This window comes from Magnetospirillum sp. LM-5, from assembly GCF_902729445.1.
Lineage (GTDB): Bacteria > Pseudomonadota > Alphaproteobacteria > Rhodospirillales > Magnetospirillaceae > Magnetospirillum.
Genome location: NZ_CACVCE010000056.1, coordinates 1 through 56477, shown reverse-complemented (window position 1 = coordinate 56477; position 56477 = coordinate 1). Strand labels below are relative to the sequence as shown.

52 protein-coding genes, 1 tRNA gene and 2 pseudogenes (1 of these 55 running past the window's edge) are annotated in these 56477 nt (G+C 66.4%); 34 read left to right on the top strand and 21 right to left on the bottom strand.

Annotated elements, in window-relative coordinates; all coding sequences use genetic code 11:
* Both clpB and MTBLM5_RS15605 read right to left on the bottom strand, forming a co-directional pair.
* A protein-coding gene (gene clpB, locus MTBLM5_RS15610; protein WP_173976989.1) for an ATP-dependent chaperone ClpB crosses the window boundary here: on the bottom strand, positions 1–980 show its 5' end (the start). Its footprint begins 1609 nt before the window's first position; 980 of the gene's 2589 nt are visible here — the first part of the coding sequence; it begins with the start codon at positions 978–980; its stop codon lies off the left edge, out of view.
* Positions 981–1096: 116 nt separating this feature from the next.
* Complete coding sequence (locus tag MTBLM5_RS15605) at positions 1097–2185, bottom strand: patatin-like phospholipase family protein (protein ID WP_173976988.1); 1089 nt, start codon at positions 2183–2185, stop codon at positions 1097–1099.
* Positions 2186–2279: 94 nt separating this feature from the next.
* Between MTBLM5_RS15605 and MTBLM5_RS15600 the strand changes: the two genes are divergently transcribed.
* From MTBLM5_RS15600 to MTBLM5_RS15560, 9 genes are all read left to right on the top strand, one after another.
* Complete coding sequence (locus MTBLM5_RS15600) at positions 2280–3230, top strand: AEC family transporter (protein WP_173976987.1); 951 nt, start codon at positions 2280–2282, stop codon at positions 3228–3230.
* Entirely contained in the window at positions 3227–5443 is a 2217-nt protein-coding gene (gene rnr, locus MTBLM5_RS15595; RefSeq protein ID WP_173976986.1) for a ribonuclease R, read from the top strand. Before MTBLM5_RS15600 ends, rnr begins: the two co-directional genes overlap by 4 nt.
* A 31-nt stretch (positions 5444–5474) precedes the next feature.
* Positions 5475–7025 carry a S41 family peptidase gene (locus tag MTBLM5_RS15590; protein WP_173976985.1) on the top strand — a complete coding sequence of 517 codons (1551 nt, stop codon included), beginning with the start codon at positions 5475–5477 and terminating at the stop codon, positions 7023–7025.
* A 280-nt stretch (positions 7026–7305) separates the two neighbouring features.
* The gene (locus MTBLM5_RS15585; protein WP_173976984.1) at positions 7306–8022 is read left to right on the top strand and encodes a LuxR family transcriptional regulator; all 717 of its coding nucleotides are present in this window, start codon (positions 7306–7308) and stop codon (positions 8020–8022) included.
* Positions 8023–8182: 160 nt separating this feature from the next.
* Complete coding sequence (locus MTBLM5_RS15580; protein ID WP_173976983.1) at positions 8183–8827, top strand: acyl-homoserine-lactone synthase; 645 nt, start codon at positions 8183–8185, stop codon at positions 8825–8827.
* On the top strand, positions 8827–9036 hold the full coding sequence (locus MTBLM5_RS15575) for a hypothetical protein (protein WP_173976982.1): 210 nt from the start codon (positions 8827–8829) through the stop codon (positions 9034–9036). Before MTBLM5_RS15580 ends, MTBLM5_RS15575 begins: the two co-directional genes overlap by 1 nt.
* Positions 9014–10366, top strand: a complete 1353-nt coding sequence (locus tag MTBLM5_RS15570; RefSeq protein ID WP_173976981.1) for an aspartate aminotransferase family protein — start codon at positions 9014–9016, stop codon at positions 10364–10366. Before MTBLM5_RS15575 ends, MTBLM5_RS15570 begins: the two co-directional genes overlap by 23 nt.
* An 11-nt stretch (positions 10367–10377) precedes the next feature.
* Complete coding sequence (locus MTBLM5_RS15565; protein WP_173976980.1) at positions 10378–10623, top strand: hypothetical protein; 246 nt, start codon at positions 10378–10380, stop codon at positions 10621–10623.
* Positions 10611–10994 (top strand): GntR family transcriptional regulator, encoded by a 384-nt coding sequence (locus MTBLM5_RS15560; RefSeq protein WP_254431085.1) that lies wholly within the window; start codon positions 10611–10613, stop codon positions 10992–10994. Before MTBLM5_RS15565 ends, MTBLM5_RS15560 begins: the two co-directional genes overlap by 13 nt.
* Before the next feature lie 12 nt (positions 10995–11006).
* Here the strand turns inward: MTBLM5_RS15560 and MTBLM5_RS15555 are convergent, their stop codons facing one another.
* From MTBLM5_RS15555 to miaA, 6 genes are all read right to left on the bottom strand, one after another.
* Positions 11007–12284, bottom strand: coding sequence for an alpha-glucosidase/alpha-galactosidase (locus MTBLM5_RS15555; protein ID WP_173976979.1), 1278 nt, complete (start codon positions 12282–12284; stop codon positions 11007–11009).
* A gap of 54 nt (positions 12285–12338) precedes the next feature.
* Positions 12339–14354: an ATP-binding protein gene (locus MTBLM5_RS15550; protein WP_173976978.1), complete on the bottom strand. Its 2016-nt coding sequence runs from the start codon at positions 14352–14354 to the stop codon at positions 12339–12341.
* Between the two features lie 200 nt (positions 14355–14554).
* On the bottom strand, positions 14555–15574 hold the full coding sequence (gene ilvC / locus MTBLM5_RS15545; RefSeq protein WP_173976977.1) for a ketol-acid reductoisomerase: 1020 nt from the start codon (positions 15572–15574) through the stop codon (positions 14555–14557).
* Between the two features lie 59 nt (positions 15575–15633).
* Positions 15634–16146: an acetolactate synthase small subunit gene (gene ilvN / locus MTBLM5_RS15540; protein ID WP_068502186.1), complete on the bottom strand. Its 513-nt coding sequence runs from the start codon at positions 16144–16146 to the stop codon at positions 15634–15636.
* 17 nt (positions 16147–16163) lie between these two features.
* Positions 16164–17912, bottom strand: coding sequence for an acetolactate synthase 3 large subunit (locus MTBLM5_RS15535; protein ID WP_371814025.1), 1749 nt, complete (start codon positions 17910–17912; stop codon positions 16164–16166).
* 114 nt (positions 17913–18026) lie between these two features.
* A complete protein-coding gene (gene miaA, locus MTBLM5_RS15530; RefSeq protein ID WP_173976975.1) occupies positions 18027–18965 on the bottom strand; it encodes a tRNA (adenosine(37)-N6)-dimethylallyltransferase MiaA in 939 nt (312 codons plus the stop codon).
* 64 nt (positions 18966–19029) lie between these two features.
* Here miaA and MTBLM5_RS15525 point away from each other — a divergent pair, with 64 nt between their 5' ends.
* The 13 genes from MTBLM5_RS15525 (at position 19030) to MTBLM5_RS15465 (ending at position 32784) form a co-directional block, all read left to right on the top strand.
* Entirely contained in the window at positions 19030–19758 is a 729-nt protein-coding gene (locus MTBLM5_RS15525) for a response regulator (protein WP_173976974.1), read from the top strand.
* Positions 19746–21152 (top strand): ATP-binding protein, encoded by a 1407-nt coding sequence (locus MTBLM5_RS15520; RefSeq protein WP_173976973.1) that lies wholly within the window; start codon positions 19746–19748, stop codon positions 21150–21152. Before MTBLM5_RS15525 ends, MTBLM5_RS15520 begins: the two co-directional genes overlap by 13 nt.
* A 90-nt stretch (positions 21153–21242) precedes the next feature.
* Entirely contained in the window at positions 21243–21863 is a 621-nt protein-coding gene (locus MTBLM5_RS15515; RefSeq protein ID WP_173976972.1) for a penicillin-binding protein activator LpoB, read from the top strand.
* 31 nt (positions 21864–21894) lie between these two features.
* Positions 21895–23340: a hypothetical protein gene (locus tag MTBLM5_RS15510; protein WP_173976971.1), complete on the top strand. Its 1446-nt coding sequence runs from the start codon at positions 21895–21897 to the stop codon at positions 23338–23340.
* A gap of 26 nt (positions 23341–23366) precedes the next feature.
* Positions 23367–23846 carry a hypothetical protein gene (locus MTBLM5_RS15505; protein WP_173976970.1) on the top strand — a complete coding sequence of 160 codons (480 nt, stop codon included), beginning with the start codon at positions 23367–23369 and terminating at the stop codon, positions 23844–23846.
* A complete protein-coding gene (locus MTBLM5_RS15500) occupies positions 23846–24778 on the top strand; it encodes a hypothetical protein (RefSeq protein ID WP_173976969.1) in 933 nt (310 codons plus the stop codon). Before MTBLM5_RS15505 ends, MTBLM5_RS15500 begins: the two co-directional genes overlap by 1 nt.
* Before the next feature lie 5 nt (positions 24779–24783).
* A complete protein-coding gene (locus tag MTBLM5_RS15495) occupies positions 24784–25245 on the top strand; it encodes a hypothetical protein (protein ID WP_173976968.1) in 462 nt (153 codons plus the stop codon).
* A gap of 100 nt (positions 25246–25345) precedes the next feature.
* The gene (gene argC, locus MTBLM5_RS15490) at positions 25346–26386 is read left to right on the top strand and encodes an N-acetyl-gamma-glutamyl-phosphate reductase (RefSeq protein WP_173976967.1); all 1041 of its coding nucleotides are present in this window, start codon (positions 25346–25348) and stop codon (positions 26384–26386) included.
* 119 nt (positions 26387–26505) lie between these two features.
* Positions 26506–27030, top strand: coding sequence for a gamma carbonic anhydrase family protein (locus tag MTBLM5_RS15485; protein ID WP_068502222.1), 525 nt, complete (start codon positions 26506–26508; stop codon positions 27028–27030).
* Between the two features lie 7 nt (positions 27031–27037).
* Positions 27038–28600 carry a hypothetical protein gene (locus MTBLM5_RS15480; protein ID WP_173976966.1) on the top strand — a complete coding sequence of 521 codons (1563 nt, stop codon included), beginning with the start codon at positions 27038–27040 and terminating at the stop codon, positions 28598–28600.
* On the top strand, positions 28597–29988 hold the full coding sequence (locus MTBLM5_RS15475; protein ID WP_173976965.1) for a hypothetical protein: 1392 nt from the start codon (positions 28597–28599) through the stop codon (positions 29986–29988). The genes MTBLM5_RS15480 and MTBLM5_RS15475 overlap by 4 nt, the downstream gene beginning before the upstream one ends.
* Before the next feature lie 47 nt (positions 29989–30035).
* Positions 30036–30215: a hypothetical protein gene (locus MTBLM5_RS15470; protein ID WP_173976964.1), complete on the top strand. Its 180-nt coding sequence runs from the start codon at positions 30036–30038 to the stop codon at positions 30213–30215.
* Positions 30216–30300: 85 nt separating this feature from the next.
* Positions 30301–32784: an AsmA family protein gene (locus MTBLM5_RS15465; protein ID WP_173976963.1), complete on the top strand. Its 2484-nt coding sequence runs from the start codon at positions 30301–30303 to the stop codon at positions 32782–32784.
* A 160-nt stretch (positions 32785–32944) separates the two neighbouring features.
* Here MTBLM5_RS15465 and MTBLM5_RS15460 read toward each other — a convergent pair whose 3' ends face one another.
* Positions 32945–33400: a DNA polymerase III subunit chi gene (locus tag MTBLM5_RS15460; RefSeq protein WP_173976962.1), complete on the bottom strand. Its 456-nt coding sequence runs from the start codon at positions 33398–33400 to the stop codon at positions 32945–32947.
* 19 nt (positions 33401–33419) lie between these two features.
* Entirely contained in the window at positions 33420–34103 is a 684-nt protein-coding gene (locus tag MTBLM5_RS15455) for a cytochrome b/b6 domain-containing protein (protein WP_173976961.1), read from the bottom strand.
* 105 nt (positions 34104–34208) lie between these two features.
* Here MTBLM5_RS15455 and MTBLM5_RS15450 point away from each other — a divergent pair, with 105 nt between their 5' ends.
* From MTBLM5_RS15450 to MTBLM5_RS15415, 8 genes are all read left to right on the top strand, one after another.
* Positions 34209–35042 carry a hypothetical protein gene (locus tag MTBLM5_RS15450; protein WP_173976960.1) on the top strand — a complete coding sequence of 278 codons (834 nt, stop codon included), beginning with the start codon at positions 34209–34211 and terminating at the stop codon, positions 35040–35042.
* A gap of 153 nt (positions 35043–35195) precedes the next feature.
* Positions 35196–35789, top strand: coding sequence for a nucleoside triphosphate pyrophosphatase (locus tag MTBLM5_RS15445; RefSeq protein WP_173976959.1), 594 nt, complete (start codon positions 35196–35198; stop codon positions 35787–35789).
* Positions 35779–37089, top strand: a complete 1311-nt coding sequence (locus tag MTBLM5_RS15440; protein ID WP_254431084.1) for a ribonuclease E/G — start codon at positions 35779–35781, stop codon at positions 37087–37089. Before MTBLM5_RS15445 ends, MTBLM5_RS15440 begins: the two co-directional genes overlap by 11 nt.
* Positions 37086–37283 carry a DNA gyrase inhibitor YacG gene (locus tag MTBLM5_RS15435; RefSeq protein ID WP_173976958.1) on the top strand — a complete coding sequence of 66 codons (198 nt, stop codon included), beginning with the start codon at positions 37086–37088 and terminating at the stop codon, positions 37281–37283. Before MTBLM5_RS15440 ends, MTBLM5_RS15435 begins: the two co-directional genes overlap by 4 nt.
* 52 nt (positions 37284–37335) lie before the next feature.
* Positions 37336–37411, top strand: a tRNA-Phe gene (locus tag MTBLM5_RS15430).
* Between the two features lie 164 nt (positions 37412–37575).
* A complete protein-coding gene (locus MTBLM5_RS15425; RefSeq protein WP_173976957.1) occupies positions 37576–37890 on the top strand; it encodes a nucleotidyltransferase family protein in 315 nt (104 codons plus the stop codon).
* Entirely contained in the window at positions 37880–38227 is a 348-nt protein-coding gene (locus tag MTBLM5_RS15420) for a DUF86 domain-containing protein (RefSeq protein WP_173976956.1), read from the top strand. The genes MTBLM5_RS15425 and MTBLM5_RS15420 overlap by 11 nt, the downstream gene beginning before the upstream one ends.
* Before the next feature lie 248 nt (positions 38228–38475).
* Entirely contained in the window at positions 38476–39492 is a 1017-nt protein-coding gene (locus tag MTBLM5_RS15415) for a hypothetical protein (protein WP_173976955.1), read from the top strand.
* A gap of 30 nt (positions 39493–39522) precedes the next feature.
* Here MTBLM5_RS15415 and MTBLM5_RS15410 read toward each other — a convergent pair whose 3' ends face one another.
* Both MTBLM5_RS15410 and MTBLM5_RS15405 read right to left on the bottom strand, forming a co-directional pair.
* Positions 39523–40740 carry a CaiB/BaiF CoA-transferase family protein gene (locus tag MTBLM5_RS15410; RefSeq protein WP_173976954.1) on the bottom strand — a complete coding sequence of 406 codons (1218 nt, stop codon included), beginning with the start codon at positions 40738–40740 and terminating at the stop codon, positions 39523–39525.
* A gap of 12 nt (positions 40741–40752) precedes the next feature.
* Positions 40753–41934 carry an acyl-CoA dehydrogenase gene (locus MTBLM5_RS15405; protein ID WP_173976953.1) on the bottom strand — a complete coding sequence of 394 codons (1182 nt, stop codon included), beginning with the start codon at positions 41932–41934 and terminating at the stop codon, positions 40753–40755.
* A 99-nt stretch (positions 41935–42033) separates the two neighbouring features.
* On the opposite strand from MTBLM5_RS15405, the gene MTBLM5_RS15400 reads away from it, so the two are divergent.
* Positions 42034–42951, top strand: a complete 918-nt coding sequence (locus tag MTBLM5_RS15400) for a LysR substrate-binding domain-containing protein (RefSeq protein ID WP_173976952.1) — start codon at positions 42034–42036, stop codon at positions 42949–42951.
* Between the two features lie 259 nt (positions 42952–43210).
* Here MTBLM5_RS15400 and MTBLM5_RS15395 read toward each other — a convergent pair whose 3' ends face one another.
* The 7 genes from MTBLM5_RS15395 to MTBLM5_RS15365 all read right to left on the bottom strand — a co-directional run bounded on the left by MTBLM5_RS15395 (position 43211) and on the right by MTBLM5_RS15365 (position 51667).
* Positions 43211–45304, bottom strand: a complete 2094-nt coding sequence (locus tag MTBLM5_RS15395) for a VC_2705 family sodium/solute symporter (RefSeq protein ID WP_173976951.1) — start codon at positions 45302–45304, stop codon at positions 43211–43213.
* Positions 45304–45564: a DUF4212 domain-containing protein gene (locus tag MTBLM5_RS15390; protein WP_068501251.1), complete on the bottom strand. Its 261-nt coding sequence runs from the start codon at positions 45562–45564 to the stop codon at positions 45304–45306. Before MTBLM5_RS15390 ends, MTBLM5_RS15395 begins: the two co-directional genes overlap by 1 nt.
* Positions 45565–45630: 66 nt before the next feature.
* Entirely contained in the window at positions 45631–46209 is a 579-nt protein-coding gene (locus tag MTBLM5_RS15385; protein WP_173976950.1) for a tetratricopeptide repeat protein, read from the bottom strand.
* A 2-nt stretch (positions 46210–46211) separates the two neighbouring features.
* Positions 46212–46493 carry a hypothetical protein gene (locus tag MTBLM5_RS15380; protein WP_173976949.1) on the bottom strand — a complete coding sequence of 94 codons (282 nt, stop codon included), beginning with the start codon at positions 46491–46493 and terminating at the stop codon, positions 46212–46214.
* Positions 46494–46708: 215 nt separating this feature from the next.
* Positions 46709–48820 (bottom strand): 3'-5' exonuclease, encoded by a 2112-nt coding sequence (locus MTBLM5_RS15375; RefSeq protein WP_173976948.1) that lies wholly within the window; start codon positions 48818–48820, stop codon positions 46709–46711.
* 13 nt (positions 48821–48833) lie between these two features.
* Positions 48834–50282 carry a putative nucleotidyltransferase substrate binding domain-containing protein gene (locus tag MTBLM5_RS15370; RefSeq protein WP_173976947.1) on the bottom strand — a complete coding sequence of 483 codons (1449 nt, stop codon included), beginning with the start codon at positions 50280–50282 and terminating at the stop codon, positions 48834–48836.
* On the bottom strand, positions 50279–51667 hold the full coding sequence (locus MTBLM5_RS15365) for an exonuclease domain-containing protein (protein ID WP_173976946.1): 1389 nt from the start codon (positions 51665–51667) through the stop codon (positions 50279–50281). Before MTBLM5_RS15365 ends, MTBLM5_RS15370 begins: the two co-directional genes overlap by 4 nt.
* A 193-nt stretch (positions 51668–51860) precedes the next feature.
* Between MTBLM5_RS15365 and MTBLM5_RS15360 the strand changes: the two genes are divergently transcribed.
* Complete coding sequence (locus MTBLM5_RS15360; protein ID WP_173976945.1) at positions 51861–52076, top strand: SlyX family protein; 216 nt, start codon at positions 51861–51863, stop codon at positions 52074–52076.
* Between the two features lie 81 nt (positions 52077–52157).
* The gene (locus tag MTBLM5_RS15355) at positions 52158–53780 is read left to right on the top strand and encodes an ABC-F family ATP-binding cassette domain-containing protein (protein ID WP_173976944.1); all 1623 of its coding nucleotides are present in this window, start codon (positions 52158–52160) and stop codon (positions 53778–53780) included.
* Positions 53781–54015: 235 nt separating this feature from the next.
* On the opposite strand, the pseudogene MTBLM5_RS15350 reads toward MTBLM5_RS15355, so the two are convergent.
* Together MTBLM5_RS15350 and MTBLM5_RS15345 are read right to left on the bottom strand one after the other, a co-directional pair.
* Positions 54016–54399: pseudogene (locus MTBLM5_RS15350) on the bottom strand (transposase); the annotation flags it as partial.
* 579 nt (positions 54400–54978) lie between these two features.
* Positions 54979–55359 (bottom strand): annotated as a pseudogene (locus MTBLM5_RS15345) (transposase); the annotation flags it as partial.
* A 156-nt stretch (positions 55360–55515) separates the two neighbouring features.
* On the opposite strand from MTBLM5_RS15345, the gene MTBLM5_RS15340 reads away from it, so the two are divergent.
* Positions 55516–56461 (top strand): IS630 family transposase gene (locus MTBLM5_RS15340; RefSeq protein WP_173976942.1). Its coding sequence is split into 2 segments (ribosomal slippage): positions 55516–55856 and positions 55855–56461, totalling 948 coding nucleotides; the frame shifts between segments, so codons are not numbered across the junction.
* Positions 56462–56477 lie beyond the last annotated feature (16 nt).

Genomic DNA, 56477 nt, shown 5'->3' with positions numbered 1-56477 from the left:
TTTTCGACGTGCTTCCGGTATTCGTTCAAGGTGGTGGCGCCGACGCAATGCAACTCGCCGCGTGCCAGGGCCGGCTTCAACAGGTTCGAGGCGTCCATCGCCCCTTCGGCGGCACCGGCGCCGACCAGGGTGTGCATCTCGTCGATGAACAAGATCACCTCGCCGCTTGAGGCCTGGATCTCGTTCAGCACCGCCTTCAGGCGTTCTTCGAACTCGCCGCGGAACTTGGCGCCGGCGATCAGCGAGCCCATGTCCAGGCTCATCAGCCGCTTCATCTTCAAGGGCTCGGGCACGTCGCCATTGACGATGCGCAAGGCCAGGCCCTCGACCACCGCGGTCTTGCCGACACCCGGCTCGCCGATCAGGACGGGATTGTTCTTGGTGCGCCGGCTTAGCACCTGGATGGTGCGGCGGATTTCCTCGTCGCGACCGATCACCGGGTCCAGTTTGCCCTCGCGCGCGGCGGCGGTCAGGTCGCGGGCGTATTTCTTCAAGGCGTCATAGCCGTCCTCGGCACTGGCCGAATTGGCCTTGCGGCCCTTGCGCAAATCCTCGATGGCGCGGTTCAGCCCTTGCGGCGAGACGCCCGCTTCCGACAGCACCCGGGCCGCCGGCGTGCCGGCGCCCAAGGTCAGGGCCAGCAGCAGACGCTCGGCGGTGACGAAGGAATCGCCGGCCTTGGTGGCCATTTGCTCGGCCTGCTCGAACACCCGGGCCAGTTCCTGCCCGAGATGGACGCCGCCGGCGCCGGGGCCTTCGACCTTGGGCTGCTTGTCCAGCTCGGCCTCGATCCCGGCCAGCGCCTTCTTGGCATCGCCGCCGGCCGCCTTGATCAGGTTGGCGGCCAGACCGTCCTTGTCGTCCAGCAGCACCTTGGCCAGATGCTCGGGCGTCAGCCGCTGGTGGCCACGGCGAAGCGCCAGGGTCTGGGCGTTCTGGACAAAGCCCTTGCAGCGCTCGGTGTAATTCTCGAAATCCATCTATTCCTCCGGCACGCGACGGACGCGACCGTGGCCCCACCCGGTGGCGGCCCCTGGCGTCCTCGACAGAACAGACAATGATGTAAGGGTCTTTGCGGCCTTCGCAATGGCCCGCTTCACCGGGCCAGGACTTGGTCGCAGATGGATTTGGTGTCCCAACTGGACCGGGTCCCCAGGCTGGCCTTGATGTCGGGCCACATGGTCTCGAAGGTCTGGCGCCCCAGGTCGCGCAGATGGACCAGGAAGTCCCAGGCCGGCGCGTCCTTCGAGGTGATGCCCATGGCCGAAAGGTCGGCATCGGCCTCGATCCGGTGCAGGTTGACGCGGCGAAGACCGGCCTCGGCCTTGACGTGGCCGGCATCGATCAAGTGGTTCAGGGTTTCGATGGCGTGGACCTCGTGGACCAGGCTGGCCGATTGGGTGATCTCGCTTAGGCGGTCCATGATCTGGCGCGGCCCCCTGGGCACGCCGTCCCGGTGCAAGGGCGACAGCGTCACCAGCAGCAGGTCGTCGCAGCCGACCGTGCGCATGTGATCGACCAGCGGGGCCAGCGGCGGATTGCCCATGACGCCGCCGTCCCAGTAATGGCGGCCATCGACCTTCACGCTTTGGGCCGCGGGCGCCGAGGCCGACGCCTTCAGGGCATCGGGCGAGACCGCGCCATCGACGAACAATTGGCGGCGACAATCCTCGATGTCGGTGGCGGCGACCATCACCGTCGGGATGCCCTTTTCCGGCCGGGCCAGGATCGCCGGCAGGTCGGGGAACACGGTCCGCATCACGCCCGCCAGATAATTGCCGATGCCGATATCCGGGGGCGCCAGACTGGCGGCGGCGACGTCGGCGAATCGGGCCGCCGGGCTTTCGTCGATGTTCCAGCTGGGCGACAGGCCGATGGTGGCGACGAACGGGTTGCCGCCCCAGAAGGCGGCCTGGGCCAGGGTGCCCCACAGATGCTCGATCTTGGCGCGCGCCGCCTCGGCCAGGCGCTTGTTGCGCGCCGCGGCGGGGCCGGAAAGCGCGGCCCCCTCATGCATGCCATAGGCGAGCGCGGTGGCGTTCAGCGCCCCGGCCGAGGCCCCCGACAGGCCGGCCAATTCGACCGAGCCCCTGGCGACTTCGGCCAGCAAGCCTTCCAGCACGCCCCAGGTGAACGCGCCATGCGCGCCGCCGCCCTGCAGCGCCAATGCGATCTGCCGTGCCATGATGGGGCCTCCCCTGATGATTTTTATGTGGGGAAAAGGCTACGCCAAGCCAGGGCGTTCGGCAATCGCCGCGAAATTCTGCTAAGGTCCGCCCATGTCGTCGATCCTGGCCGCGCTGGCCCCCATCTTCCTGTTGATCCTGCTGGGGCACCTGATCCGGCGCACCGGGTTCGTGGCCGAATCCTTCTGGGCCTCGGCCGAGAAGCTGACCTATTTCGTGCTGTTCCCTGCCCTTCTGGTCGCCAACCTGGCCGAGGCCCGGCTGGACGGCCTGCCGGTGGCCATGATCGCTGGGTCCCAGGCCGCCGCCATCCTGACCATGGCCGGCATGATCACCGGGGCCGCCGCCTTCGGCTGGCGCGCCGGGCTGGAGGATGCCGGTTTCAGTTCGCTGTTCCAGTCGATGATCCGTCCCAACACCTATGTCGGCTTCGCCGCCGCCGCCGGTCTTTACGGCGCCCACGGCGTGACGCTGACCGCCATCTGCGTCGCCATGGTGGTGCCGCTGGTCAACCTGATCTGCGTGCTGGCCCTGCTGCGTTGGACCGACAATTCCCAGGCACGGGGCTGGCGGCTGGTGCTGCCGGTGGTCAAGAACCCGCTGATCGCCGCCTGCCTGATCGGCATCGCCCTTAACATGACCGGCATCGGCCTGCCGCCGATCATCGGGCCGTTCCTGAAGATTCTGGGCCAGGCGGCCTTGGCCATCGGCCTGTTGGCGGTGGGCGCAGGACTTGAACCGGCGGCGGTCAGGAATGGCGGACTGGCCATGGGCTGGGCACTGGCCGGCAAGCTGGTCGGCATGCCGGCCCTGGCCGGGCTGATCGCCTGGGGATTGGGATTGCGCGGCACCGAACTGGCGGTGTCGGTGCTGTATGCCGGCCTGCCGGTGGCGCCCAACGCCTATGTGCTGGCCCGCCAGATGGGCGGCGACGCCAGGCTGGTGGCGGCGATGATCACCGCTTCCACCCTGGCGGCCGGCCTGACCCTGCCGGTGGCGGGCGTGGTGGCGCAATGGGCCGGGTCTGCTATAGTCGGGCCATGACCAAGCCGCACCGCCCCAAGAAGGTTCCCCTGCCGTCGAAGCAGGACGTCCTGGATTTCATCCGCTCGCAGCCCGGCCGCATCGGCAAGCGCGAACTGGCACGCGCCTTCAACCTGAAGGGCGCCGACAAGATCACCCTGAAGGCGATCTTGAAGGAACTCGAGCATGACGGCGCCGTCCAGCGCGGTGCCAAGAAGCGCTTCGCCCGTCCCGGCGCCCTGCCCGAGGTCGCGGTGGTCGAGATCACCGGCACCGACACCGACGGCGAATTGCTGGCCCGGATGGTCGGCTGGGACCAAGAGGGCCGCCCGCCCCGCATCTTCATCGCACCCTGGAGCCGGGGCGACCTGACCGTCGGTGTCGGCGACCGCGTGCTGGCCAAGCTGCGCCGCGTCAAGGACGACGCCTACGAAGGCAAGCCGATCCGCGTGGTGGGCGAGGCCAAGGCCCGGGTGCTGGGCGTGTTCGAGATGCTGCCCGACGGCACCGGCCGCATCCACCCGACGTCGCGCAAGGAAAAGGCCGATTATCTGGTGCCGCGCGGCGAATCGGCAGGTGCCGAGCCCGGCGAGCTGGTGCTGTGCGACCTGCTGCCCGGCCGCGTCTTCGGCCTTCGGCCGGTCACCGTCAAGGAGCGCCTGGGCCGGCTGGGCGAGCCCAAATCGGTGTCTTTGGTGGCCATTCACGCCAATGACATCCCCTTCGTCTTCCCGCCCGAGGCGGTGGCCCAGGCCGCCGCCGCCGGTCCGGCCGAGATGGCCCACCGGGTCGATCTGCGCGACATCCCCCTGGTCACCATCGACGGCGAGGACGCGCGCGATTTCGACGACGCGGTGTGGGCCGAGCCCGACACCGACCCGGCCAATCCTGGCGGCTGGCATTGCATCGTCGCCATCGCCGACGTGTCGTGGTACGTGCGGCCCGGCGACGCCCTGGACCGCGAGGCCTTCAAGCGCGGCAATTCGGTCTATTTCCCCGACCGCGTCGTGCCGATGCTGCCCGAGGAACTGTCCAACGGCTGGTGCTCGCTGAAGCCCGACGAAAATCGCGGCTGCCTGGCGGTGCATTTCTGGCTGGACAAGGACGGCCACAAGAAGCGCCACCGCTTCGTGCGCGCCATGATGCGGTCCGCCGCCCGGCTGACCTATGCCCAGGTCCAGGCCGCCCGCGACGGCACCACCGACGAACTGACCGGCCCGTTGCTGACCCCGGTGATCACGCCGCTTTACCAGGCCTGGGCGGCACTGCTGGCGGCGCGCCTGCGCCGCGGCGTGCTGGAACTCGACATCCCCGAGCGCAAGGTGGACATCGACGCAGCCGGCAAGGTGCGCTCGATTTCGCCCCGCCCGCGCTTCGACAGCCACCGTTTGATCGAAGATTTCATGATCCAGGCCAATGTCTGCGCGGCGGAAGAGTTGGAGCGGGTCAACAAGCCGTGCATGTACCGCATCCATGACCAGCCCAGCATCGAGAAGCTAGACGGCCTGCGCGAGTTCCTGAAGTCGATGGATCTCAGCCTGCCCAAGGGCCAGGGCGTCAAGCCGGGCCAGTTCAACCTGATCCTGGAAAAGGTCAAGGGCAGCGTCCACGAGGTTCTGGTCAACGAGGTGGTGCTGCGCAGCCAGGCCCAGGCGGTCTATAGCCCCGAGAATATCGGCCATTTCGGCCTGGGGCTGGCCCGCTACGCCCACTTCACCTCGCCGATCCGCCGCTATGCCGACCTTTTGGTCCACCGCGCCCTGGTGTCGGGGCTGAAGCTGGGCGATGGCGGCCTGCCGCCCGATTGCCTGCCCGAATTCCCCGGCTGGGGCGAGCATATTTCCGGCACCGAACGCCGCGCCGCCGCCGCCGAGCGCGAGGCGGTCGATCGCTACGTCACCGGCTTCCTGTCCGACCGGGTCGGCGCCACCTTCGCCGCCAAGGTCTCGGGCGTCACCCGCTTCGGCCTGTTCGTCACCCTGGCCGAGACCGGCGCCGACGGCATCATCCCCATCGCCCAGTTGCCCGACGATTACTGGCAGCACGACGAAGCCCGTCATTGCCTGGTCGGCAGCCGCACCCGCCGCGTCTGGCAATTGGGTCAGGCGCTGAATGTGGTGCTGACCGAGGCCAACACCCTGACCGGCAGCATGGTCTTCAAGATCGAGGGCGAAACGCCCCGGGGCTCGCGGCCTGCAAAAAGTCTGTACCGAGGCCGACGTCCCCGGTCATAATCCGCCCATCCTCAGCCTGGAAACACACCCCGTGCCCCACACCTCGCCCGCCCGCTGGTTTTCCGCCGCCCTGTTGGTGCTGGCAGGCGCCTGCGCGCCGGTCGGCCACCAGAAGGGGGGCAAGAGCGCGGTGGATTTCGGGGGCGCGGAACGAACCTTCGCCTTCGCCTACACCGCCATCGTCGAGCGTCATCTCGACGCGGTCAGCCCCGGTGCCATCGCCTTCGAAGGCATGCGCGGCCTGGGCAGCATCGACCCGGAAATCGGCATCACCCGTGACGGCGCCAAGGTGATGCTGACCGCGTCGGACCATGTGGTGGCCGAATATCCGGCGCCGGCCGAATCCGACACCAAGGGCTGGGCCCGGCTGACCGTCACCGCCACCTTGGACGCCCGCAACCTGTCCGACACCCTGCGAGCCGTCGATACCGAGCGGGTCTATGAAGCGGTGTTCGATTCGACATTGTCGAAGCTGGACGTCTTCTCGCGTTATGCCGGCGCCAAGGAAGCCCGCGAGCACAGGAACAGCCGCAGCGGCTTCGGCGGCATCGGCATCCGCTTCGACCTGGTCGATGGCGAGGCCGTGGTGTCCGAAGTGGTCGATGAAACCCCGGCCCAGGCCGCCGGCCTGATGCTGGACGACGTCATCACCCATGTCGATAACGAGCGGATCGCCGGCCTGTCCAAAGAAGAGATTTCCAGAAGGCTGCGCGGCCCGGTGGCCAGCCGGGTCACCGTCACGGTGCGGCGCGGCTTCAAGCCCATCGAGACCTCGATGGCCCGGGCGCTGATCGTCGCTCCGACAGTCTTCGCCACCTTGAAGGACGGTGTGGCCGAGTTTCGCATCACCAGCTTCAACCAGAAGACCGCCGCCAGCCTGACCGCGGAATTGACCGCCTTGCGCGCCGAAGCGGGCAATCAATTGAAGGGCGTCTTGCTGGACCTGCGCGGCAATCCCGGCGGGTTGCTGGATCAGGCGGTCACCGTCGCCGACCTGTTCATCGCCCAGGGGCCGCTGGTCTCGACCAAGGGCCGCCATCCCATGGCCAGCCAATCCTATGAAGCCCGCCCCGGCGATATCGGCGAGGATCTGGCCGTGGTCGTTCTGGTCGATGGCAAGGCCGCCTCGGCCGCCGAGATCGTCGCCGCCGCGCTGCAAGATGCCGGCCGCGCGGTGTTGATCGGCACCAATTCCTACGGCAAGGGCTCGGTGCAGACGGTGATCAACCTGCCCAATGACGGCGAGATGACCTTGACCTGGTCGCGGTTCCACGCCCCATCGGGCTATGCCCTGCACGGGCTGGGGGTGTTGCCGGCCTTGTGCACCAATCCGGCCGGCGGCCTGGCACGGTCGGAAGAGGCGCTGGCGGCCAATCTGGCGCAGTGGCGTGCCACCGGCCTGGACGATTCGGACGGCCGCAGGCGCCTGCGCGCGCTTTGCATGGCCGAATCGCGAAGCGAGGCCGGGGGCGATCTGGCTGCCGCGGAACGGTTGCTGGGCGACCATGCCCTGATGGGCCGCCTGCTGGCGCTGTCGTCCCCGGTCGATGCTTCGATACTGGCGCATCACCCCAGCCGCTGATTCCTCACTGATCCGCAGGAGCGCAGCCCCGTTCCGCAACTACAGGGCGCAAACACCTCCCTCAATGCGATAGTCATCGAACAAACGACTCACCGGTCCGATAGTTCAGGCGAAAGGCCAATGCTTATGCACGCCATTGAGCGTCAAAAGCACACCACCGATCACTAAGCGCAGATTGCATACATTGGGGCGTGGCGTATTATTTATTTGCATGCAACTGATGGATTTTTGCATACTCCTTTGTGCACAATCTTCGCCTCTTGCGATCGGGACATCCGGTTTGACGGTTCTTGACGACTTCCTCGCCGCCCTCGATTCGGCGACTACGACTGACGACCTGCACCGGCAGGCCGAACAGGTCACACGCCAGCTGGGTTTCGAGGGCTACACCTATCATCTGTATCGGCCCGGGCAGGGAAGCCTTATCTATGTCGGCGACTGGAAGTCAGAGTGGGTTGAGCGCTATGACCAGATGGGCTATGCCGACATCGACCCGGTAGTCGAGCGGGTGTTGCAGTCGGTGACGCCGTTCAAATGGGCGGATACCGTTATCCACCGCGACGTCGGCGCACCCGAGCGCGCGGTGCTCAATGAGGCTCGTGCTTTCGGCATGAAGGCAGGGGCCGAGTTTCCCATCCACGAACACGGCCTGGGTGGAGCAACGTTCTCGGTTTTTTCCAATTCCGAAGCGGAGTTCCAGCAAAGCTGGCAACTCCACCGCCACACCCTGCATGTGTTCTGCCTTTATTTTCACGAGCGCTATTGCGCCTTGATGCAGGCGCACGAGGCCGACGAACTCCCGGCCGTGTCCAAGCGCGAACGCGAGTGCCTTGTCTGGACCAGTCGAGGTAAGACCGCATGGGAAATCGGCGAGATCTTGCACATCTCGGAACGAACGGTGAAGGAACACCTGGATTCGGCGAGCCGCAAACTCGGTTCGTTCTCCAAGCACCATGCCGTGGTCAAGGCCATCCTTGGTCGTATCATCCTTCCGTAAACCCGCTTTCGCCATTGCCATGACCGCCTGACGTCGCTATACGCGACGCAGGCCCGTATATCATCTATCATTGGGCGCAAACACCCGTCGGTTCCGCCGATACACGCCCCCCCCCCGATTCGCTGTGATGGGCCAGCGCACCACAGCGACCGGGGATACCATGATAGTCGATCTGATCACCGCCCAGAATGCCGCCGCCAACCAAACGCTGCTGAGGGAGATGCATCGCCAGCGCCACCGCGTCTTCAAGGAGCGGATGGGCTGGGACGTCTCCAGCGTCAATGGCGAGGAACGCGACCAGTTCGATCGGCCCGACACCGCCTATCTGGTCGTCAATGCGCCTGACGGACAGGTCCTTGGGTCGTGGCGCCTGCTGACCACCGAGAAGGACTATATGGCTTCGACGGTGTTCCGCCACCTGTTTGACGGCCATACCCCGCCCAGCGCCCCCAACGTGTGGGAGTGCAGCCGCTTCGCCGTCGAATCGAGCGGCCTGGCGCAAACCACCGACGGGATCGACCGCGCCACCGCCTATCTGCTGGTCAGCATCGTCGAATGTGCGTTCACCTATGGGATCGACGAGTTGGTCACCGTCGAGGACATCGCGGTGGCCCGCCTGATGCACCGCGCCCTGGGCATGAAGCCGTCCTGGCATGGCTCGGTTCATACCCTTGGCAACACCCGCGCGATGGTGGCGCGTTATCCCGTCACCGGTGACCTGGTGCAACGCCTGCGCACCAAGTACGGCGCCCCCACCCCGATCATTCGTCAATTCGGCCTGTGGCAACTGCCCGAGGCCGCGTGATGGCCCCCCGCCGCTCGCAAGCAGCCCTGCGGCAGGAAGCCAAGGATCTATGCCTGGCGGTCGATTATGTCGCCCGCCACGCCCAGCAAAGCGGATTCACCCTGGCCGCCCGCCTGCTCGAGGTGGCCGGGGCCATGATCTCGGAAGACAAGCGCCTGATCGCGCGCCCCAAGGGAAGGAAGACCGATGAACGCTCAAGCACTGCGTAAGCCCAGGATCAGCCGCCTGGAAGAAGCCCAGGCCGACCTGCACGCCCGCACCCAACGCTCGCGCAAGATGGCGGCCGACCGCTCGGAAGTCATCAACGGGGCCATGGCCGCCTCGGGCATCGCGCCGCCGCCGATCTTCATCGCCGACAACCAGGGCGCCCATTTCACCGACCTGGACGGCAATTCCTATCTCGATACCTGCATGGGCTTCGGCGTCCATGTGCTGGGCCACCGCCCCAAGGTGGTTGCCGACGCCATCAAGGCCCAGGCCGACAAGGGCTGGCACTTCAGCCTGCGCGGCGCCGACCAGTTGGCTTATGCCCACCGGATCCAGGCGGCGTCGCCCACCAACCAGCGCGTCGTGCTGGCCAACACCGGCACCGAGGCGACCCTTTACGCCATCCGCGCCGCCCGCGCCCTGACCGGCAAGACCAAGATCGCCCTGTTCGACATTTCCTATCACGGCGCCCACGACACCGCGCTGGTGTGGGCGGCGCCCGGCTCGACGCCCGAGCAGGTGGTGCCGATGACCCTGGGCCACGGCATCCCGGCTGCGGTCACCGACGACGTCTTGCTGCTGCCCTATCGCCATCCGCTGGCGATCGCCGCGATCCGCGCCCAGGCCCACGAATTGGCCGCCATCCTGGTCGAGCCGGTCCAGGGATCGAACCCCGAGGGCGATGTCGGCCCGTTCCTGGCCGAATTGCGCGCCGTCTGCGACGAATTCGGCATCATCTTGATCTTCGACGAGGTGCTGACCGGCTTCCGCCTGGGCTATCAGGGCGCGCAAGGCAAGTTCGGAATCGCCGCCGACATCTCGACCTACGGCAAGGTCGCCGGCGGCGGCCTGCCGATCGGCGTGGTCGCCGGCAAGGCCGACCTGATGGCCACCTTCGGCGACTTCACCGCGGCCAAGGGCATCTTCTTCGGCGGCACCTTCTCGGGCAACCCGATGAGCATCGCCGCCGGCCTGGCCGCGCTGAGCGAACTTCAGGCCCGGCCCGACATCTACGCCCATGTCGATCGCCTGACCGCCAAGGTCACCCAGGGCTTCAACGCCCATGCCGAGGCCAACAACTATCCCGCCCGCATCGTCAGTTGCGGCTCGATGTGGCAGGTGTTCTTCCAAAGCGAGGCGCTGTCGTCCTTCGACTATGCCGGAAAGGAAGCCGAAGGCGCCTTCTACCTGCATTGCCTGGCCCAGGGCTTGTTCATCCACGCCACCCACCGCTGTTTCTTCTCGGCGGCCCACACCGAGGCCGATGCCGACTTCGTGCTGGATGTTCTCTCGCAAAGCCTGGCGGCGACCCGCGAAGACGGACTGATCTGATGGAGCGCCCCATGACCCAGGATATCCGCTTCGCCTATGGCAACCGCCTGCTGCTGGGATCGGCCCGCAAACGATTGGCCGAGGCGGCGCAATTGCTGCAGCAGACTCAATTGTCGGCCGAGGCCAAGGCGGTGATCGCCACCTTGATCGACTGCGCCGACGACGCCATGGCCGATTGCCTGGACCACGGCGACAGCGTGGTCCGCGAGATGATCCCGGTCCGCGCCCGGGGAACGGGGGCCGCATGCATTCGCTGATGCAAGAGGGCGACGGCTGGCGCATTTCCGGCCCCGACGGCTCGGTACGACTGTCGGCCGATCAGGCGGTGCTGATGGCCCAGCACATCCTGCGGATCGAGCAAGACGAATCCGCCGCCCCCGGCACGGTACGCGACGATTCCTCGGAAACCCTGACGCAACGGGTGATCCGGCTGATCCAGGCCGACTTGGGTGGCGGCACCTTCGTACCCGGTCAACGCCTGGAGGAAAACTCGCTGGCCAAGCGCTATGGGGTGTCGCGGACCCCGGTGCGCGAGGCCTTGACCCAATTGGCAGCGTCCGGGCAGATCGTTCGGATGCCCAGGCGCGGTTGCCGGGTCGCCGGAGCGAAGCTGGCGGCCGCCGAATGACCGCCCGAAATCTTAGACGCAGGGGCGGATATAGGGGCGGTTGATCTCCCACAACTCGTCCAGCAGCGCCTGGGCGGCGGTGGTGGAATTGACCACCGGGTCGACCAGCAGCGCCTGCAGCGCCAGTTCCTTCGAGGCGTGCACCGCCGCCTCGACGGCCAGTTGCTGGACGCTGGCCTGCACCGACAGCAGCTTGGCGATCGGATCGGGCAGCGGACCCAGCGACACCGGATGAATTCCGGCCGAATCGACGATGGCCGGCACCTCGACCGCCAGGTCGGCCGGCAGGTTGGGAATGGCGCCGCGATTGTGCAGCACCGCCGATTCCAGATAGCGGTGGGAATTGTGCAAAATGGCCTCGATCACCTGGTCGGATCGCTCGGCCGGGCCGTGGCGCCATTCGTCGGGCAGCGGCCCGCCGGCCAGCACGCCTTCGATGGTGGTCTTCAGTTCGGCCCGCTCGCGCTCGTCGGCGGCGAAGTCATAGCCGTGCTCGCCACCTTCCCAGCCATAGGGGACGTATTCGCCCAGATGGTCGTCGCTGCAGGTCGGCCAATAGCCGAAACTGTGCATCAGGCGACGTGACAGCGGCTGGAAGGCGGGGTCGAAGGTCTTTTCGATCTCGCGGAACCGCGGATACAGATCCTCGCCGGTGTGGCGGTCGCGGATGCCCAGCACCCACTGGAAATGATTAAGGCCGGCGCCCCACAATTCAAGATCGAACCACGAACGGTCCATCATGTGGCAGATATCGCCCCGGGCCATGAAGATGCCGTGGCACAGGCCCAGGCACTTGATCTTGGAATATTTGGCCAGCGCCAGGACGATGCGGCTTTCCGGGTTGGCGTAGTTGATCAGCAGCGCGTCGGGGCACAGTTCCTCCATGTCGCGCACGATGTCGAAGATCAAGGGAAGCGTGCGCATGGTGAAGAACAAGCCGCCGGGACCGCCATTTTCGCCCAGGGTCTGGCGGATGCCGTGCTTGCGGGGAATCTCGAAATCCATCTTCCACAGGCGATTGCGGTCGATCGCCACGGAATTGATGACGAAGCCGGCTCCCGCCAGGGCGGCCCGCCGGTCGGTGGTGCTTTCGATGGTCAGGCCGGCGCCACCCTCGCGGTTCATGATGCGGGCCAGCGCGGTCATGCGCTCCAGCGCTTCCGGGTTGGTATCGACCAGGACCATGGTGCAGCCGGCCAGCGACTTGGTGTTGAAGATGTCGCGGAAGGTCGAAAGCCCGAAGGACATCGAGCCGGCGCCGATGAACACGATACGCGCGTTATTGGTCATGGCACGCCTCCCTCCGCTTGATCACTCAAAGATAAGCGCGAAACACCCCGCACGCTAGGCCTTGCCGGTCTCGGCCCTCTGGACATGGGCAGGAAGGGTGAAGATGAACGAGGTGCCCAGGTTGGCCCCGGGGGAATCGACCCAGATGCGCCCGCCATGGCCTTCGACGATCTTCTTGCAGATGGCCAGGCCGATGCCCGAACCGCCGCTGAATTCATCGCGCCCATGCAGGCGCTGGAAGATGCGAAACACCCGGTCGAAATTCTCGCGCGCGATGCCGATGCCGTTGTCGGTCACCGAGAACCGCCAGGCCCCGGCCTCGCGATCGGCGCTGACGGCGATGCGGGGCGGCGTACCGGGGATGGCATATTTGACCGCGTTGCCGATCAGGTTCTGGAACAACCTGACCATATCGTCCTCGGAGGCAAAAATCTCGGGCATGTCGCCGACCTCGACCGCGCCGCCGCTTTCCTCCAGCGCCACGCTCAATTGCAGGATCGCCCGCTGCAGGGCGTCGCCCGACCGGATCATCTGCTTGGGCGACGACATCCGGCCGATCCGCGACAATTGCAGCAGATCCAGCACCAGGCGGTCCATGCGGCTGGCGCCGTCCTTGGCAAAGCCCAGGAACTCGCGCAGTTCGGGGGCGCAGCCTTCGCCCAGGCGGCGCTCGATCAAGGCGATGTAGCTGCTGATCATGCGCAAGGGCTCGCGCAGATCGTGGCTGGCGACATAGGCGAACTGTTCCAGTTCCTCGTTGGAACGCTGCAGCTTTTCCCGGACCTGGCGGGCGTCGGTGACGTCGAAGCAGGCCGACAGGAAACCGGACGGCTTGCCATCGGGGTCAAGCAGCGGCCGGGTGGTCTGATGCACCCACCGATACTCGCCGTCGGCCGCCATCAGGCGATACTCGCAATCGGCCGACAGCGTCACCGCACCACGATCGTCGGCATGGATGCCGGCCAGCCAGCCTTCGCCCTGTTCCGTCGCGGTATCGCGGCCGGTGAATTCCTTCCAGGTGCGGTTGACCGAGTCGCACAATCCGTCCATGTCGGTGCGGCGGATCAGGGCCGGAAAGGTTTCCAGCACCCGCATGTAGTAGTCGCGGGCTTGGGCCAGGCTTTCATGCGCTTGGCTGCGCGCCCGTTCGCGCGAGCGGCTGACCCGCACCAACGCGATGGTGATGACGGTGATCACCCCCAACAACACCAGGTCGCCCAGAATACGCGGCAGAGCCGGCTTCAAGATGTCGGCGATCGAGGCGCTGACGCCGATGGTCAGTCCCCACGGCTCGACCGTGCGGATCGCCACCATGCGGCGGACACCGTCAACTCCGCCGGTTGCCTCCTGAAGCGAGGCGGGCTTGCCCGAATTGAGGTGGGCGACCATGGCCGGCGCCTGCGCCAAGGAGAGGCCGATGGCGTCGCCATCAAGGTCGGGCGCGCGCGCCAGGATGATGTGATGGCGGTTCGAGAGCGAGATGGCGCCCGACGGTTCCGATGGCAAGGCGGCATCCAGCATGGCGGCGAAGATGGCCGGCGAAATCGCCGACACCACCACCGCCTTCAGCTTGCCGTCGTCATCATCGACACCACGGGCGGCGAAGACGATGGTGCGGTTCAACAGGCCCTTGACCGGCTCGCCGACGAACAGGCCATCATCCTTGGGATTGTCGCGGAAATAGGTCAGGTACGAGCGGTCGCCGACATTCTTGCCGACAAGGTTGGCGGCTGTGGAATGCAAGATGGTGCCGTTTGGGGCGACCACGGTGATGGTCAGCGCCTCGGCATGGATTTTGGCCCGGGCGGTCAGATAGCGATGGAACGCCGACGCACCGGGCGGGCCGGCCATCGTCAGTTCCGTGCCGGTATCGGCCAGCATGCGGTCGATCCCCAGGAACACCTGATGGGTGCGGGCTTCGACCACCCGGGCCAAGGCTTCCAGCCGCTCGCGCGCGTCGGCTCGGCGGGTAGCGTAGATATGAGAGACGTCCCACACCACCATGGTCAAGGTCAGCAAGACCACCAGCGGAGCCCAGAACCAGTCTCGTCCCGGCAAACCAGACTTCATGCCACCCTCGGATCATCCGGACGTATGTAACGATAGGCCCAAGCCGGGAGAAGAGGAAGACGCATTGTGGATCGGTGTCGCGGCAGCGCCCTGGCAGGCAAGGGCTTCTCAGCCAGGAGAGAATACATGAAAACACCCCGTACAAGCGAAAAGACCCTGGGCGCGCCCAGGGCCTTTCCATGATCCAAACCGGAAGCGGCTTAGTTCTTGGCCTTGTCGACCAGCTTGTTCTTGGCGATCCACGGCATCATGCCGCGCAGGCGCTCGCCGACCTGCTCGATCGGGTGCTCGGACTGGATGCGGCGGGTCGCCTTGAACGAAGGCTGGCCGGCCTTGCATTCCAGCATCCAATCGCGGACGAAGCGGCCGGACTGGATGTCTTCCAGCACGCGCTTCATTTCCTTCTTGGTCTCTTCGGTGACGATGCGCGGGCCGGTCACGTAATCGCCGTATTCGGCGGTGTTCGAGATCGAGTAGCGCATGTTGGCGATGCCGCCCTCATAGATCAGGTCGACGATCAGCTTCACTTCGTGCAGGCACTCGAAATAGGCCATTTCCGGGGCGTAGCCCGCTTCGACCAGGGTCTCGAAGCCGTATTGGATCAGCTTGGTCAGGCCGCCGCACAGCACCACCTGCTCGCCGAACAGGTCGGTTTCGCATTCCTCGCGGAAGTTGGTCTCGATGATGCCCGAACGGCCGCCGCCGATGGACGAGGCATAGGACAGGGCGATTTCCAGGGCGTTGCCGGTGGCGTTCTGGGCCACGGCCACCAGGCACGGCACGCCGCCACCCTTCAGGTACTCGCCGCGCACGGTGTGGCCGGGGCCCTTGGGGGCGACCATGAACACGTCGAGGTCGGCGCGCGGCACGATCAGGCCAAAATGGACGTTCAGTCCGTGGGCGAACACCAGGGCGGCGCCCTGCTTCATGTTGTCGGCCAGGTCGGTCTTGTAGATGTCGGCCTGCAGTTCGTCCGGGGTCAGCATCATGACCACGTCGGCCCACTTGGCGGCATCGGCCGGGCTCATGACCTTCAGGCCCTCGCCCTCGGCCTTCTTGACGGTGGCCGAGCCGGGACGCAGCGCCACGGCCACTTCCTTGACGCCCGAATCGCGCAGGTTCAGCGCGTGAGCGTGGCCCTGGCTGCCATAGCCGACAATGGCGACCTTCTTGCCCTTGATCAGATTGACGTCAGCGTCACGGTCATAATAAACGCGCATGGTCTTTCCTTTCCGTCGCGGCCCCGCATGGGCCGCCATTTGAACTCGTGGGGCCTTCCTTACAGCGCGGCCGCGCCGCGTGCAATAGCCGCGACTCCGGTGCGCGACACATCGACCAGGCCCAGGGGCTCCATCAGCTTGATGAAGGCATCGACCTTCTCGGTGGCGCCGACCACCTCGAACACGAAGCTTTCATTGGTCGAATCGATGGCGCGCGCGCGGAAGATGTCGGCGATGCGCAAGGATTCCACCCGCTTTTCGCCGGTGCTCGACACCTTGACCAGAGCCAGCTCGCGGCCGACATGCGGGCCTTCGATGGTCAGGTCCGACACCTTGTGCACCGGCACCAGGCGACGCAGCTGGTTCTTGATCTGCTCGATGATCTGACGGGTGCCGCTGGTGACGATGGTGATGCGCGACAGATTGTCGGCCGCGTTGACCTCGGCCACCGTCAGGCTTTCGATATTGTAGCCGCGCCCCGAGAACAGACCGATGACCCGGGCCAGCACGCCCGATTCGTTGTCAACCAGGACGGCGATGGTGTGGCGCTGGATTTCTTCGTGCTTGATCATTGTTCCTTACCCCCTGCTCACACCAAGACCATGCCGTCTTCTTCCGAACCCGGATGCTCGACCGAGCGATCCTCCGGACCCAGCACCATCTCGTTGTGGGCCATGCCGGGCATGATCATCGGGAAGCAGTTTTCCGAGGCGTCGGTGCGCAATTCCGCCACCACCGGACGATCGACCGAGATCATCTCGTTGATCAGGTCGTCGACCTGGCTGGGCTTGTCGGCGCGCAGGCCCACCGCGCCGAAGGCTTCCGCCAGCTTGACGAAGTCCGGATGGGTGTGCATGTGGCTTTCCGAATAGCGGCCACCATGGATCAGTTCCTGCCACTGGCGGACCATGCCCATATACTGGTTGTTCAAGATGAACACCTTCACCGGCAGCTTGTGCTGGGCCAGGGTGGCGAGTTCCTGGATGTTCATCTGGATCGAGGATTCGCCGGCGATGTCGATGACCAGGGCGCCGGGATGGGCCACCTGCACGCCCATGGCGGCCGGCAGGCCGTAGCCCATGGTGCCCAGACCGCCCGACGTCAGCCAATGGTTCGGCTTCTCGAAGCGGAAGTGCTGGGCCGCCCACATCTGGTGCTGCCCGACCTCGGTGGCGATGAAGGGGTTCTTGTGCTTGGTCAGCTCGTACAGACGCTGGATGGCATATTGCGGCTTGATGATCGAGTTCGAGGCCGGGTAATGCAGGCAGTTCTTGCCCCGCCATTGCTCGATCTGCGCCCACCACGCCCGCAGGGCCTTGTCGTCGATGCGGACCTGCTTGGCCTTCCACACCTTGATCATGTCTTCCAGGATGTGGGCGGCGTCGCCGACCACCGCCAGATCGACCACCACGTTCTTGTTGATCGAGCTGGGGTCGATGTCGATGTGGATCTTCTTCGAGTTCGGCGAGAAGGCGTTCAGGCGGCCGGTGACGCGGTCGTCGAAGCGGGCGCCGACATTGATCATGACGTCGCAATCATGCATCGCCAGATTGGCTTCGTAGGTGCCGTGCATGCCCAGCATGCCCAAGGACAGCGGGTCCGAGCTGGGGAAGGCGCCCAGGCCCATCAGGGTCTGGGTGCAGGGAAAGCCGGCCAGACGGACGAACTGGGTCAGCAACTGGCAGGCGGCCGGGCCGGAATTGACCACGCCGCCGCCGACATAGACGATCGGCCGCTTGGCGGCGGCGATCATCTCGACCGCCTTCTCGATGGCCTTGAGGTCGCCCTTGACCTGCGGCTTGTACTTGCTCTTGAAGCGGGTCGGGCCGTGATATTCGCCGTGGGCCTGCACCACATCCTTGGGCAGATCGACCAGCACCGGGCCGGGACGGCCGGAACGGGCGACATGGAAGGCCTCGTGGACGATGCGCGACAGGTCGGCGACGTCCTTGACCAGGTAATTGTGCTTGGTGCACGGCCGGGTGATGCCGGTGATGTCGGCTTCCTGGAAGGCGTCGTTGCCGATCAGATGGGTCGGCACCTGGCCGGTCAGGCACACCAGCGGCACCGAATCGCACAAGGCGTCGGCCAGGCCGGTGACGGTATTGGTGGCGCCGGGACCCGAGGTCACCAGCACACAGCCGACCTTGCCGGTCGAACGGGCATAGCCCTCGGCGGCATGCACGGCGGCCTGCTCGTGGCGCACCAGGATGTGCTTCAGGCGGTTCTGCTTGAACAGCTCGTCATAGATGGGAAGGATCGCCCCGCCCGGATAACCGAAAATCACCTCTACGCCTTGGTCGACCAAAGCCTTCAAGAGGATTTCCGCTCCGTTCATTGCGCCTTGCTGTGACATCGTCCGAACCTTTCCTTATTCCTGGCCGTCCACCGGATGTGAATGCGCACGCCGACAGCGCGCGCGGGTGGGCCGCGAGCCGGTCAAACTAATCGCTCACGCAGCCCCGGTCAATAGGAAGTGGCGAATTTTCGGAAAGATTTCAGCGAAAATGCTTTCCGAAAATTGCGCGGAAATCACTTCCGGCGCATCAAGTTGGTGGCGGAACCAGGTCAGCTGGCGTTTGGCGTAGTTGCGGGTGGCCTGGGTGGCGGCATTGATGGCCGCCTCGAGATCGCATTGGCCGCGGATGTGGGCGGCCAGTTCCGGCACGCCCAGGGCCTTGCAGGCCGGCAAAGTCGGGTCAAGGTCCAACGCCAGCAAGGAGGCGACCTCGTCCAGCGCGCCTTGCTGGACCATCTGGCGGAAGCGGCCGGCGCAGGCGGCGTACAGCGCGTCGCGCGGCGGCGCCAGCGACAGGGTCAGCCAGCGGGCGGGCAACGCCCCTTCGCGCGGGTCGGCCTGCCACTCGGCCAGCGAGCGGCCGGTGGCCTCGATGACCTCGAAGGCGCGGGCCAGGCGCTGGGAATTGCCGACATCCAGCCGGGCCGCCATCACCGGATCGCGCTCGGCCAGCAGGGCGTGGAAGCGCTGGTTGCCCATCTCGGCCAGCAGTGCGCGGGCCGTGGCGCGCACCGGCTCGGGGATTTCCGGGATCGGCGAGATGCCTTGCGTCAGGGTGCGGATGTAAAGGCCGGTACCGCCGACCACCACCGGCAGCCGCCCGGCCGCCCATGCTGCCTGGATCTCGGCCGCCGCCATGTCGCGCCACAGGGCGGCGGAACAGGCGATGGACGGCGCCAGCACGCCGTACAGGCGATGGGGGGCCTGGGCCTCGTCGGCCGCCGACGGCCGCGCGGTGACCACCCGCAGGACGTCGTAGACCTGCATCGAATCGGCGTTGATCACCACGCCGTCGAACTTTCGCGCGATAGCCAGCGCCAGGGCCGACTTGCCCGAGGCGGTGGGGCCGGCGACGACGATGCCCGTGTTCATGCCGTTACCATCGGTTACCAACTTTCCTCATGCCGGGAAACTTGACCGCGTTATAGTCGATGTCATGGACAAGGTCCCGCATATCCTGGTGGTCGATGACGACCGCGACATCCGCGAGCTGCTGGCGCGCTTCCTGGTCAAGCACGGCCTGAAGGTGACCGTGGCCAAGGACGGCGCCGAGATGCACCGCCGCCTGGACGGCCATGCGGTCGATCTGGTGGTCCTGGACGTGATGATGCCCGGCGAGGACGGCCTTAGCCTGACCCGATCCTTACGCGGCCACGGTTCGACGCTGCCGATCATCATGCTGACCGCCATGGGCGAGGAGACCGACCGCATCGTCGGCCTGGAAGTCGGCGCCGACGATTACCTGCCCAAACCGTTCAACCCGCGCGAATTGCTGGCCCGCATCAAGGCGGTGCTGCGCCGCTATTCGGCGCCCTTTCCCGCCCCTGGTCCGCTGGGCAAGGCGGTCTGCTTCGCCGGCTGGGGATTGAATCTCGACACCCGCGACCTGACCAACCCGGAGGGCGTGATGGTGGCGCTGTCGGCCGGCGAGTTCGACCTGCTGCGCGTGTTCGTCGAACATCCGCGCCGGGTGCTGTCGCGCGACCAGTTGCTGGACCTGGCGCGCGGGCGCCAGGCCATCGCCTTCGACCGCTCGATCGACATCCAGGTCAGCCGCCTGCGCCGCAAACTCGATGACGACCCCAAGGAGCCGCAATTGATCAAGACCGTCCGCGGCGGCGGCTATCTGTTCACTCCGGAAGTGACCGCGTCATGCCCCGCCTGATCCCCGACAGCATGGTCGGCCGCACCGCCTTGGTGCTGGTGGCGGCGTTGGCCTTAAGCTTGGGCGCAGCCTTGTTCGTGTTCGCCGGCTCGCGCAGCGAGGCGCTGGCCGCGCTGGGCGGGCGCAACGCCGCCGAACGGGTCGCGGCCCTGGTCGCCCTGGTCGAGGAAACCCCGCCCGAGGCCCGCCGCCACGTCCTGCGCCGCATGGACAGCACCGGCTTTCGCGCCGGCTGGGGCGCCAATCCGCTGGTCGGCGACAGCGAGGAACCGTTCGGCCTGGCCAAGGCGGTGGCGCGCGACCTGGCCCCGGCCCTGGACGGCCGCCAGATCCGGGTGGCGATGGGGCCGCCACCGCCCGGTCCGACCCAACATCCGCAAGGCATGGGCATGGGCGGAGGACCCGGGGGAGGACCCGGGGGCGGGTTCGGCCTGGGCCACGGCCTGCACGGCCCGGCGCTGCGCATTTCGGTCCGGCTGTACGACGGGTCATGGCTGAACGTCTTCGCGCCGTTGGATTTGGGCGAGCCGCTGTGGGGCTTGCGCTTCCTGGGGCCGGTGGTCGCGGCCCTTCTGGCGGTGACCCTGGCCGCCTTGTGGGCGGTACGCCGCGCCACCCGGCCGTTTGCCACCTTCGCCGCCGCCGCCGAGCGGCTGGGATTGGAGATCACCGCGCCGCCGGTCCCGGAAACCGGCCCGCGCGAGGTGCGCAAGGCGGCGCACGCCTTCAACGTCATGCAAGGCCGCATCCGCCGCTTCGTCGATGACCGCACCCAGATGCTGGCGGCGATCAGCCACGACCTGCGCACGCCGATCACTCGCCTGAAACTGCGGGCCGAGTTCATCGACGACGAGGACGAGCGCACCCGCTTGCTGGCCGACCTGGATGAGATGGAGCGGATGATCGCCGCCACTTTGTCTTTCGCCAAGGACGACGCCCTGCGCGAGGACCGCCGCCCGGTCGATGTCGCCGCCCTGGTCCAGGGCCTGGCCGAGGATCTGGGCGGCAGCTACGACGGCCCCGACCGCCTGGTGATCGAGGCCCGCCCCACCGCCCTGAAACGGGCCATCGCCAATCTGATCGAGAACGCCGTCAAATATGGCGGCTCCGCCCGCTGCCGGCTGGAAGCCCAAATCGGCCAGACGGTGCTGACCGTCGAAGATGACGGCCCGGGCATCCCGGAAGCGGAGTTCGAACGGGTCTTCGCCCCCTTCGTCCGACTGGAGGCCAGCCGCAACCGCGACACCGGCGGCACCGGCCTGGGCCTGGCGGTGGCCCGCGCCGCCATTCGCGCCCATGGCGGCGACGTCGTCTTGTCGAACCGCCCGGAAGGCGGCCTGACCGTGACTGCACAAATTCCAAACGCTCCAATTATTCCTGCGGCAAATGCCTGATGCAAAGCCCCTGTGGTTGAATTATCGTCTGAACTGTCGCCTCGGGTTTCCCCCGGGCCGGCACGGTCCGTGTCAAGGAGTATCCCCCTCATGCGTCGCCTGATGATCGTAGCCTCGGCCGGCCTGCTGCTCAGCGCCTGCCAGACAGTCCAGAACAGTGCCGGTGCGCCCACCACCTACCAGGACCCGGCGACGCTGGGCGCGGTCAAAGGCGTCGGCATCGAAAGTCAGGATATCGTCAGCATGACCGACCAGATGATGCGCGACATGCTGACCGAACCGCGTCTGGCCAATGCCGCCACCCCGCCGAACGTCATTCTGGATGCCGAATATTTCGTCAATGAAAGCTCGTCGCGGATCAATCGCAACTCGATCACCGACCGGCTGCGCGTCAGCCTGCAGCGCGCCAGCCAGGGCCGGCTGAACTTCGTCGGCCGTCATTACGCCAACATGGTGCAGTCCGAACGCAACCTGAAGCGCCAGGGCGTCGTCGACAAGGGCACCACCGGCACCGCCGCCGCGCAAAGGGGTGGTGACTACCGCCTGGGTGGCCGCATCACCTCGCTGGATGCCCGCGACCCCAGGACCGGCATGATGAGCCGCTACACCCAGATCATCTTCGAGATGGCTGACCTGGAAAGCGGCGACATCGTGTGGAGCGGCATCTACGAATTCTCGAAGGCCGGCGCCGACGACGTCATCTACCGCTAAGCGGGCTGCTCACTTAAGGGGGGAAGGCGTCATGTCGTCCACGGGAATAGCCCATCGATTGCTGCTCTCGGCGGCCTCGCTCGCTTTGTTGTCCGCCTGCCAGACGGCGCGCGAGCAAGAGGCCACGGTCAAGCCCGAGGTCGCCCATTCCTATCTGGCCGACAAGCCGGCCGAGTTGAAGAGGCATTTCTTCGTCACCCTGACCCAGGGGCCGCGCAATCAGGTGCTGAACGACATGCGCCTGGGCTTGGCCGCCGTCGAGATGGGCAACGACAAGCTGGCCGAGCAACTGCTTGACGAAGCCCTGGGCAATATCGAGACCATCTACGTCAACAACGAAAGCGCCGCCAAGGCCCGCGAGCTGTTCACCAAGGAACTGATCAAGGACTTCAAGGGCGAGCCCTATGAACGGGCCATGGCCTATTATTATCGCGGCTTGCTGTATCTGAAGGCCGGCGATTACGACAATGCCCGCGCCAGCTTCAAGGGCGGCTTCATCCAGGATTCCTTCGCCGACGAAGAACAAAATCAGGCCGATTTCGGCTTGATGCCGTTCCTGCAGGGCTGGGCGTCGCGCTGTCGCGGCAACAGCGTGACCGCCGACGAGGATTTCAAGGAGTTCAAGGGCATCAAGCCCGACTTCCCGCTGCCCGACGCCAAGGATAATACCCTGGTGCTGATCGAGACCGGCTCGGCCCCGGTCAAGTACAGCGCCACCGACCCCGACAGCGCCAAGCCCCGTTATCTGAAATACCGCCGCGCCAGCGCCACCGAGACCGCCCGCATCCGCTTCACCGACCTGGTCGATGCTCCTCAGCCGGTCAAGAAGGGGGCCAAGGCGGCCCCGCCGCCGCCCAAGGCGGTCGATCGCACCGTCGAGCCCCGCCTGCTCGAGGATGTCTTCTACCAGGCCTCGACCCGCGGCGGGCGAGAGTTCGATTCGGTGCTGGCCGGCAAGGCCCAATTCAAGCAGGGCGCCAACGTCGTCGGCAACGTCGCCATGACCGGCGCCATGGTCGCCGCCGCCGTCGCGATGAATTCCAACAACCGGGGCAACCAGCGCGATTCGGCCGCCGCCGCCGGCATCTTGCTGCTGATGGCCGTCGCCGCCAAGGCCGCCGCCGAAGCCGCCGAACCCGACGCCGACGTCCGTTATTGGGACAATCTGCCCGACCGGGTCCATGCGGTGACGCTGCCCTTGCCCGCCTCGGTCAACAGCCTGTCGGTCGATTTCATGGCCTCGGACGGAACCGTGCTGCGCACGCGTGAGGCCAGTGTCACCCGGGCCGGGCCGTGCGCGATTTCGTGGGTCAGGGGCGAGTCCGCCATCCCGGCCAACCCGCGCGCGCCGGCCAGCACCAACAGCGCCGGGATGTTCGCGCCGGTGGTGATCCCGCCGCTGCCCGCCCCCGCCCCCGCCCCGGCACCCGAGGCGAAGCCCGCCGCCGAGGCCGCGAGCGACCAACCCAAGAGCTGACGACCAGCAGAAGGAAGCCGAATCCGATGAAAAAGTTCGTCATGGCCGCCGCCGGACTGGCCGGCATCTCCGCCCTGGCCGGCTGCGCCCAGGTGCAAGAGCCCGCGCCCATTTGCAGCATGGCCGGCATTTCGGCCCAGCGTCAGCTGGTCGCCCTGCCGGCGGCCGCCCCGGGCGAGCCGTCGCCGCTGCTGGAAATGCCGCTCAATTCGGTGTCGATCACCGATTTCAACGTCATCAACAAGCTGTTCGTCCGCACCGTCAGCGCCCAGCGCACCCCCACCGGGACGGTCAAGGTGATCAGCCAGATCATCAATTGCACCGACTATCCCCTGAACATCGAGGGCCGCACCCAGTTCTACGACCAGGCCCAGGCGCCAAGCGAGCAGGTCAGTGCCTGGAAGCGCCTTAATTTGGCCGCACGGACCTCGAATACTTACACCGAATCGTCGATCGGGACGAAGAACGTGCAGTACTACATGGTGGAAGTCCGGGAGACCCGCTGATGCCCAAAGCCCGCCTTGCCGCGCTTGCCCTTGCCGGCTGCGCCTTGCTGCCCGCCGCCGCCTGGTCGCAGTCGGTCGGCGGCGCCGTCCCTGATTATCAGCCGCCGCCGCCGGCCCAGGCGCCCGCCCGAAACAGCGAGGTCATGCAAAAGGCGGCCAAGGCTGGCGACGCAGCGGGCGCGTTCGGCACCCAGGCCGATGTGGTCGGCCGCTTCGCCTCGGCCTATGCCGCCAACGGCAAGCCCAAGCTGGCGCTTTTCTGGAACCGTCAGCTGTCGGAAACGCTGAACGAGTGGTATTCCGACACCCGCATCGTCAACCGCACCGAATCGAACTCGACCATGTCGGGCGAGATCAATCTGGACAAGCAAGGCAGCACCCAGAACACCACCGAGATTCAGCGGCGCGTCCAGGACCGTCGGCGCGGCCAGGTGTCGGAAAGCTTCGAGTGGGAGTTCCAGGACGGCTTCCTGGCCCCCTTCCTGGAAGCCGGCGCCACCATCTTGGACCGCGCCGCCATCGTGCGCTTCACCGGCGCCGACATGCAGACCACCAACGAAAATCTGGTCGAGGTCCGAGCATTGCAGGGCAAGGCCGATTTCCTGCTGGAAATCCTGGTCGCCCCCAATTGGCAGTCCAGCACCGGCTACGAGTTGCGCACCCGCATCCTCGAGGTCAAGACCGGCCGCATCGTCGCCATGGTCAATTCCAAGAACCTCAAGGAATGGAACCCGGAAAAGCAGGTGGTCGCCACCGATCGCGGCTTCGTCGAACCCGACGACGACGATGAAAGCTTCGGCCCCCAGGGCGACGACAAATACCGCGCCACCGCCACCGGCTTCGAAAAGAAAAGGAAGCCGCCGAAGCTTGCCAAGATCTCGCAGAACCTGGCCTACAACACCATGAATGGGCTGATGCGCCAGTGGAAATGACCGCCATGAACAAGCTTGCAGCCGTCACCCTGTGTGCCCTTTCCCTGGCCGCCTGCGCCGACCAGCGCCTGACGCCGCCCCCCGGGGTGGCGCCGGACTGGCCCAGCCAGACCCCGCCGCGTCCGTCCTATGCGCCGCTGCCGTGGACCGACAATTACCAGGCCGTGACCCCGGTCCAGACCATGCCGGCGGTGCCGCCCGGCCAGAACGTCCCCTATGCGGTGCCGGCGGGTGCCGCCCCGATCGCCCCGGCGCCGACCACCGTGACCTGGAAGCCCCCGGCCGCGCCGGCCGGCAATCCCGACGAGCCGCCGCCGGCCGCCGCCGCCCCGCGCGAAACCGTCGCCGCCGCCGCAGTCACCGCCGACATGGCCTGCCAATCGGTCGCCCCTTTCGTGCTCGAGGGCAAGACGGTCAAGCGCATGTGCAAGCGCACCGACGGGCAATGGGTCGCGGTGGTGGAATGACCCCATCGCATAGCGCGCACGACCTCTGATCTCTCGACCTACCCCTGTGGTTGCTGGTAATGTCCGCCTCCGTTCTTCGCAAAGCACAAGGGCAGGACACATGAACGAGGTCAAGGTCGCCATCCTGGGAGCTTCCGGCTATACCGGCGCCGAGCTGGTGCGCCTGCTGGCCCGCCATTCGGGCTTTCGCATCCAGGCGATGACCGGCGACCGCAAGGCCGGCCAGCCGATGGCTTCGGTCTTCCCGCATCTGGCAGGCCTTGACCTGCCCGATCTGGTCGCCATCGGCGATGTCGATTTCGGCGCCGTCGATGCGGTGTTCTGCTGCCTGCCGCACGGCACCACGCAAGAGGTGATCGCCGGCCTGCCGCCCCATGTCCGCACCGTCGATCTGTCGGCCGACTTCCGGCTGACCAGCCTGGATTCCTATGCCACCTGGTACGGCCACCCGCACAAGGCCCCGGAACTGCAGACCGAAGCCGTCTATGGCCTGACCGAGCTGAAGCGCGCCGCCATCAAGGGGGCGCGGCTGGTGGCCAATCCGGGTTGCTATCCGACCTCGGTGCAGTTGCCGCTGGTGCCGCTGATCAAGGCCGGCCTGATCGAGACCGGCGACATCGTCATCGACGCCAAGTCGGGCACCTCGGGGGCCGGGCGCTCGGCCAAGGAAGCCAACCTTTATTGCGAGGTGACCGAGGGCATTCACGCCTATGGCGTTGCCAGCCATCGCCACGCCCCCGAGATCGAGCAGGAACTGGCCGAGGCCGCCGGCCACCCGGTGCTGGTCAGCTTCACGCCCCACCTGATGCCGATGAGCCGGGGCATGCTGTCGACCATCAATGTGCGCCTCGCCAAGGGCGCCAAGGCCGCCGACCTTCGGGCCGAGTGGACCAAGGTCTATGGCGCCGAGTTCTTCGTCCGCGTCATGGGCGAAGGCGGCGTGCCGCAGACCCGCCATGTCCGGGGCTCGAACTTCTGCGTCATGGGCGTCTTCGACGACCGCCTGCCGGGCCGGGCCATCGTGTTGTCGGTAATCGACAATCTGGTCAAGGGCGCCTCGGGCCAGGCGCTGCAGAACATGAACCTGATGTTCGGCCTGCCCGAGACCCAAGGTCTCGACCAGCAGCCGCTGTTCCCTTAATGGTCCGATCCGAACGGAAGGTTCAGCGGGCTGAAACTTCTGTTCGATGGATCGGACCGCCAGCCCGCGTGGCGTTTGAACGGCCCCGGAACGGGGCGCCAAAGGCAAAGGAGTTGTCGATGTCCGGTCTGATCCTGCCCCACAAGGGCATCACCCCCACCATCGATGCCAGCTGCTTCATCGCCCCCAACGCCACGGTGATCGGCGACGTGGTGATCGGCGAAGGGACCAGCGTGTGGTTCGGCTGTGTCATCCGCGGCGACGTCCACGAGATTCGCATCGGGGCCAGGACCAACATCCAGGACGGCACCATCGTTCACGTCACCGGCGGCAAGCTTGGCACCTATATCGGGTCCGACATCACCATCGGGCACGGCGCCATCTTGCATGCCTGCCGCCTGGAAGATGCCTGCTTCATCGGCATGGGCGCGGTGCTGCTGGACGGCGTGGTGGTCGAATCGGGCGCGATGGTCGCCGCCGGGGCCATGGTCCCGCCGGGCAAACGGGTCAAGGCCGGCGAATTGTGGGCCGGCAACCCGGCCAAGCCGATGCGCGACCTGAAGCAGGAGGAAATCGACTTCTTCCCCCACTCGGCCGCCAACTACGTGAACCTTGCGGGCAAGTATCTGGCCGAGATCGGATAAGCCGGCCATGGCGTCAAGCCGCCCGCGCGATGGATTGCTCAGCCGGATCGCCGGCCGCCTGTTGGGTCGGCGCGATCAGCCCCAGGGGAGTCCGCCCCAAGCGCGGCAAGGCGGGTCCGACACCCAGGACAATTACGTCCCCGACGATTTCCGCATGGCCATCGATCAGATGGTGGGCGAGGACCAGGGCCGCTTCGGCATCCGCCCCCACGTGGTGTCGCTGGTCGAATACCGCGAGGCGGTGGGCGAGCGGTGGAAGAAGATCGCCGACAAGGTGATGCTGATCGCCGAAGGGGTGATCAACCTGCATCTGGGCGCCGGCAACATCTTTTCCCGCCAGGGCACCGACTTCTTCATCCTGGTCTTTCGCAACCTGCCCGCCGAGGAAGCGCGCCGCCGCGCCCTGATCATCGCGCAGGAGCTGGGCACCCGCCTGGTCGGCGACCAGTTCCAGGGCATCGACATCCCGTTGGCCCTGGCCGCCGAACTGCCGATGGCCGATGCCTTCCTCGAGGATGGCCGCCTGAACATGAAGGCGGTCGCCGCCGCGGTGTCCGAGGTGCGCTCGATCGTCGCCAGTTCGGCCCAGGCGGTGCGCAAGCCGGCCGCCCCGCCGCCCGCCCAGGCGCGGGGGCCGATCGCCACCATCCCCGCCGATCTGGTCGGCGTTCCGCCCGACGACCCGCGCTGGCGGGAATTCAGCATCAAGCAGCGCAAGGCGGCCGATCCGCAATGGCAGGTGCTTGAGTCCCGGCCCAAGGCGCCCCCGGTGCCGCCGCCGCCGCCCGGCCATTCCGGCTATACCGCCCTGCCGATCACCGGCACCTCGAAGATGAATCTGGTGTGGCGCCCGACCTGGATTGCCGACGGCGAGACCATCGGCGCCTACAAGGCCCAGGTCCTGCGCACCGATTCCGAGGGCCAGACCCCGATGGAAGGGGCGCATGCCTACAGTATCGACGACTTCACCATCCAGTCGCTGGATCGTTTCCTGATCGCCGGCGCCATGCGCGACGCGGCGGCCTCGGAACGGGCCGGCAACGGCTCGACGGTGGTGCTGCCGATCCATTGGCGCAGCCTGGCCGGCGACAACCGCATGGAATTGGTCGCCCCCTTCGCCGACCTTTTGAAGCCGGTGCGCGACAGCCGGGTGGTGATCGACCTGTTCGGCGTCCCCGACGATATCGATCCCGGCCGGCTGGCCGAGGTGATCGCCGCCAACCGTCTGCTGTGCCGCGAGGTGTGGGTGCGCACCCGTCTGGGCTATTCCCGCGCCGAAAAGGCCGCCAAGGCCGGCGCGACCGGAATCGGCATTGATCTGGCCGAACTGCCGCCCAACCAGAAGACCGACGATTCCACCTTGCTGGCCTGGCTGGACGAGTATCTGGGCGCGGCCAACCGCGCCGGCCTGGGCGCCTATGTCTGGAGCGTGCGCCGCCGCCACGCGCTGATCGGCGCGGTGCAGACCGGCTTCGCCATGGTCAACGGCCCGGCCCTGATGAAGGACATCCCCCGCCCGGCCAAGGTGCTGCCCGCCCCCAAGGCCCGCTTCACGCTGCCATCCGGATGACATCGTGGCGCCCGACGCTGGCGACCACCGCCCTGCTGGCGGTCATCGCCGCCTCGATCGTCCGCGCGGTCGCCCAATCGGCCACGGCCGGCATCGTCGCCGCCGCCGCGCTGGCGCTTTACCTGATCCTGGAAGGCGCCCGATCCAACGGCAAGGGCCGGGTAATGCTGGTGCTGGGACTGGGGGCCAGCGCCGTCACCCTGGCGGTCAACCCGGCCGGCATCTCCCTGCTGCTGAAGGCCGGGACCGAGGCCGCCGCCATCATCGGCCTGTTCACCTCGCTTGGCTTCCTGCGCGAGGCGGCCGAGACCTCGGGCCTGGTCCAGCGCTGCGGCGAGCTGATGGTCCGCCAGCCGCCGGGGCGACGCTATGCCGTGCTGACACTAGGCGCCCACGTCATCTCGCTGGTGCTGAATTTCGGCGTGCTGTCGCTGCTGGGGGTGATGATCACCAAGGGCAACACCCTGGAAGCGGCCGGCGGCGAAGCCCGCATCAAGGACATCCGCTCGCGCCGCATGCTGTCGGCGATCCTGCGCGGCTTCGCCTTGATGACGGTGTGGTCGCCGCTGTCGGTATCCTTCGCGGTGGTCCAGACCGTGGTGCACGACATCGCCTGGCAGGTGCTGTTGCCGCTGCAGGGTTTGCTGGCTGCCTTGCTGCTGGTGCTGGGCGGCTGGCTGGACCGTCGCGAGTTCCCGCCCACCTCGCGCCGGTTCGAGCCGCAGCAGGCCGCAGCCTGGACACCGCTTTTCCATCTGTGCCTGCTGATCATGGCCATCGTCGCCGCATCGGTCGGCATCGCCCAAATGCTGGGGGTGCGCATCGTCATCGGTGCGATGATCGTCATGCCGCTGGCGGCGTGGTTTTGGCTGGCGGTCCAGCGGCGCGACCCGCGTGCCGCCACCGCCCATTTGGGCCGGCGCGTCCTGGAAACCCTGCCGGGCTTCCGCAACGAGGTGGCGATGCTGGGCGGCGCCATGTTCCTGGGCATCGTCGTCGCCGCCTATGTGCCGCCGGCCGAGACGGCGCGCCTGCTGGCCGCGTTGGGCCTGCCGCCGGCGGCCCTGGTGGTGGTGCTGGCGCTGGCGGTGATGATCCTGGCGCAATTCGGCGTGTCGCAGATCATTTCCGTCACCCTGATCGGCGGCGCGCTGGCCGACCTGGCCGAGTTGGGCCTGCCGCCATTGGCGGTGGCCAGCGGCCTGATGGGGGCGTGGGCGCTGTCGGCCTGCTCGACCCCGGTGGGCGCCGCCGTGCTGACGGTGGCCCGCATCGGCCAGGTCCCGGTGATCCAGGTGGCGCGGCTTTGGAACGGCCGCTTCGTGCTGGCCGGAGCACTGCTGCTGTCGGTGTGGCTGGTGGTGGTTTGTGAAATGCTTGGACGTTAACAGAACATTAACATATAATTGTGCGCATCTTGACGTGGGAGGGTGCGATGGGGGTCGCGAAGCGTAAAGTCACTGAACCCGAGGATGACGGCCTGGCCGCGGCGATGGCCCGGCTTGAGGCGTTGGCCACCGAAATGGGCGAACAGCCCGAGCGGGACGGACCGACCCGGACGGTCGAGCAGGCGCTAAGGCTTTTGGGCATCGACCTGCCCGAGGACGATCAGTAACCCTGCCACGCTGACAGACCGTTTGCCGGGCGTCGATTGGGCGCTTAAACTCGGGCTCTGAACCGACCTGGGGGGTAACCGGTCCATGCGGCGCATCGCCCGGATCATTGCTGGTGTTTCGATCGTGGTGGCCACCTCGGCGGTGGTGCTGCCGCTGACCATCGACCTGGACAAGGTCCAACGCCGCTCGGCCGAACGGCTGTCGCGGCTGCTGGGCAGCCCGGTCACCTTCACCGAACCGTTGCGCCTGCATCTGTTGCCGATTCCGATTCTGACCACCGGCCGGGTGCTGATCGGCGACCCGGAAGCGCCTGCCGCCCAGGTCGGGGGTATCACCTCGCGGCTGGCGGTCGCGCCCCTGCTGGCCGGCCTGGTCGAACCGGCCGAGTTGACCCTGGAACGCCCGGCTTTCCGCCTGCCCGGCGGCCAGGCGCAGATCGACACCATCACCCTGGTCCGTCAGACCTTCAGCCCGCTGGTCACCGGCGAGGCCCGCTGGGGCGCCCATGTCGCGACCTTTGCCGGTTCCGTCGCCGGCGACGACGGCACCGGAGCGGCCAATTTGTCGCTACGCCTGCCCAGTGCCGGCGGCGCGCTGGATTTCGCCGGCAGGATCAGCCCGCTGGCGACAGCCCGGGGGTTGACCGGGCGCCTGACCGTCGTCGCCGCCGACTTGGCCCCCCTGGGCGGGCCGCCCAACATGCCGTTGAATTTCGAGGCCAATCTGGCGGCCGGCGGCGGCGAGATCAGCCTGTCGGACGTCAAGGGCCGGATCGGCACCACCCGGATCGAAGGCGGCCTGGCCGCCGCCCACGGCGATCCGGTGGTCATCGACGTCACCGCCAAGGTCGCCGATCTCGACCTCGATTTGTGGGCCGCGCCCGCGCCCACACCCGCCATCGCCGAACCCGTGGCTGACAAGCCGGCGGCTGACCCCCTGCCCGCGTCACCCGGTGCCCCGGCGGCGCCGTCGCTCCTGGGGCCCGCCACCGAGTCCGCGCCGATGCCGCGATTGGCGTTGCCGACTGGCATCTTCGCCAATCTGGCCATCGCCATCGACGGTTTGCGGTGGAAGGGGCAGTCGCTGGCCCAGGCCAGGTTCGAGGCGACGCTGGAACAAGGCGCGGTCCTGGTGCGCGAAGCCAGCGTGGCCCGCGCCGATGGCAGCCGCCTGGCGGTCGAGGGCGCGCTGACCACGCCCGACGGCGCGCCGCATTTCGCAGGCCTGGTCAAGTTTGCCGCCGACAAGCGCACCGCCACCGCACGGCTGTCGGCGACCTGGCCCGACATCGCCTTCGACGATATCGTCGTCCATGCCGGCGACCGCTTGATTCGGGGCCGACTGGCACTGAGGGCCGGCCAGCCGACGGCGATGCAAGGCAAGGCCGATATCGGTGGTATCGGTCCGATTTCGGCTTCGGGCCTGGTTAGCCCGGCCGTCAACGGGGTGGACATCCAATCCTTGCGGCTGTCGTGGCGCGGCCTTGACCTGACCGGACGGCTGGCCGCGTCTTTCGCCGGCCCGCGCCCGCGTATCGATGCCGATCTGGCCACCGATTTCCTGGACATCGATCAGTTGACCGCGCCCCGCAAAAGCGGCGCATTGAGTCCGGGCACGCCCCTGGTGCCGCCGACCCTGTCCCGGCCGCCCGCGATCGTGCCGGCAGCAGCGCGCAGCCCCGCGCCGCCACGTTCAAGCCCCTGGAGCACGGACCCCATCGACCTGTCGGCCTTGCAGGCGGCGGACGGGCAGGTGTCGCTGTCGGCCCGGACCCTGGCGATCCAGGGACTGCGCCTGGACGGCGCCAAGGCCCGGCTGTCGGTCGATAACGGCACCGCGCTGCTGGAAAGCCTGACCGGCCAATTATGGAACGGCACCTTCGCCGCCAGCGGCCGCCTGGCCGGGGCGACCCAGCCCAACCTGACCGGCCAATGGTCGCTGAACGGCGCCAATGCCGGCGCCATCGGGCTGGGCGTAGGCGACGTCAAGGTCACCGACGGGCGGGTCGATGCCCAGGCCCGCTTCTCCACCTGGGGACGCACGACCCAGGACATGGCGGGCCGGCTGGCCGGAGACGGCCGCATGACCGTCACCGACGGCATCGTCTCGGGCGTGGACTTGCCGGCAATTCATCGCCGTCTGGCCGACATCGGATCGCTGGGCAATATCGGCGCCCTGCTGAAATCCGGTCTGGCCGGCGGCAAGACCCGATTCTCGTCGCTGGCCGGCACCATGCAGGCCAAGGATGGCGTCGCCGTCACCCGCGACCTCAAATTGACCGCCGAGGGGGGCTCGGCCGCCGTTGATTCTTCGGTCGATCTGCCGCGCTGGACCACCGACACAGCGGTATCCTTGCGCATCGGCGAAGGCGCTGCTCCGCCCCTGGTGGTGCGGCTGGAAGGCCCGATCGACAATCCCCGCAAGCTGATCGACGCCAACGCCATCCAGCGCTATCTGGTGGAAAAGGGCCTGGGCCGCGCCTTGCGCAAGGGGGGCGAGGAAAGCGGCGAAAAGCCGTCGGGCAAGCGCATCTTGCAGGAATTGTTCAAGGGCCTGGGCGGGCGCTAGCTCCGCGAGGAAAAGTCCCTCGGCTTCGCCTCGGTGTACTTTTCCCCGATTTTGTTTGGAAACCCCGTGCTCAAGCAAGCTTTCCGCGCGGGCTTGGTTTGTTTTCCCGCCATGGGGCGAGCGCGGCTCGCCTCATGGCGGCAGGATACCGGCCAACACGTTAAGTCCTGGCCTTCTCTTCCCAGCCGCCGCGCTCGGTCTGCTGGTAATAGACCAGTTCGTGCCCGGCTTCCTTCCATTCCTTCCAGCGGCCGCGCGCCGCCGCCACCGCCTGCTCGTCGGTGCCGTCGAACAGATCCAGGCAACGGCTGAAGCCGGCCAGGGTGGCGGGCACCACCCCGTCGCACAGCACCAGCACCGTCGCGCCATTGGGATTCTCGTCGCACTCGGTCAGCCACACCGGCTGATGGGCCGGCTCGCCGTCGGCGCGGCTGCCGTGCGGCAACCAGCTGTCCTCGGCATAGGTCCACAGCAGGGCGTTCAGATGCTCGACCCGTTCGGTGCTGCCGGCCATCACCACCGCGCGCATGCCCGCCGTCACCGCCTTGTCCAACAGGCGCGGCAGCGCCTGTTCCAACGGCAGCCGAAGCAGGTGATAAAAGCCGATCTGGGCCATGGAATCCTCGGGCTACGGGTCAGAAGGCCGGCGGTGGCGGCAGCAAGGCCAGGGTGCCCCAGACCAGCAAGCCGCACAAGACCAGAGCCGCCAACGCCCTCGCCGAACTGGCGAAGCGGATGCCGTCGATGTCGGTCGGCACCTCCTTGGTGCCGGTGACCATGGCGCGGACCAGATCGTCCTTCTTGACGAAGCGATAGAAGAAAATGGCGGCCAGATGCAGGGCGACGAAGGCCAGCAGCACCCAATAGCCCAGCCGGTGCAGCTTCGAGGCCAACTTGACCGAGGCCGACGACACCATATGGGCCAAGGGCCCGTTGGCGGCGATGTCGTCGGTGGCGAACAGCCCGGTGGCGGTCTGGGCCAGCAGCAATCCCAGCAAGGCCAGCACCGAATAGGCGCCCAGCGGGTTGTGACCGATCGATCGCGCCGTGCCGGCACGGGCGGCGGCCAGATAGGCCAAGGCCGCCCCGGGTCCCTTGACGAACTGAGTGAAGCGGGCCGTCGGGCTGCCGATCACCCCCCACACCAGGCGGAACAGCACCAGGGCCAGAAGCGCCGGCCCCAGGGTCAGGTGGATGGCGGTGCGCCCAGCCAGGCCGCTGGCCAGCATCACCACCACCAACCCCACCAAAGCCCAGTGGAACAGGCGGGTCGGCAGGTCCCAGACCGGGACGTGATGGGTGGCTTGACGATGCTCCATGAACGGTCTCCGTCGGTTGATTGCCCACAATGTACGGGGCGACGGTGACATTGCAACCGATCCACGCTACTTTGCCGGTCTCCGCCACCGCCGCCCTTCTGCCCGATGACCCAGAACCGCCCTGTTGCGCTGTCCCTGCTCGGTTTTGCCGTCGCCCTGGCGGCCGTCGGGCTGGCCTTGTCGCTGAGCGCCGAGGACGAGCGCCGCGTCGAGGTGCTGCCGCAGCCGGTGTCACAGATGGCGCAGCCGTCCCCCGAGCGCCATACCGTCATGGTCGAGGTGGTGCGGATCGGCGAGAGGGGCGACACCGTCATCGCCGGTCGCGCCGATTCCATGGCCGACATCCAGGTCGAGTTGACCGGCACCGCCATCGGCTCGGTGCTGGCCGATTCCCGCGGCGAGTGGGTGTTCGTCCCCACCGCGCCGATCCCCGAAGGATTGCAGGTGCTGACCTTGGCCGATAAGGCCGGCGGACCGCCCAGCCGCGTGTTGACGGTGATTTCCCGCCATCACGGCCAGCCGGCCCGGACCATCCTGGTCCCGCCGAACGATCGGCTGCGCGTGCTGTCCGGAAGTTCCCGCCAGGACTTCGCCGCCCTGGCGCTCGAGCGCACCCCAACCGGTTCCGTCACCATCGCCGGCCGGGCCGAGCCCGGGAAAGGCGTCCAGGCCTGGTTCGGCAAAGGCCTGGCCGGCCGCACCCAGGCCGATCCCGATGGCGATTGGCGCCTCGACCTGGCCAATTCCGCCGAGCCTTTGGTCCGCGTCGAGTCGGTCGATGCCAAGGGCAAAAGCCAGGTCCGCCTGGATCTGCCGATGCCGCCGCCGGGACAGAACGGCGCGCCCCAATCGATCACGGTGCAGGGGTCGCTTGGCTGGCGGGTGGCCTTCCCCGACGGACGGATCGTCGATGTGGTGGATGCCAGTGCGGGGCGCTAATTTGTGGATTTGTGTGGTGATTCTGAAATTCGAATGACCATACGAATTTCAGAATCACCACACTAGGGCGCACCGGGTCCGAAAAGTCTTGACCGCCGCTGCCGGCGGGTCCACATCGGTCCGCTTCCGCTGTATCCAAGGTGTGTTCGTGCCGTGACCGCTGCCCGTGAACTTTCCTCCCTGGTCCTGGCCTCGGCCTCGCCGCGCCGGCTGGACCTGCTCTGCCAGATCGGACTGATCCCCGGCACCGTCGATCCCGCCGACCTGGATGAAACGCCGTTGAAGGGCGAATTGCCGCTGCCGCACGCCCAGCGCCTGGCCGGGGCCAAGGCCGCCCTGGTGGCGGCCCGCCATCCCGGCCGCTTCATCCTGGCCGCCGACACCGTGGTCGCCTGCGGCCGGCGCATCCTGCCCAAGGCGGAAGACGAACGCACCGCCCGGCGCTGCCTGGACCTGTTGTCCGGCCGGCGCCACCGGGTCCAGGGCGGCCTGGCTCTGCTTGGCCCCGACGGCACGCTTCGCGCCCGGGTGGTCACCACCATCGTCACCTTCAAACGCCTGGACCGCGCCGAGATCGATGCCTATCTGGCCAGCGGGGAATGGCACGGCAAGGCCGGCGGCTACGCCATCCAGGGCCGCGCCGCCGCCTTCGTGCGGGCACTTTCGGGCTCTTATTCCAACGTGGTCGGCCTGCCCTTGTTCGAGACGGCGCAATTGCTGAAGGGGGCCGGCCTCGATGTCGACTGAGATCCTGTATTCATGGGGCCCGGGTGAATCAAGGCTGGCGGTCGTGCGCGACGGCCGCCTGGTCGATCTGGCGGTGGTCCGCCCCGGCAGCCTGGCCGGCGCGGTATTCCTGGGCCGGGTCGCCGAACTGGCCCCCAAGATGGGCGCCGCCTTCATCGATATCGGCCAGGATCGCCCTGCCTTCCTGCAGGGCGTCAAGGGACTGACCCAGGGCCAGGCGGTGCTGGTCCAGGTCAAGGCCGACGCCCATGGCGAAAAGGGCGCGACCCTGACCCCCGACATCAGCCTGACCGGCCGCTTCCTGACCTTCGCCCCCACCCGGCCCGGCCTGGTGGTGTCGCGCAAGCTGGGCGAGGACCGGGCCCGACGCCTGGCCGAGCGGCTGCAGGCCATCGTCCTTGAATCCGAGGGCGTCAGCGCCCGGCCGCAGGCGGCCAACGCTTCCGACGATTACCTGGCCGCCGATCTGACCTCGTTGCGGGTCGAGTGGGAGACGATCCTGGCCGGCCGCGCCGCCGGCAAGGCCCCGGCCTTGCTGTGGCGGCCCGATCCGCTGACCCGTCTGCTGGCCGACCATGCCGCCATCGCCCGCATCGTCATCGACGACGACGAGACCGCGGCCCAGGCCCGCGCCCGCCATGGCAGCGTGGTCGAGCGCCATACCGGCCCCGAGCCGGTGCTGGCCGCAATCGAGGACGCGCTGGAGGCGGCCTTGGCCCCGGTGGTGCACTTGGCCTGCGGTGGTCGCGTCGCTTTCGAGACCACCGCTGCCCTGACCGCCATCGACGTCGATTCCGGCCCGGCCGACCCGGCCGAGGCCAACACCCAGGCGGTGCCGGTGATCGCCCGCCAGATCCGCCTGCGCAACATCGCCGGCCAGATGGTGGTGGATTTCGTCTCGGGCGGCGGCAAGGGCGCGTTGAACCGGCTGGTCGCGCAATTGAAGCAGGCTGTGTCGGGTGACCCGGTCGCCACCCATGTCATCGGCATCACGCCGTTGGGGCTGGTGGAAATGACCCGCGAGCGCAAAGGACCGTCGCTGTTCGACCTGATGAACGAGCGCCATGTCGGCCCGTCGGTCGAGGCCCAGGCCTTCGCCGCCCTGCGCTTCGCCCTGGCCCAGGCCCCCCATCATCCCGGGCCGGCCCTGACACTGACGGTTTCGCCCGCGATCGCCGGGCAATTGGTGGCGCGGGGGCAAGCGGTGGCCGAGGCCCAAGCCCGGCTGGGCCGCAAATTGAGTGTGGTCGCCCAGGCTGGCCGGACCAACAGCGATTGGACCCTGGAGGTGGCGCGATGAGCAAGCCCCCCCATCCGCCGGGTCCGGCCAACCGCAACAAGCCCTGCCCGGTGTGCGGCCGCCCGCCCGAGCCCAAGTTCCAGCCATTCTGCTCGGCCCGCTGCGCCGACGTCGATCTTCACCGCTGGCTGGGCGGCGTGTACCGGGTCGAGACCAACGAAAAACCCGACGACGACCTTGATTCAGGCGTTTGACAGCGCCGATGAAACCCGATATAAGCGCCCTCTCTTCGCCGCTGGCGAGGACGCCCAGGTAGCTCAGTTGGTAGAGCATGCGACTGAAAATCGCAGTGTCGGTGGTTCGATTCCGCCCCTGGGCACCATTCTAAGCCCCTGAAAGGTCACGCCTTTCGGGGGCTTTCCATTTTGAGCGGCACTCCGCACCCTCCTTCCAGGTAACATCCCAGGTAACAAGGCACGGCAGGGGCTGTTAGGCTTGTCATGCGGGCCTGCTGCACGCCCGAGCAAGCTATGATAGGGTGAGGTCATGCATCACCTCATCGCACAGCATAGCGCAGAGATCGCCACCATGTGCCGCCGCTATGGCGTGCGGCGGCTGGAGGTGTTCGGGTCGGCCGCGCGGGGAGAGGATTTCGATCCCGTGAGCAGCGATGCCGATTTCCTGGTCGCGTTCGATCCTGCGGCATCCGGCCTGTCGCCGTTGGAGCAATATTTCGGCCTTGCCGGGGCGCTGGAGCATCTGCTGGGGCGTTCGGTGGATTTGGTCGAGGCTGGTGCGCTTCGCAACCCGTTCGTACTGGCATCGGTCAACCAGACGCGCGAGGTCGTCTATGCGTCGTGACGCACGCGCCTATCTGTGGGATATCCAGCAGGCATCCGACGCGATTCTGCGGTTCATTGCGGGCCATGACGCAACGACATTCGCCGAAGACGAACTGGTCTATTCGGCGGTCGAGCGCAAATTCGAGATCATCGGCGAAGCCCTGGGCCAGTTGTCGAAGGCCGATCCAGAATTGGCCGGGCGCATCCCCGACATGCGAGATATCATCGCCTTTCGCAACGTCCTGATCCACGGCTATGCCGGAATCGAGCATCGCCGCGTCTGGGATATCGCCCAAAGCGCGCTGCCGGGATTGCGGATGGCCGTTGAAGAATTGCTTCGAGAGATTGCGGGGTAAGCTTCTCTAAATAGGGTCTCGCTACTCCATCACCACCAACATATTGATGTTCCGGCCGCTCTGCCTGAAATTCGCAGTGCCGGTGGTACGATTCCGCCCCTGGGCACCATTCTAAGCCCCTGAAAGGTCACGCCTTTCGGGGGCTTTCCATTTCGGGCGTCGGGCAAGTCCATCATCTACACCTCCCCTTTACCCTTGGCGTGCGATTCTTTGGCCCAGCTTCGTGTGATCGACGGGAGGGGATCAGGATGCAGACAGACGATTTTGGCAAAGTCGATGCGCGCACGGCGATGACGTTCCTGCGCTCGATGTCCGAGGTCGGGCACCAATTCATCAACTCGCTCAGCGACGACCAGCGCCGATTGTGGGCCAATGTCCTGGCCGAGGCGGTCAATCAGCAGCTCCCCGCGGTCCCGGTCGGACAGACGGCCCAGGATGCCGCCCACCAATTGGAGGAAGACGGCATCTATAATTTGGGCGCCGGCCTGCCGGCCGACCAGCTCGAGGAATTGCGCGACTATCTGCTGGAATGCCCGGTCTATAACACCCACGTCTACGAATCCTTCAATGCGGCGGTGCGCCGGTCCGACCATGTGCCGCGCACCATCGGCCTGGGGGCCGAAGCCTTCCGCTTCGGCGCCTATGCCTTCCCCACCTTGATGATGGCGCCGCACCTTCTGGATTTCCTGCTGCAGCCGCGCATCCTCGACGCCGCCACCGCCTTTCTGGGCGCCGCCCCGACCCTTTATTCGGTCAACATCTGGTGGTCGTTTCCCGGCCAGTATGCCGACATCAAATACGGCCAGCACTTCCATCGCGACTGGGACCACGGCAAGGTCTGCACCGCCTTCATGTACCTGACCGACGTCGATATGGAGACCGGCCCCCACACCTATCTGGCCGGCAGCAACAATTTCCGCCGCACCAAGGAGGTGCTGGACGGCAATCGCTGGCACATGACCGCCGAGCGGCTGCAGACCAACGATTTCTGCGGCCCCGAACCCGACGAGTTCTACCTTGAAGTCTGGAAGGACCATGTCCGCCACCTGACCGGGCCGGCCGGCAGTTCCTTCATGACCGACACCTTCGGCTTCCATCGCGGCGAGGAGCCGGTGCGGGCGCCGCGCCTGGCCTTGTGGGCCAGGTTCAGCCTGTTCGGCGCGCCGCCGCTGCACGAAAAGATTCCGCGCTCGCGCCTGGGGGATGCCTATCCCGCCGACGAACGCCGCCGCTACGCCCTGCGCGGTCTGGTCGAGCCCGACTAGGCCGTTTTCCGCCCAAGTGGATAACAGGCGCTAACCGCCAACAATGCCCTTGGCGCGCAAGGCGGCGATGGCGGCCGGGTCCAGCCCCAGAATGTCGGCCAGCACCCCTGCACTGTCGGCGCCCAGCAGCGGCGGCGCCCGGTCATAGGTCACCGGCGTCTCGGAGAAATGAATCGGGTTGGCGACCAGATCGACGCGGCCGGCCAGCGGATGGTCCAGGCCCGCCACCATGCCGCGATGGCGCACCTGCGGATTGTCGAACACCTGGGCCAGATTGTTGATCGGCCCGCACGGCACGCCGGCCACTTCCAGCACCTCGATCCACGCGGCCATCGGGCGCGAGGCCAGAATCGGGCGCAGCAGCGCAATCAAGGTCTCGCGCTCGCGCACGCGGCCGGCATTGGTGGCGAAACGCGAATCCTCGGCCAGGGCTGGGCAGCCAGCCACCGTGCAGAAGCGCTGGAACTGGGAATCGTTGCCGATGGCCAGGATGACGTGGCCGTCGCTGGTGGCGAAGGCCTGGTAGGGCACGATGTTGGGATGGGAATTGCCCAGCCGCTGGGGAACGATGCCGCCGACCAGGTAATTGCTGGCCTGGTTGGCCAGCACCGCCACCTGGACGTCCAGCAGGGCCAGATCGACATGCTGGCCCTGGCCGGTACGGTCACGGTGAGCCAGGGCGGCCAGGATGGCGACCGAGGCATACATGCCGGTGAAGATGTCGGTCAGCGCCACGCCGACCTTCATCGGCTCGCCGCCCGCTTCGCCGGTCAGGCTCATCAGCCCGCCCATGCCCTGGACCAGGAAATCATAGCCGGCCCGCTGGGCATAGGGGCCGTCCTGGCCGAAGCCGGTGATGGAGCAATAGATGATGTCGGGCTTGACCGCCTTCAGTGACGGGTAGTCCAGGCCGTATTTGGCCAGGCCGCCGGCCTTGAAATTCTCGATGACCACGTCGCACTGGGCGGCCAGTTGGCGCACCAGTTCCTGCCCCTCGGGCCGGGTGAAGTCGATGGCCAGCGAGCGCTTGCCGCGGTTGGTCGCCAGGTAATAGGCGCTTTCGCGGGTGTCGGCGCCGTCCCGGTCCTTCAGGAAGGGCGGCCCCCAGGCGCGGGTGTCGTCGCCCTCGCCCGGCTTTTCCACCTTGATGACCTCGGCTCCCAGATCGGCCAGCAACTGGCCAGCCCACGGGCCGGCCAGCACGCGGCTGAGATCAAGGACACGCAGATGCGACAATGCTTGGGCCATGTGGCCTCCCGCTTACCCCGAAAAGGCCTGGATGCCGGTCTGGGCACGGCCCAGGATCAGGGCGTGCACATCCTGGGTGCCTTCATAGGTGTTGACCGTCTCCAGGTTTACCATATGACGGATCACCTGGAACTCGTCGGAAACACCGTTGCCGCCGTGCATGTCGCGGGCCAGGCGGGCAATGTCCAGCGACTTGACGCAATTGTTGCGCTTGATCAGCGAGATCATCTCGGGCGCCCAGCTGCCGTCATCCATGGTCCGCCCGACGCGAAGCGCCGCCTGCAGGGCCAGGGTAATCTCGGTCTGCATGGTGGCCAGCTTGAACTGAATCAATTGGTTGGCGGCCAGCGGCCGGCCGAACTGTTTCCGGTCCAGGGTATATTGCCGGGCGGCGTGCCAGCAGAATTCGGCGGCGCCGACCACCCCCCAGGCGATGCCATAGCGCGCCTTGTTCAGACAGCCGAACGGGCCGGCCAGGCCGGTGGCCCCGGGCAGCAGGGCATCTTCGGGAACGAACACCTCGTCCAGCACGATCTCGCCGGTGATCGAGGCGCGCAGGCTCATCTTGCCCTCGATCTTGGGGGTCGAGAAACCCTTGGCGCCGCGCTCGACGATGAAACCCTTGATCTTGCCGTCATGGGCGTCGGACTTGGCCCAGACGATGGCGATGTCGGCGATGGGCGAATTGGTGATCCACATCTTGGTACCGGTCAGCACATAGCCGCCATCGACCTTCTTGGCCCGGGTCCGCATCGAGCCCGGATCGGACCCGGCATCGGGCTCGGTCAGGCCGAAGCAGCCGACCACCCGGCCGGTGGCCAGCCTGGGCAGCCAGGCCTTTTTCTGTTCCTCGGTGCCGTAAGCATAGATCGGGTGCATCACCAGCGAGGATTGCACGCTCATGGCCGAGCGATAGCCGCTATCGACCCTTTCCACCTCGCGAGCGATCAGGCCGTAGGCGACGTGGTTCACCCCCGGCCCGCCATACTCTTCTGGGATGGTCGGGCCCAGCAGGCCCATCTCGCCCATCTCGGCCATGATGTCCGGGTCGAAGCGTTCCTCGCGGAAGGCGGCGATGACGCGCGGCTGCAAGCGGTCCTGGCAATAGGATCGGGCCGAGTCGCGGATCAGCGTCTCGTCCTCGGACAATTGGGCATCGAGCAGGAAGGGATCGTCCCAGCGAAAGCTTTGCACGGCAAGGTCTCCTTGGTGTGGTGCGAGACAGGGTGGCCCATGCCTGGTATATTTGGAAAAATATCTTTTCTATCGCCGCCATAACGGATTTCTATCGCAATGGCCGACCTTCGCCACCTGCGCTATTTCCTGGGGATCGTCGAACATCGCTCGCTGTCCCGGGCCGCCGAGATTCTGCACGTCGCCCAGCCGGCGCTGAGTTTGCACCTGAAGCGGCTGGAGGCCGAGTTCGGCTGCCGCCTGCTGCACCGGACCACCCGCGGCGTCGTCCCGACCGAGAGCGGCCTGCGGCTGGCCCGGCGCGCCCAGGCCTTGCTGGAGCAGATGACCAGCCTGGCCGACGAGGTGCGCGGCGGCCAAGCGGTGCCGGCCGGCCCGGCGGTGATCGGCATCCCCACCTCGCTGGCCACCATCTTGACGGTGCCGCTGGTCAAAAGGGTGCGCGAGCGCTTCCCCGACATCCGCCTGAAGGTGGTCGAGGCCTTGTCCGGCCACATGCAGGATTGGGTGCTGTCGGGCGCGGTCGATCTGGCGGTGGTGTTCGCCGCCCAGCCGCCGCCGGGCCTGGCCACCGAGTTCCTGGTCCGCGAAAGCCTGTGCCTGGTCGGCCCGCAGGGCGCCGGGATCATGGAATCCCATCGCCCCATCGAGATGGATCGCGTGCTGGATCTGCCGCTGATCATGCCCAGCCGCCCGCACGGCGTGCGCGAGGAATTGGAACGCGCCGCCACCATCCGCCGCCGGCCGCCCAACGTGGTGGTGGAACTGGACGGGCTGGATCAGATCAAGGCGCTGGTGGCCGACGGCATCGGCTACACCATCTTGTCGCAACGGTTTGCCCAACACGGCCCGCTGGCCGAGCGCCTGGACACCGTCTTGATCCGGCGCCCCGAGATCGAGCGGGTCATCTCGCTGGCCCACGCCACCGACCGGCCGCTGTCGGCCGCCGCCGGCGCGGTGCGCGGCCAACTGCTCGAGGTGATCGCGGTCCATACCCACGACGGACGGTGGAATTGAAAAAGGCCCCGGCACAAGGCCGGGGCTGCTTTCAAGGTGCGGGGTCAAAGTGACAGATCAAAACAATCCACGCCTGTTTAATACGCCATTGAGGCGCTAAAGCATGACGCAGCTCATGAATTGAACAATAGCATATCTGATCACAAAAGGCCAACCATTACTAAACACAAATAAACATGGCAAAAATACTATATCTGCGACAAAAAGGCCCCCACCCCACGGTGGTTTTTACTTACACCGTGGGGTGGGTACCGTTACATTACGCCCGCTTCAGGTTCGGATAGCGAACGTCATCGACCAGACGCTGAACTTCTTCAGACGGCGCCTTGGTCACCATGGACACCAGGATGATCACCACGAAGCCCAGCGGGATACCGAAGATACCGGCCGAGATCGGGTTGATATCCCACCACAGGGTGGCCGGGACCGCACGCGGGATTCCGAAGAACATCTCGCGCAGCCACGGCTGGGTGGTGGCCATGTAGTAGAAGGTGATGCCGACGCCGGCGGCCATGCCCAGGGTGGCGGCGATGCCGGTGGCACGCCGCCAGAAGATACCCAGGGTCAGGGCCGGGAAGAAGCCGGCAGCCGCCAACGAGAAGGCCGCGGACACCAGGAACAAGATGTCGGCAGGCTTCTGCGCCGCCACCAGGGCCGCCAGAACGGCGACGACCAGCAGCAGGGTCTTGGACAGCATGACGCGACGGGCCACCGGGGCGTTGGGATCGATCATCTTGTAGTACAGATCGTGGCTCAACGCGTTGGCGATGGTCAGCAGCAGACCGTCGGCGGTGGACAGCGCGGCGGCAAGACCGCCGGCGGCCACCAGGCCCGAAACGACATAGGGCAGGCCACCGATTTCCGGGGTGGCCAGCACCACGATATCGCCGCCCATGGCGATTTCGGCCAGCTGAACGATGCCGTCCTTGTTGATGTCGGTCACCGACATCAGCGATGGATCGACCGACGCCCAATTGGCGATCCAGGCCGGCAAGGCGGTAAAGGCGGTGCCGACCACGTCATGATAGACCACGTACTTCACCAGCACGGCCAGGGCCGGGGCGGTGAAATACAGCAGGAAGATGAAGAACAGCGACCACGTCACCGAGGCGCGGGCTGCGCGGACGGACGGTGTGGTGTAATACCGCATCAGGATGTGCGGCAGGGCGGCGGTGCCGACCATCAAGCACAAGATCAGCGCCAGGAAGTTCTTCTTGGCGATCGCACGCGCGTTTTCGTCCTTGGCCGCAAAGGCTTCGCCATGCGACGGGATCGGAGCGGCACGGGCGGCCACGGCGGCTTCCTTGCTCCAGGCGGCCTTGGCCGAAGCCTCGTCCTTCGGAAACTTGGCCAAGGCTTCTTCCGCCTTGGTCACCGCAGCTGCGTCACCCGAAGCCTTGGCATCGGCAACACCCTGTTCCAGGGCGGCCTTGCCGGTGGCCAGGGACTTCGGAATATCGGCCAGCTTGGCCTTGGCGTCGTCGGCCCGCTTCTTGAAGATGCCGCGCACCTCCAGTTCCTTGGGGTCGGCGTTGAGCTTGACTTCAAGCTCGGTGACCTTGGCCAGCTGGAAGCCGTAAACCGCCTGCGGAATCGGCACGCCGGTCTGCTTGACCGACAGCCACACCACCGGAACCATGTAGGCGATGATCAAGATGATGTACTGGGCCACCTGCGTCCAGGTGACGGCACGCATGCCGCCCAGGAACGAGCAGACCAGGATGCCGCCCAGGCCGACGAAGATGCCCAGCGTGAAATCGACGCCGGACAGGCGGGTGGTGATCAGACCGACACCGTAAATCTGCGCCACGACGTAAGTGAACGAGCACAGGATGGCGATGACGATACCGACGAAACGCGGAGCGTGGCCGCCGTAGCGGGCGCCCAGGAAGTCGGGGATGGTGAACTGACCGAACTTGCGCAAGTAAGGCGCCAGGAACAACGCCACCAGGCAGTAACCGCCGGTCCAGCCCATGATGAAGGCCAGGCCGGAATAACCGGTCAGGTAAAGGGTGCCGGCCATACCGATGAACGAGGCGGCGCTCATCCAGTCGGCGCCGGTGGCCATGCCGTTGAACACGGCGGGAACGCGGCGGCCGGCGACATAGTATTCATCGGCATCGCTGGTGCGGCTCATGATGCCGATACCGGCATAGAGCAACACCGTCATGACCAGAAAGATATAACCGATCCAGGCCTTGGGCAGGCCAAGCTGTTCGGCGATGGCCAGCAGGATCACCACTGTCAGGAAGCCGCCGGTATAGAAACCGTAGACCTTGGTCAGTTGCGACTGAAAGCCTTTGATGGATTGGGTGGGCGCCCCGGTGGGCGCATCGCCTGGAATACCAGCCATTAGTCTTCTCCCTCCTCGACCCCATACTCCTGATCCAGATTATTCATGTACTTGGCATAGTACCAAATGATCCAGACATAGACGATCAGCGCCCCCTGAGCGCCGACCCAGAAGCTGAAGGGCCAACCCAAGAAGTTGAAGTTCAGTTCGCGAGCGAACCAGGCGATGACGAAAGTCACGAAGAACCAAAGGCCAAGCAAGACTGCCGTGATCTTTAGATTCTTGTGCCAGTACTCTTCATGTTTTTGCGTGAGCTGCATGCTTCCTCCCCATATCCCGACATTGACCGGGTCACTATGGTTGATGGTTTATGTTATTGGCCCCCGTCAGAAGGGCAGTTTGACCCCCGATGGGATGCCCGTCTCCTTTTCGAGTTGAAGGGCAACCTTGGGTTCAAATTTCGCGAGCCTCAGAATGACCCGTTCCGCCTTGTCGCGTTGATCCAGACGCAGGTAGGCATGGGCCAGCTGGTACCAGCCGTAAGGGCTCATCGGCTGTAACTCGGTGGTGCGCTTCAAGGCGGCCACCGCCTCGTCCAATTGGCCGAGCTTGATCAGTGACAGGGCCAGCCCGTACCAGGCCCGGTCCAGCTTGGGATCAAGTTCGGTGGCGCGGCGAAGTGCGGCCAAGGCCTCGGCCTCTTGTCCGCCCTCTTGCAGCAGATAGCCCAGGTTGAACCATGTCCCCGGCTGGCCGGAATCCATTTCCAGCGCCTTGTTGAGATAAGCGATCGCCAGATCGCGCCGGCCAAGCGTCGCATGGGCATGGGCGATCGACGACACCAGGCGGGCGTCATCGGGCTCGAGGGCGCGGGCGCGCTCCCAGTAATGGATGGCCTGGTCCTCACGCTTGGCGTACAGGCACAGCATGGCCATTTTCCGGCAGTACCACGATTCGAGACTCATGCTCAGATACTCCCCTGCGCCATATCGAGGCGCACGACGATCAACAACACCCACGCCCAGAACAGCAGCAGGAACGACACGAACGGCACGTGACGGTCATCGATCTTGGCTGGTGTGATGAGGCGCACCGACTTGACCACCGGCGAGGTCAGGAAGCGCATCGCCTTGTAGACCGGATTGGTGTCGTGCCGGCCGAAACTCATGACATAGACGAGAAATTGGCCGATCAGCAGAAGGCCGGCGAACTTGACCAGCTCGTGCGTCAAAGTAAGTGCAAACTCCATGTGCGTACAAACCCCTACGACAAAGGTTTACGCCACCCTAATGGGCAGGCCATGTTGCGGTGCTTATATTGCGGCGCAGTAAACATTGACCTTATTTATTCTACGCCTAAAGCATGGTCAACTGCAGGTGTGAATGTATATGAGCCATATACATTGCGCAAGTGCTTGGATTCTGCCGGATTTGCCGCGCTCTTAAGCGCATACAAAAGATATGCCTAGAAGTGTTCTTGAACTTGGCGCATTTCCGCCGCCATGTTCGAAGCAGACATGGCTTCGCGTAGTGTGCGAATACCAATGGATTCCAGACGATCCACCAGCCTGAGAAACAGTTCGGCAGTCGCCATCGCGTCACCCAGGGCGGTGTGCCGATTGGGGGCAGGAATGGAGAAGCGATCGAGGACGCTATCCAGGGAGTGGGATTGCTCGTCCCTGTCGATCAGCACCGACAGCAGCAGCGTGTCGATGGCCGGATTGGCAAAGGACACCTGGGACGCAGTCTCTTTCATTCGCAGGAACTTGAGGTCGAAGGCGGCATTGTGGGCGACCAGGACGGAATCGCCGACAAAGGCCTTGAATTGCGGCAACACCACCTCGATGGGTGGCTTGTCCGCGACCATGTCGTCGGTGATGCCGTGGAAGCGAATCGATCCGCGGCCAATCTTGCGCTTCGGGTTGATCAGCCGTTCGAACCGTTCGGCCGAAAGGATGCGCTGGTTGACCACCCGCACCCCGGCCAAGGCGATGATTTCGTCGCCGTCGGTCGGGCGCAGGCCGGTGGTCTCGGTATCGAACACCACGTAATCCAGGTCGCGCAACGGACGGTCGGCGATGGCTGCCGGCGCCTCGGACCGGGTGACCGGACTGAAGTCATAGAATTCCGGCCGTGGCGGCAACGGACGCGGCGGCCCTTTCAGCGGTTCGGCCGCCGGCAGCGGCAAGGGCAGACGCAACAAGGCCCGCCCGCCCGCCTGGTCCAGGCACCACAGATCGGTGCCGTGCCGTTCCAGCACGTCGCGGATGGTCAGGCCGGTATGGACGGCGTCGAGCTGCTCGCCCTGCCACGATTCGATCACCGCCGACGGCACCGCCGGGCCGGACCACGACACATCGACATAGACCTGGCGGTCGGTGGTCCGGGTTTCCAGATCGAAGGCGGTGGCGCCGTTCAGGCGATGGATATGACCCAGCACGGTCTTCAGCAACAGCAGCAGCGAAAACGAATCGCCGCGCAGCCATTGCGGGATGCCGACCAGGGTCACGGTGGCCGGGCTGTCCTCGGCCAAGGCACGGCCGACGCAGGCGGCCAGGTCGGCGGCATGGATGTCGCCCATCGGCCAGCGCAGCAATTCGTGGCCGCGATACTCGCCCGACAGGGTGTCGATCTGGCGGGCGATCTCGGTCGCTTCGGCGACGATGACCTGCTCGAAGGCCCGGCGCTGGACAGCCTCCATGGCGGGAAAGCCGGCCAGGGTCTCGGCCGCCGCCCGCAACGAGGCCGCCGGCCCGCGCAGGCCATAGCCAAGCGCCCGGCGCAAAGTGGTCATGCGGGTCAGGCCGGCGATTTCCGAGCGGATATCGGTCAGGGTGATGGCATAGCCGTCGACCTCGCGCACCGGCCCCAGGATCAACGCCACCCGCCCTTGCAGCATGGTGCTGGCATCCAGGGTGGCGCACACGAAGGGGGCCACCAGTTCGGCGGCGGCGCCGCCTTCGGCGCGACGATAGTCCAGCCGCTCCAGCGCGTGCAGGATCGGCTCGCGGGTCAGGCACGCAAACAAGGGCCGACCCAGCCCCAGCGCCTGGACCGATGGCAGCAGCCGGACGGCGGCCTGATTGTACAACAGCACCCGATGCTGGGGGTCGCACACCACCACCCCGTCCGAGAAATCCAGCAAGATGGCTTCCAGCCATTCCTTCTGCCGTGCCACTTCGGCGGTGGCCGTCTCCATGGCCCGCACCATGTCGCGCCGGGCCAGCCGCAACTGGTCGGCCAACGCGACCACCGCCTGGGGCAGTGGTCCCAGGCGGTGACCTTGCGGCACGTCGATCGGATGCTCGCCCAGCTTGGATTGCGCCTGGCGCCTTGCCTGGCGGCCCAGGGCGTCGGCCGGGGAGATCAGCCAGCGATCGACCAGCAGGAACAAGGCCAGCAGGGCCAGCGCGAGCGCCAGCCCGGCCGCGCCGGCCTTGACCGTGCCGCCGGTCAGCAGGGCTTCATCATCGATTCCCGCCGCCAGCAAGGACCAGCGCACCACCAGCGCGCTTGCCAGATAGCCCCCCAGGGCGATGGCGGCGCACCAGGTCGCGATCCATTGCCGGGTGGTCATGGCGACAGGCCTCCTACACCGAGGATAAGGCGTTCTTCATCACCCAGTTCAAGGCGTTGATGGTCTTGAAGGTCTGCTTCAGGCGATCGCGATCGTCCGGGGCCAGCCGCTTGGGATCGATGCGGTTCGAGGTGGCGATGCCGGCGGCCAGGTCGGCCTGCTGCTGTTCCAGCAGGATGCGGACCATCAATTCGTGGTTGGCCTGCAGCGACGCCGCCTCGACGGCCGACATGTGGCCGCCCTCGGCCAGGGCGCGCAGGCGCTCGCCGGTGCCGGTGGCGTCGATGCGATGCTTCAAGGCCAGGATGCGGGCCGCCGAGGTCAGCGGCAACAATCCGCTCATCTTGAGGTCCAGGCGGCCATCCTTGGTGATGAACTGGCCCAGCACCCCCAACGGCGCCTTGATGTCGCCGGCGGCCTGGGCCATGGCATGCAGAAAGCGCGGCGACTTGGCCGCCTGGTCGCGCAGATAGGCCCGCAGCCGGGCAGCAAGGTCGATGTCGCCATAGACCGGGCGGAAATCGACGAAGATGTGGACGTTCAGCAATTCCTTGCCGTCGGCCTCGCGGATCCACTGGGTGATGCGGTCCTCCCAGCCGGCCTGGTTATGACGCCACTCGGTGTTGCAGGCCATCACCCCGCCATTGCAGAACGGCACCCCGGCGGCATCCAGCGTATCGCAGATGCGCTTGCCCAGCTCGGCGAACCACGGATCGTCGTCGCGGCTGCCGGCATGGACGATGGCATTATCCTGGTCGGCGCCGAACAGGCTTTCGCGCCGCCCGCCCGAGCCCAGCAGCAACAGGCTCCACGGCGCCGGTGCCGCCCCCCAGCCCTTGTCGATCATGCTCTGCTCGGCCATGCGGGCGGACCGCTCGGAAAGCGCCCGCAGCACCGAGGTCAGCACCCGGGCCACCCCCAGCGCCTCGACCCGTTCGGCCAGCAATTCGCCGGCCAGGCGCGGCAGCTTCATCTTGGCCGCCAGCATGTCCTGGGGATTGGTGGCGGCGTCGACCTCGTCGCCGACCAGCAAGGCATAGGACGAGCGCATCTTCATCAACCCGCGCACGGTGACCATGCCGACGCCGATGCCATGCTCATCGACCGCCACCAGATGGCGGACCCGCAACCGGTCCATCCGCCCCATGGCGACATACGAGAAGGCGTCGGAGCGGATGGTGGCGACCGGGCTGGACATGATGGTGCCCACCGGCACGTCGGCGACCTCGCGGCGGTGGGTGGCGACCGCCTTCAAGACGTCGCGCTCGGTGATGATGCCGACCGGGCGACCGCGTTCATCGACCACCACCAGCGAGCTGATGCCCTTGGCGGCCATGGTGCGCGAGGCCTCGGCGATGGTCGCCCCCGGGCGCGCGGTGGCCAAGGGCGTTCCCATCACCTCGGCGACGCGGTGGCGATAGGCGAAGCTGTCCAAACGTTCCAACCCGGTTTCGCCGCTCATCGCGCATTCCCCCCCAATTGGCTGTCTTCGTCCCATCCCATTTCCCGATGGCGTTCCATCTGCTGGCGGGCTTGGCGGGAAAAGGCCCGCGCCGCCCCCAGCGTCTTGACGCCCTGCCGTTCCAGTTGCGGCACCAGGCGAACCCAGATTTCCGCCGTGACCAGCGCGTCACCCAGCGCGGTATGGCGGCCGCTGATATTGATGCCCAGACGCGCCGCCTGATGGTCCAGTTCCAGAGCCGTCTCATCCGGATTGAGGGCGGCCGCCAGCAGCAAGATGTCGAGACGCGGCGGCGGCACCCATGCCTGCCCGGTCCGCACCGCCGCGTTGTGCAACAGCGCCAGATCGAAGCCGATATTGTGGCCGACCATCACCGTGCCGGCCATCATCGTCATGATCTCGGGAAACACCTGCGCGATCGACGGCTTGCCGGCCACCATCGCATCGTCGATGCCGTGGACTGAGGTCGCGCGGGCCGGAATGCGCCGGCCCGGATCGACCAGCAGATCCAGCACGGTCGAGCGATAGATCCGGGTGCCGTGACAGCGCACCGCGCCGACCGACACGATGGAATCCCGGGCCGCATCCAGGCCGGTGGTCTCGGTGTCCAGCACCAGGACCGGCAGCTCGGCCAGCAAGGTGTCGTCGATCGGGGTGGCGGCGACCGGGGGCGCGTCATGCAGATCAAGCGCCAATTCGACCTCGCCGGTCGCATGCAGCTCTTCCGAGGGAATGGTGATGACGGCGCCGCGATGTTCGCCGAAATCCAGCACCTGCACCGAATGGACGGTGCCGTCCAGCAGGGCCAGCCCCGCCTCGATCGGCTTGCCGCCGGTCCGCTGGGCGCGCGCGGTGGCGGCCACCAGGCTTTCGCGATCGACGCTGGCGAAGATCGAGCCGCCGACGGCGGCGCGCTCGCCCCCCAGCATGGTCTTGGCCGGGCCGTTGATCAGGCTGATCAGGCCGGTTTCGGTCACCACCACGACACCGTCATGCAAGGCGCGCAGCACCGCCGCCAGGCGCTGGTCGGGCTTGGCGCCGGCCATCACCCGCTTGTCGGCGATCTCGCCGATCAACCGCGCCATGTCGGCCAGTTCGCCTTTTTGCTTGTCGAAATGCTGGACCAGGGTCGGCGGCACCGCCTGACCGTGCGCCACCGCTTCCAGGCAGGTCCTGAGCGAGCGGCGCTCGCGCAGGCCCGACTGCGCCAGCTCGTGGATGGCGATCAGCGCCAGCCACGCCCCCACCGCGACCAGCCCGACCAACCAGGGCGGCGTCGAAAATCCGGGAACGAAGTGCGGCAGCAGGGCCAGGACCGCCAGGGCCAGCACCACCAGCGCGAAGCCCACCACCATGGCCGAGATGTGCCCGGGGCGCGCGTTCATGGCGACCGCCCCCCTTTCGGGAAGCGGTGCCGACACCGCTCGCGTGGCTCGACAGGCAGGCCGACCATATTCCCCCCGGCAACAACCGCCCGACAGCATAGCGCGATTGAAGAAGCGATGAGAAGCGACCAGACGGACGATGCGCCCGCCAGGAAAGGCCATTAGGATAAGCGCCAGCCCCACAGGAGATTCCATGGACGACGAAACCCTTGCCCGCCTGACCGACCTGGAAGTTCGCGCCGCCCATCACGAACGCCAGGCCGAGGAAATGTCCGATGTCCTGGCCCGCCAGCATGACGAGATCGACCGGCTGAACCTGCTGGTGCGCCGCCTGCTGGAGCGGCTGCAGGCGGTCGAGGCCGGAATCGAGCGCTCGCCCCAGGACGACCGGCCGCCACCCCATTATTGAGCCCAACCGATCAAGACGCTTTCGCATTCGCGAAGCTGTGGCATAAGGAGGCCGACCGAGCCCCAAGGAACCCAGCCGCACATGATCCGTTTCGAAAGCATCAGCAAGCAGAACAGTCACCGCATCTTGTTCCTTGACGCCTCGGCGGCGCTGAACCGGGGCGAAAAGGTCGGCCTGGTCGGCCCCAACGGCGCCGGCAAGACCACGTTGTTTCGCATGATCACCGGCGAGGAGCCGCCCGATGCCGGCCAGGTGTCGATCGAGAAGCAGGTCACGATCGGCTATTTCAACCAGGATGTCGGCGAGATGGAGGGCCGCAGCGCCGTCGCCGAGGTGATGGACGGGGCCGGGCCGGTAAGCCAGGTGGCGGCCGAGATGGCCCTTCTGGAAGCGGCGATGTGCGACCCGGACCAGGCCGACCAGATGGATTCCATCATCGAGCGCTATGGCGAGGTCCAGGCCCGCTTCGAGGAACTGGGCGGCTATGAACTGGACGGCCGGGCCCGCGAGGTGCTGGCGGGCCTGAGCTTCAGCCAGGAGATGATGGACGGCGATGTCGGCGCCCTGTCGGGCGGCTGGAAGATGCGCGTGGCCCTGGCCCGCATCTTGTTGATGCGCCCCGACGCCATGCTGCTGGACGAACCCAGCAACCACCTGGACCTGGAAAGCCTGATCTGGCTGGAACAGTTCCTGAAGAATTATGAAGGCGCGCTTCTGATGACCTCGCACGATCGCGAGTTCATGAACCGCATCGTCAACAAGATCATCGAGATCGATGGCGGCTCGCTTAATTCCTATGCCGGCGATTATTCGTTCTTTGAACGCCAGCGCGCCTTGAACGAGAAACAGCAGCAGGCCCAGTTCGAACGCCAGCAGGCCATGCTGGCCAAGGAGATCAAGTTCATCGAGCGCTTCAAGGCGCGTGCCTCGCACGCCGCCCAGGTGCAAAGCCGGGTCAAGAAGCTCGACAAGATCGAACGCTTCGAGCCGCCCAAGCGCCGCCACGTCGTCGCCTTCGATTTCCCCACCCCGCCCCGCTCGGGCGAGGATGTCGCGGTGTTGAAGAACGTCCACAAGGGCTATGGCAGCAAAGCCATCTATCAGGGGCTGGACCTGACCATCCGCCGCAAGGAACGCTGGTGCGTCATGGGCGTCAACGGCGCCGGCAAATCGACGCTGCTGAAGCTGGTGGCCGGCGCCGCCGAGCCCGATTCCGGCACCGTCACCGTCGGGGCCAGCGTCAAGATGGGCTATTTCTCGCAGCACGCCATGGAATTGCTGGACGGCGACGCCACCATCTTCGAGCAATTGGAAAGCACGTTCCCCCAGGCCAACCAGGGCTCGCTTCGGGCTCTGGCCGGCTGTTTCGGCTTTTCCGGCGACGACGTGGAAAAGAAGTGCCGGGTTCTGTCGGGCGGCGAGAAGGCCCGGCTGGTGATGGCCATCATGCTGTTCAATCCGCCCAACTTCCTGGTGCTGGACGAGCCGACCAACCACCTTGATCTCGACACCAAGCAAATGCTGATCCAGGCGCTGGAGGCCTATGAGGGCACCATGCTGTTCGTGTCGCACGACCGTCACTTCCTGGCCCGGCTGTCCAACCGGGTGCTGGAACTGACCCCGGACGGCATCCACCAATATAGCGGCGGCTACACCGAATACGTGGCCCGCACCGGGCACGAGGCGCCGGGATTGCGCAGCTGACGGGGCGTCAGCGGTCAGGCGGGCAAGCTCCTCGTTGAACCGATCGTTGCCGAGCGGCCATGCCTTGTTGGTGGCATCGCGGATGCCTTTATCAGCAAATTGGAAGCGCAATCCCAGCGCCCACTGAGACCCGCAAAACCTGGGCCGAAGCCACGAATCAAACAAACCTAGTTCAGTCCTGATCCTCGGTTCGACCGATTTCGCCATCACGTCACGGTGCACCCTCGCAATTCGATCACGCCGGCTGCGGCTCGCGGTAGACCTCGCCGGAGGTCATCACCGCCCAGGCGATGCGCGCCATCTTGTTGGCCAGCGCCAACGTGACCAACCGCACCGGCTTCTTGCCAAGCAATTTGGTCAGCCACGCCAAGCCGCCAGGGACGTTGTCACGCTTGTAGCGGATCAGCCCGGTGGCGCCGATCACCAGCAGGCGCCGCAGGCAGCGGTCGCCGGCCTTGGTGATGCCGCCGAGGCGGCCCTTGCCGCCCGACGAATTCTGCCGGGGCACCAGCCCCAGCCAGGCGGCGAATTGGCGTCCCGATTTGAACATCGCCGGATCAGGCCCGGCGGCAGCGATGGCCGAGGCGATGATCGGGCCGATCCCCGGAATGGTGGCGAGGTTGCCGCGCTTGCCGGTGTGGCGCCCCATGCGTTTCCGCGAAGGGTCAGCGATTGCCGTCGCTGGCCCTTCGGCTTTTCCGGCATGGTGGCAAAGGCGCGTTGGGGGAGAGCGGGCCTGGGGCTGCGCCATGAAACTCAGGAGGGCTTGCGTGGACGACCGCGACGGCGTGGCGCTGGTGCGGTATCCGTCGGAACGGCGGCGGCCAACTGCGCCAGCCACGCTTCCACATCCTGGCGCCGCCACAAAACATGGCGGGTTCCCGGCAAGGTGATCGAAGGCGGCAAAGCCTGCGGGTTGCGAACTCTATCGCTCAGAACGGTGCCGCGAGAGCGCTTTAGAGTCCGTCTGACTTAAGCGGAATCGGAATTGGGATTCCCCTTGGGCCGAGAATGTGATTCAAACTGCTGGCTGGATAGGAGGCCAGCAGCGATGGCAGGACCTCTTTCGCAAGACCTTCGGCAGCGGATAGCCGCCGCCCTGAATTCAGGCGAGACGACCCGCTCGGCCGCGAAACGCTTCGGGGTTTCGGTGGCGACGGCGGTTCGGATTGGTCAGAAATGGCGCTCTGGGCGGGGACTTCAGCCGGGNCTCCACAAGACCGGCCTGCGCCAATTGCTCCCGGTACAGCCACACCGTCTTGGCATCCGGAACCGCGTCCTCAAGCCCAAGCCCCAGGAACCGAATGAAGGAAAGCCGGTCGCGAAGCTGGAACTCCACCTGATCGTCCGACAAGTTGTAAAGCGCGCAAAGCACGATGGCCTTGAACATCACCACCGCATCCCACGGCTTGCGCCCCGCCTTCGACTTCCGCTCCTCCGACGGCTTGCGCCAAGCCGCTTCCAGCCGGGGTCGGAAAAGCTCCCACGAAACAACCCCGTCAATCTGCGCCAACGGATCGTTCTTGGCGTCCAGACCAGCGTACCGCTTCTCGATATCGAAGAAACCCATCTGGCCCATCGTCGCTATCCCAGCCCATTGAACTTGTCCGGATTCTATCCCATCATCGCCGGAGGGCGGGATTTTTCGAGGTGCCCTTTAGCGGAATCGGAATTGGGATTCCCCTGGGGCCGAGAATGTGATTCAAACTGCTGGCTGGATAGGAGGCCAGCAGCGATGGCAGGACCTCTTTCGCAAGACCTTCGGCAGCGGATAGCCGCCGCCCTGAATTCAGGCGAGACGCCCCGCTCGGCCGCGAAACGCTTCGGGGTTTCGGTGGCGACGGCGGTTCGGATTGGTCAGAAATGGCGCTCTGGGCGGGGACTTCAGCCAGGCAAGATGGGCGGGCACCGTCGCCCTGTTCTGAACGGCGAGACGGCGGATTGGATCCGCTCCCGTCTGGCCGAGAAGACGGATCTGACCATGCGGGCTCTGGCGACGGAACTGGCCGAGCGGGGCGTCGTCGTTACCCACGATACTGTCTGGCGCTTCGTCCGCCGCCAAGGCCTGAGCTTCAAAAAAAACGCTGATGGCCAAGGAGCAGGATGGGCCGAGGGTGGCGCGGCTGCGCAACCGCTGGAAAGCCCATCAGCACCGGCTTGATCCGGCTCGCCTGGTCTTTATCGACGAGACCTGGGTCAAGACCAACATGACGCGCCTGCGCGGATGGAGCCCTCGTGGGGAAGCCCTGCTCGCCAAGGTTCCCCACGGCCATTGGAAAACTCTGACCTTCCTGGCGGGCCTGCGCCATGACCGGATCGTCGCTCCCCTGGTCCTTGATGGCCCCATCAACGGAGCGACCTTCACCGCCTGGGTCGAGCAATCCTTGGCGCCGGCCTTGGAACCCGGTGATGTCGTCATCCTCGATAATCTGGGAAGCCACAAAGGAAAGCCGGCACGCCAAGCCATTCGCAAGGCCGGCGCCCATCTGCTCTTCCTGCCGCCTTACAGTCCCGATCTCAACCCCATCGAGATGATGTTCGCTAAACTCAAGACCCTCGTCCGAAAGGCTGACGAACGAACCATCGAAACCACATGGAGGCGCGTCGGCAAACTCCTGGACGCGTTCCCGCCCCAGGAGTGTAGCGCGTATCTGCGCCATGCAGGATATGCTTCAGCCTAATCCGGACAGACTCTAG

Coding starts and splice junctions, on each gene's coding strand:
- MTBLM5_RS15605 (WP_173976988.1), bottom strand. CDS start 2,185: ATGGCACGGCAGATCGCATTGGCGCTGCAGGGCGGCGGCGCGCATGGC.
- MTBLM5_RS15600 (WP_173976987.1), top strand. CDS start 2,280: ATGTCGTCGATCCTGGCCGCGCTGGCCCCCATCTTCCTGTTGATCCTG.
- rnr (WP_173976986.1), top strand. CDS start 3,227: ATGACCAAGCCGCACCGCCCCAAGAAGGTTCCCCTGCCGTCGAAGCAG.
- MTBLM5_RS15580 (WP_173976983.1), top strand. CDS start 8,183: ATGATAGTCGATCTGATCACCGCCCAGAATGCCGCCGCCAACCAAACG.
- MTBLM5_RS15575 (WP_173976982.1), top strand. CDS start 8,827: ATGGCCCCCCGCCGCTCGCAAGCAGCCCTGCGGCAGGAAGCCAAGGAT.
- MTBLM5_RS15570 (WP_173976981.1), top strand. CDS start 9,014: ATGAACGCTCAAGCACTGCGTAAGCCCAGGATCAGCCGCCTGGAAGAA.
- MTBLM5_RS15565 (WP_173976980.1), top strand. CDS start 10,378: ATGACCCAGGATATCCGCTTCGCCTATGGCAACCGCCTGCTGCTGGGA.
- MTBLM5_RS15560 (WP_254431085.1), top strand. CDS start 10,611: ATGCATTCGCTGATGCAAGAGGGCGACGGCTGGCGCATTTCCGGCCCC.
- MTBLM5_RS15555 (WP_173976979.1), bottom strand. CDS start 12,284: ATGACCAATAACGCGCGTATCGTGTTCATCGGCGCCGGCTCGATGTCC.
- MTBLM5_RS15550 (WP_173976978.1), bottom strand. CDS start 14,354: ATGAAGTCTGGTTTGCCGGGACGAGACTGGTTCTGGGCTCCGCTGGTG.
- ilvC (WP_173976977.1), bottom strand. CDS start 15,574: ATGCGCGTTTATTATGACCGTGACGCTGACGTCAATCTGATCAAGGGC.
- ilvN (WP_068502186.1), bottom strand. CDS start 16,146: ATGATCAAGCACGAAGAAATCCAGCGCCACACCATCGCCGTCCTGGTT.
- MTBLM5_RS15535 (WP_371814025.1), bottom strand. CDS start 17,912: ATGAACGGAGCGGAAATCCTCTTGAAGGCTTTGGTCGACCAAGGCGTA.
- miaA (WP_173976975.1), bottom strand. CDS start 18,965: ATGAACACGGGCATCGTCGTCGCCGGCCCCACCGCCTCGGGCAAGTCG.
- MTBLM5_RS15525 (WP_173976974.1), top strand. CDS start 19,030: ATGGACAAGGTCCCGCATATCCTGGTGGTCGATGACGACCGCGACATC.
- MTBLM5_RS15520 (WP_173976973.1), top strand. CDS start 19,746: ATGCCCCGCCTGATCCCCGACAGCATGGTCGGCCGCACCGCCTTGGTG.
- MTBLM5_RS15515 (WP_173976972.1), top strand. CDS start 21,243: ATGCGTCGCCTGATGATCGTAGCCTCGGCCGGCCTGCTGCTCAGCGCC.
- MTBLM5_RS15510 (WP_173976971.1), top strand. CDS start 21,895: ATGTCGTCCACGGGAATAGCCCATCGATTGCTGCTCTCGGCGGCCTCG.
- MTBLM5_RS15505 (WP_173976970.1), top strand. CDS start 23,367: ATGAAAAAGTTCGTCATGGCCGCCGCCGGACTGGCCGGCATCTCCGCC.
- MTBLM5_RS15500 (WP_173976969.1), top strand. CDS start 23,846: ATGCCCAAAGCCCGCCTTGCCGCGCTTGCCCTTGCCGGCTGCGCCTTG.
- MTBLM5_RS15495 (WP_173976968.1), top strand. CDS start 24,784: ATGAACAAGCTTGCAGCCGTCACCCTGTGTGCCCTTTCCCTGGCCGCC.
- argC (WP_173976967.1), top strand. CDS start 25,346: ATGAACGAGGTCAAGGTCGCCATCCTGGGAGCTTCCGGCTATACCGGC.
- MTBLM5_RS15485 (WP_068502222.1), top strand. CDS start 26,506: ATGTCCGGTCTGATCCTGCCCCACAAGGGCATCACCCCCACCATCGAT.
- MTBLM5_RS15480 (WP_173976966.1), top strand. CDS start 27,038: ATGGCGTCAAGCCGCCCGCGCGATGGATTGCTCAGCCGGATCGCCGGC.
- MTBLM5_RS15475 (WP_173976965.1), top strand. CDS start 28,597: ATGACATCGTGGCGCCCGACGCTGGCGACCACCGCCCTGCTGGCGGTC.
- MTBLM5_RS15470 (WP_173976964.1), top strand. CDS start 30,036: ATGGGGGTCGCGAAGCGTAAAGTCACTGAACCCGAGGATGACGGCCTG.
- MTBLM5_RS15465 (WP_173976963.1), top strand. CDS start 30,301: ATGCGGCGCATCGCCCGGATCATTGCTGGTGTTTCGATCGTGGTGGCC.
- MTBLM5_RS15460 (WP_173976962.1), bottom strand. CDS start 33,400: ATGGCCCAGATCGGCTTTTATCACCTGCTTCGGCTGCCGTTGGAACAG.
- MTBLM5_RS15455 (WP_173976961.1), bottom strand. CDS start 34,103: ATGGAGCATCGTCAAGCCACCCATCACGTCCCGGTCTGGGACCTGCCG.
- MTBLM5_RS15450 (WP_173976960.1), top strand. CDS start 34,209: ATGACCCAGAACCGCCCTGTTGCGCTGTCCCTGCTCGGTTTTGCCGTC.
- MTBLM5_RS15440 (WP_254431084.1), top strand. CDS start 35,779: ATGTCGACTGAGATCCTGTATTCATGGGGCCCGGGTGAATCAAGGCTG.
- MTBLM5_RS15435 (WP_173976958.1), top strand. CDS start 37,086: ATGAGCAAGCCCCCCCATCCGCCGGGTCCGGCCAACCGCAACAAGCCC.
- MTBLM5_RS15425 (WP_173976957.1), top strand. CDS start 37,576: ATGCATCACCTCATCGCACAGCATAGCGCAGAGATCGCCACCATGTGC.
- MTBLM5_RS15420 (WP_173976956.1), top strand. CDS start 37,880: ATGCGTCGTGACGCACGCGCCTATCTGTGGGATATCCAGCAGGCATCC.
- MTBLM5_RS15415 (WP_173976955.1), top strand. CDS start 38,476: ATGCAGACAGACGATTTTGGCAAAGTCGATGCGCGCACGGCGATGACG.
- MTBLM5_RS15410 (WP_173976954.1), bottom strand. CDS start 40,740: ATGGCCCAAGCATTGTCGCATCTGCGTGTCCTTGATCTCAGCCGCGTG.
- MTBLM5_RS15400 (WP_173976952.1), top strand. CDS start 42,034: ATGGCCGACCTTCGCCACCTGCGCTATTTCCTGGGGATCGTCGAACAT.
- MTBLM5_RS15395 (WP_173976951.1), bottom strand. CDS start 45,304: ATGGCTGGTATTCCAGGCGATGCGCCCACCGGGGCGCCCACCCAATCC.
- MTBLM5_RS15390 (WP_068501251.1), bottom strand. CDS start 45,564: ATGCAGCTCACGCAAAAACATGAAGAGTACTGGCACAAGAATCTAAAG.
- MTBLM5_RS15385 (WP_173976950.1), bottom strand. CDS start 46,209: ATGAGTCTCGAATCGTGGTACTGCCGGAAAATGGCCATGCTGTGCCTG.
- MTBLM5_RS15380 (WP_173976949.1), bottom strand. CDS start 46,493: ATGGAGTTTGCACTTACTTTGACGCACGAGCTGGTCAAGTTCGCCGGC.
- MTBLM5_RS15375 (WP_173976948.1), bottom strand. CDS start 48,820: ATGACCACCCGGCAATGGATCGCGACCTGGTGCGCCGCCATCGCCCTG.
- MTBLM5_RS15370 (WP_173976947.1), bottom strand. CDS start 50,282: ATGAGCGGCGAAACCGGGTTGGAACGTTTGGACAGCTTCGCCTATCGC.
- MTBLM5_RS15365 (WP_173976946.1), bottom strand. CDS start 51,667: ATGAACGCGCGCCCCGGGCACATCTCGGCCATGGTGGTGGGCTTCGCG.
- MTBLM5_RS15360 (WP_173976945.1), top strand. CDS start 51,861: ATGGACGACGAAACCCTTGCCCGCCTGACCGACCTGGAAGTTCGCGCC.
- MTBLM5_RS15355 (WP_173976944.1), top strand. CDS start 52,158: ATGATCCGTTTCGAAAGCATCAGCAAGCAGAACAGTCACCGCATCTTG.